Origin of the sequence: Luteibacter yeojuensis, from assembly GCF_000964085.1 — a bacterium.
In the GTDB taxonomy this organism is placed as follows: domain Bacteria; phylum Pseudomonadota; class Gammaproteobacteria; order Xanthomonadales; family Rhodanobacteraceae; genus Luteibacter; species Luteibacter yeojuensis_A.
Map to the genome: position 1 here is coordinate 57672 of NZ_JZRB01000014.1, position 53889 is coordinate 111560.

Consider the following 53889-nt stretch of genomic DNA (forward strand, 5'->3'; position numbering starts at 1 on the left):
GCGCTGTCGCGGCACAGCGCACGGCACGATCCCGCGGCGAACCGGATGTGCACGCACCGTGGATTCCTGGGGTGGACGAGGCGAAGGCCATGGGTATCACCGATGCCAGTTTGCTGAACGCCATTGACTACTACGCAACGCCTCGAGGCGGGCATGCCCACCGAACCAACCTGCGGCTCATGGTCAGCGATGCGTTACTGCTTGGGTTTGATGCCTTCCATCTCGTGGGCGAACTCCTTGTACAGCCGCTTCAGGTCATCGTCGGCGGCAAGCTTGGCACCACATTCTCGCACGAGGCGGGGAAGGCCTTGTGGGAACGCGCAAGGAATCGCCGGGACTTCGTGGTCATCGAAGGCGCCGACCATTACGACCTCTACGACCGCCAGCCTTATGTTGACCAGGCCATGGCAAGCCTCGCCGCGTTGTATGACGATGTTCTTTCGTCGCGCCGCGGTGAGGCTCATGGATAGCGAGGAGCCAGTTCCTTCTGACGAAGCCAGCTACGAAGAGCCCGGACAAGGTCGACCTTGCACTCCACCGGCAGCCAGTGCGCGCCGGTCAGATCGGTCACGGTCAAGTCGTCGCACGCCTCACGCATGGGATCACCCAGGCGGTTGCCGTTGATGCTGTTCATCGGATCGTAAACCCCATTCACGAACAGCACCGGCAACGTTAGCCGCCCGTGGTCCACGGCACGCTCGGCGTACGCGGTATTCGCATCGTCGTTGACGTACCACGCGCATGGCGCGCGGAATCCTCGCGCTTCGAACGACTGCACCAGCACGTTGAAGTCATCCGCGGGCCACAGCGATGGGTCCGGTGCCGTGGGCGGTGCCTGGTGCGCATCGCCGAAGCGCCCGCCCTTGCGGGTGACACTCGCATTCGCGGCCGGCTCGGTCATGATGGCCGGGTTCGCGCGTCGGTAGATCGAGGCAAGCGATGAAGCCGTGTCGGCGTCCAGGTCCGCCACCGCCGAAGCGAAGTGCGTGTTGTAGTAACGGAAGTAGTCCCACTGCCCGTCGGGATACTGGTCCACCGGATAGATGGCCCGGTCCACCAGGGGCACAAGCGTGCGAAGCGTGTTTCCCAACGGAAAATACGGCACGGAAACGAACACGACGCCACGGCAGCGGCGCGGTTCATGCGATACCAGGGAGCCGACCACCACGCTGCCCCAGTCGTGGCCCACCCATACGGCGGGCGTGCCGCCAAGGTGGTCGTGCAACTCAACCATGTCGGCCACGATCTGTTCCTGGGTGTAGGCGTCGACGGCCCCAGGTGCGGACGAGCCGCCGTAACCGCGCATGTCCGGCGCGACGCACCGCCACCCATCGGCGGCGAAGGCCTCGAGCTGCGCCCGCCAGATGAGTCCAAGCTCCGGCCAGCCATGCAGGAAGACCATCAGGGGCCCGTCCACGGGCCCAAGTTCCAGGTAGTGCGTCGTGTGGCGACGCGTGCTGTGCGTGAGCGAGGCAGGTGCAGTCATGCGCCTATCATGGTGCAGCTGGGTGTGATCAGCGAGCGAACAGCAGCTCGCACGCCCGGGGCTTGCGCAGCAGCAGGCCCGCCCACGTCACCAAGCCCACGTAGACACCGAACAGCGTGTGCGTGAACCACGGGTTGCCCACGCGCAGGTTCACCGCGATGGCGCCGCCGAGGAAAGCCGACAGGGCGATGGCGCCGATCACCGAGGTCCTTGGCAGCAGGTAAAGGGCAAGGCAGGCCAGTTGCAGCACACCGAGGCCGCGGGCAAGCGCCGGGGTGGCCGTGAAGCCCAGCCCCTGCAGGGTGGTGATGACGGGCTCGATCGGCGGAAGCTTGATGGCGCCGTCCATCAGCCAGAACAGCACGGCCAGGGCGGTGAGGATACGGCCGGTCCAAAGGCGGGCGGGCGAGGGCATGGGTGTTCTCCGGTGGGGTGTCTGTCCCTACGTCGAACGACGGAACCCCGGATCGACAATGCCGCCCTCCCTTGCAAGAGGCGGGCGATTCTCCCACTTCCGGCAAGAGTCATTCCCCCGTTCCCCCGTTTATCCGCAAGGATGCCACCGCCAGAATAGGCACCAGAGAACCTTTCTGGAGCCATATCGTGACCTCATCCACCGCCCCGGCCACGCGGAGCGCCACGCTCCCGCTGATCGCCCTGGCCATCGGCGCCTTCGGCATTGGCACCACCGAATTCGCGCCGATGGGCATGCTGCCCACCATCGCCGAAGGCATCGGCGTCTCGATCCCGACGGCCGGCCTGCTCGTGTCCGCCTACGCGGGCGGCGTGCTCGTGGGGGCGCCGATCATGACCCTGTTGCTGGCACGCTGGCCGCGGCGCAAGGCCCTGATGGTGCTGATGAGCCTCTTCGTCATCGGCAACGTGCTCTCGGCGCTGGCGCCGAACTACGTGAGCCTGGTGGCGGCGCGCCTCGTCACCAGCCTCAACCACGGTGCGTTCTTCGGCCTGGGTTCGCTCATGGCGGCGAGCCTGGTGCCGCGCGAGAAGCAGGCCAGTGCCATGGCCACGATGTTCATGGGCCTGACACTGGCGAATGTCGGCGGCGTGCCGGCCGCCACGTGGCTGGGCCAGGCCATCGGCTGGCGTGAGTCGTTCGGCGTCATCTCGCTGCTTGGCGTGCTGGCGATCGCAGCCATCGCGTGGGCGTTGCCGCGCGGCGCGGCAGGTGATGCGCCCGACATCAAGGCCGAGCTGCGCGTGCTGGCCAGCGCACCGGTGCTTACCGGTATCGCCGCCACCGTGCTCGGTGCGGGCGCCATGTTCGTGCTGTACACGTACATCACCCCGTTCCTTGGCGCGATCACCCATGCGGGCCCGGGCTTCGTCACCCTCAGCCTCGTGCTGGTCGGCATCGGGTTCACCATCGGCAATGCGCTCGGCGGCAAGCTCGCGGACCGTTCCGTGGTCGGTGCCCTCGTCACGCTGCTGCTCGTCCTCGCGCTGACCATGCTTGCCATGCCGTGGCTTGCCACGACCGCGGTGGGCGCGGCGATCGGCCTTACGGTGTGGGGCGCGGCGTCGTTCGCCATCGTGCCGCCAATGCAGATGCAGGTGATGCGCGCCGCGGCAGGTGCACCCGGCCTGGCCTCGTCGGTCAACGTCGGCGCGTTCAACCTGGGCAACGCGCTGGGCGCCGCGCTGGGTGGTGCGGTGCTGGGCACGGGCATGGGCTATGCGAGCCTGCCGGTGGCTGGCGCCATCCTCGCGGGGCTTTCGCTGGCGGTGGTCCTCGGCCGCACCGTGGTGGTTCGCAACCGGCCGGCTGTCGCGGCGGAATGCGTCTAGCCCGCTAGCAGCGTTACGGCACGTCTATACTCCCGGGACCGCCGCCCCCCACGCGGCTGCCCGGGAGTCTCCATGTCGAAGGTGCGCATCGCAGGGTTCAACGTCTCGATGGACGGCTACGCCGCCGGCCCGAACCAGAGCCTCGACAACCCGCTGGGCGAGAACGGCCCGAGCATCTTCCAGTGGTTTTTCCCCACGCGCATGTTCCACGAGATGGTCGGCAAGGAGGGCGGCGAGACAGGGCCCGACAACGACTTCGCGTACCGCGCGATGGATGGCTTCGGCGCCTTTATCCTCGGCCGCAACATGTTCGGTCCCATCCGCGGCGAGTGGCCCGACGATGCATGGAAGGGCTGGTGGGGCGATAACCCGCCATACCACGCGCCCACGTTCGTCCTGACGCACCACCCGCGCGAATCCATAGAGATGGAAGGCGGCACGGTGTTCCATTTCGTCACGGGCGGCATCGAGGAAGCGCTGCAGCGTGCCCGCCAGGCGGCCGGCGGCAAGGACATCAAGATCGGTGGCGGCGTCGCCACGGCACGCCAATACATCGAGGCCGGCCACGTCGATGAAATGCACCTGGCCATCGCACCCGTCGTCATGGGGCAGGGCGAGCCGCTATTCGCTGGTCTCGACCTGCGTGCCATGGGTTACAAGACCATCGAGCACGTGCCGACGGCACGTGCCACGCACGTGGTGCTGGCGCGCGGGTAACTCGTCAGCTGTCTGCCCGCGGCCTGCCTGGCCGCGAGCAAACGCTGCATCTGGTGCGGACCGTTACGCCTTCGCGGCGAGCAACGTATCCAGCTGCGCGAACTGCTCGGGCAGGCCTTCCGCCGAGCCGGCAATCGCATCTTCGAGTGCTGCCTCGTTGGGGTAGAGCTCGTGCAGCGTGAGGAAGGTCTTCCCATCGCGCTCTTCGAACGTCACCGTTGTGACTGCCCCATCGGGGCTCTCTTCGTTCGTCCAGACCAGGCGCTTGTTCGGCGTCACTTCCTGATAGGTACCGAAGAAGGCCATCGGCTCGCCCGATGCCGGGTGCTTGAACACCAGGCGGTACGTACCGCCCGTGCGGATATCCATGTCACACGACAGCAGCGTGAGGCCAGCGGATGCCGGCACCCACCAGCTCTTGAACAGATCGGGCGTGCTCCACGCTTCGAAGACGAGGTGCACGGGGGCATTGAAGGTACGCCTTACGATCAGCTCGCGGTCGGACATGCGTTCCACGACGGTGGAAAGGCGCGTTGCGGCGCTATCTGCGTTTTCTGTGGCCATCTGTCTTCTCCTGGGTTTTCAGCTTCTCGACGATCTTGTCCAGCGCGTCGAAGCGTGCGCTCCACAGCTGGCGGTGTGATTCGATCCACGCGGCTTCTTCTTCCAGCCGGCGTGGGCCCAGCTTGCAGGTACGCACGCGCCCCACCTTCTCGGTGACCACGAGCCCGGCCTGCTCAAGCACGCTGACGTGCTTTTTCATGCCCGTGAGGGTCATCTGGAACCGCTCGGCGAGGTCGCTGATGGAAGCCTGCGAACCACCAAGCTGCTCCAGCACGCCCCGCCGGGTGACATCGGAGAGTGCCGCGAACGTGAGATCGAGGCGGTCTTGATACTGAACCATGTGGTTCACTGTATGGCCGCGCCGCGGGATTTGCAAGTGGCTTCGTGGCACAGGCACGTGTAGGGTTCGCCAAGGTATCCCAGGGAGCTTCCCGTGTCGGCACGAAAGCGCGTCCTCGCCTTGATGTTGCTCGCATGCGTCGCACCGGCCATCGCTGCCGACCAACGGCCTCCCGTCGACAAGGTGGCGGAGGCCAGGCGCATCGGGGCGTACTACCAGCACCGATACGGCTTCAACGGCGAGATCGTCCTGGCCCATGGCGACGCGATCCTCAGCGACGAGACCTACGGCCTGGCGCACATAGAGCTACCCGTGGCGCTGACGCCCGGCATGCGCTTCGCCATCGGCTCTTTCACGAAGCAGTTCACTGCTGCCGCGATACTTTGGCTGCAGGACCACGGCAAGCTCCGTGTGACCGACCGGATCGCCGGGTTCCTTCCCAAGCCGTTGCCCGCCACCTGGGCCAACATCACCATCGAGCAGCTCCTCGTGCACTCGTCGGGCATTCCGGATGACGTCCTCATGGACGACTACCCACAGTTCCGCATCGATCCGCACTCGCCGGAAGAACTCATCCGCGCCGTGCAGGACAAGCCGTTGAAGTTCGCGCCTGGCAGCCGGTACGACTACACCAACATCGAGTACGTCATCCTGGGCGCCATCGTGGAAAAGGCGGGTGGTGAATCCTGGGCCGAATTCATCAAAGGCCATTTCCTCAATCCCCTCCACCTGCAGGACACGGGCATCGGTGGAACGCCACAGGTCATCGAGCGGCATGTATCGGGGTACGTGACCTCGCATGGCGCCTTGACGAAGGCTGTCACCGCAGACCCTTCCGTCCTTGGCGCTGCCGGCAGCATGTATTCCACGGGCGCCGACCTCGCCCGGTGGGTCGCCGCGCTGCAAGGTGGCAAGGTGCTGCATGCGGCCACCCTGAAAGCCATGGATACGCCGCGGATCGAAACGGCCGGCTACGGTGCCTTCATCGAGACGCTCAGTGGCGCACCTGTCATCGGCCACGGCGGTGACCTGCCCGGGTTCCATACACAGGTCTATTTCTTTCCAGGCAGCGGCGACACGGTGGTCGTGCTCAGCAACATCTCGCGTTCCCGGCCGCTGGAATCGCCAGGCACGTACGGTGTGACCAACGAGCTGCTCGAACTGGAGGCCGACCCGAACGGCATCCGCCCGTCGACGGGGCGAGTGGCATCCGTCGAGCGGGCGTCACTCGACGCCCTGGGTGGAACCTATGCCATGGAGGGGTCGAGCACGTCGCTAGGCATCACCACCGACGGGGATGGCCTTGTGCTGGCAACGCCTGGGCAGCCGCCGGTTCACCTGAAGCCTGAGACGAAGGACAAGTTCTATGCGGCGGAGCAAAACATGGAGGTGGAGTTCGGCGAGGGCACGATGACCCTCTACAACTACACCTACGAGCAGCGGACCGTTTGGGCGCGGTCAAAAGCGGCGCCTGGACCTTAACCTCCACGCCCCACCGTTCGCCGGTCCAGCCACAGGCCGACGAGGAGCGACAGTGGTGCCAGTACCACCATGAAAGCCACCGACAACTGGTGCGACGTATCGCCGTAGCCAGCAAGGCCGCCGAGGCAGAAGAAGCCGAAGACGGTGATGGCCGTCAGCAGCAGCATCGCGTATCGACGTGCAACGTGGGTTGGGAAAAGCCACGCCAGTGTCGCGGGCTGGAACCGTGCGTAGAACCAAAGCAAGGCAACGAGGTAGGGAACACCGACGAACAGGAGGACCTGGCCGGGTGCCCAGCCGAAGCCGGCTTCGACGGTGTGCATGTCGGCATGCATCGCGAACACGCGAAGCGGAACGTACGACACCAGGTTACCGACACACAACGCGACGAGCCAGTAAGCGAAACAGCCAAGCACGACTGACTTGCGCTGGCGCGCGATGGCGAACAACGCCAGGCCGACGAAAAGGCTGGCACCAAGATTGCCTAAAGCCGACCCCGCGAGCGCGATGATGCCCGCGTGGGTGGCATGGCCGCTCGCGAACATGGGACGGTAATCCACGTTCTCGTCGATGTCCTGGTGCAGCACCACGTTTATCGGCGTGGGCGAACCCCAGTCGAGGTCGAACGGGTCCATCTTCCAGCCGAGGAAGTGCGCCGTGAACGTGTGGGCAAACTCGTGGCTGAAAAACGCCACGGAGTGGGCAAGCAGCCAGAGTGCAACGGTGGCGGCCAGGAACGTCGTCCAGTGTCGGCGCATGGGGTGTCCGTCGAGTAAGCGGCCTGGATAAGGTTTCGGTCCTGACGCTAGCTGATCGCCACGATTTCGTCGACAAACGCACGCAACCGAGGCAGGTGTCTCAAGTCGCGGTGGTAGCCCATCCACACGTCGCGCGTGGGCGGTGGGCCGCCAAGATCGATGCGTTCGATACCCGGGGTCGCATCACCCAGCGGGCAAGGCAGCACCGCGATACCCAGGCCCAGGGCACACGCACGGGCCTGGGCTTCGCGGCTGTTGCTGCGGAACGCGATGCGCGCGTCGGGAAGGCGTTCGCGTAGCCATGCCACGTCGGGCATGCCGCCAAACGCGGTGTCCATCGTCACCACGCTGTCGAGCGCATCACTGCCATCGGCGCGGTACGCGGCATACGGCATTTGCAGCAGCCTGCGTTGTGCGATGTCGGGTTCGTCGAAGGGCGCGATGCGAAACACGAGGTCGGCGTCGCGCCGCGCGAGGCTCAGCAACCGCGCATCGGTGATGAGCTCGACGACCACGCCCGGGTGCTTCACGCCGAGCGAAGCAATGGCGCGCGTGAGCACGTAGGTGCCGAACCAGTCCGACGACGACACGCGAAGCACGCCTTCCAGCGTTCCGCCCTGCCCACTCGCCGCACGCGCGATACCCAGGGCCTCGGCCTCCATGCGTTCGGCATGGGCCAGCACGGCCGCCCCTTCGTTGGTCAGCACGAAGCCTTCGCTGGTGCGCTGGAATAGCGTGAGGCCAAGCGTTTGCTCGAGCACGCGGATGCGTCGGCCCATGGTCGGCTGGGTCTGGCCAAGCTCACGCGCGGCGGCACCGAGCGTGCCCCCACGGGCCACGGCGAGGAAGATCCTGAGGTCGCTCCATTCCATCGCCGTATCATGCATTTATGCATGGTCGGCGTGCAATTACGGGCGTTCCCATGCGTCTGGGCATGGCCTAACGTAGCGTCATCAGCGACGCCGTCGCCCCGGAGAACCCCGATGAACGCCAACGCCACCATGTCCGCCCTGCGCCTCGATGCCGCTGGCAAGCCCCTTGTCCTCAGCACCGTCGAGCGTCCGGTCGCAGGCCCGGGCGAAGTGCTCGTCCGCATCACCGCGGCCGGCCTCAACCCCCTGGATGGGAAGATCCGCGCGGGCCAGGGCGGCCACGCCCGCCACCCCGCGCCGGCCATCCTGGGCATCGACATGGCGGGCACGGTCGAGGTGGTGGGCGCCGGTGTCGAGGGCTTCCAGGCCGGCGACGCGGTGTATGGCATGACCGGCGGCGTCGGCGGCGTACAAGGTTCGCTGGCGCAGTACGCCGCCGTCGATGCCCGCCTGCTCGCCCACGCACCGGCGACCTTGCCGCCTATCGAAGCGGCGGCGCTCCCGCTCGCCTTCATCACCGCGTGGGAAGGGCTAGTGGACCGCGCCAACGTGCGCGAGGGCCAGTCGGTGCTGGTCATCGCCGGCGCCGGTGGCGTCGGCAGCATGGCGGTGCAGCTCGCGGTCGGCCGTGGCGCCCACGTGTACGCCACGGGCAGCCGCGTGCAGCGGGCGATCATCGAAGGCCTGAGGGCGACGTGGATCGACCGCGATGCGCCGATCAGCGAGGTCGTCGACGCACACACCGCGGGCGAAGGTTTCGACATCGTGTACGACACCCTTGGCGGCGCCACGCTCGATGCCAGCTTCGTCGCGGCGCGCCGTTACGGCGGCCACGTGGTGAGCAGCCTCGGCTGGGGCACGCACGCGCTCGCGCCTTTGTCATTCCGCGCGGCGACGTATTCGGGCGTCTTCACGCTCATGCCCCTGCTCACCGGCAAGGGCCGCGAGCACCACGGCGCCATCATGGCGGAGGCGACAAAGCTGGTGGATGCCGGCAAGCTGCGCCCAGTGATGTCGTCGCAGCGCTTCACGCTGGCCGAAGGCAATGCCGCGCTCGACCTTGTCGAGGGTGGCAAGGCGGGGGGCAAGGTCGTGGTGTTGGTCGATTAACTATCAGGCCTAGGTTCCGGCAAGCGCCATGCGGCGTACGCCGCATGGATCGCACGTACCGACGCAAGCCGCACCTTTGGCATCGGTAGCTGCTCGAACATGGCGGCGTAGCGCCGACGATTCGCCGGGGTTGCGAAGACGACATGCCGAAGCATTGCCCAGTGGACTCGCTCCCGCGCTCCGTCCAGGCCGCCGACGCGGCGGTGGCCGAACCACGTGCGCCACAGGTAACGGCGAAGGCTTGTAAGCGTCGATACGTCGAGCAAGACCACGCCCGTGGCGCGCGCTAAACGCTGTGGCATGCACGACGAGTAGTTCCCATCGATCACCCAGCGGTCGCCGTCGATCGCCGCATCATGGAGCGCGTGGAATTCATCGCGCGGGCGTGGCCGCCACGCCGTATGCGGCAGGTGGTGCAGCTGGTCGAGGTGGACCACGTCCAGGTCGAGCGCCCGGCCCATCGCATCCGCCAGAGTGGACTTACCGCTGTTCGACGGCCCGAGGACGCAGATACGCGGGCCAAGATCGGCGAGGGAGGGCGTGTAGGTCATGGCCGGGATGGCACCAAAGGGTGCCACCGAGGATAGACCACGCCCCTCACCACTGCCGCCGTTGGCGTGGTCGGGAACCCGATCAGCGGTAAGCCACCGCCACGTCGATGAGCCAGATGACGCCGAAGCGGTCTTCGAGCTTGCCGTACAGCGGTGACCACGGAGACGGGCCCATGGGCTCGCGCACGGTGCCACCTTCGCCAAGCGCGTTCCACAAGGTCCGCGCCTCGTCCTCGCTATCGCAGCGGAGCGAGATGAAAAAAGCGTTCTCACCGGGGTTCCACGGCAGGTCGGCCTGCACGTCGTAGGCCATGACGTGGAAGCCGGCGTCGGTGGCCACCTGGCCCCAGATGACGTGCGACGGGTCGGCCGCCAGCCCGGGCTGGCCGGCGTCGCCGTAGCTCACCAGCGTCAGCTGGCCAGCTAGCGCCTGCCGGTAGAAATGGAGCGCGTCGCGGGCCTGGCCGCGGAAATTGAGGTGCGTGACGGTGCGAACGGACATGGGCGGTGGCTCCTGGGTGGGTGTGAGCGCTTAAGATAGGCACCCCTCCTGCCAGTTCCTGTCAATTGAATGTCGCGCTCCAATCGCCTCTTCCGGCTGCTGCACCTGCTCCGCTCGATGCCGCCGCCGGTGACGGCGCAGCAACTGGCGTCATCAGCGGAGGTATCGCTGCGTTCCGTGTACCGCGACATCGAAGTGCTGCGTGCTGGCGGCGCCGAGATCGATTCGGAACGCGGCTACGGCTACACGCTCATCAACGACGGCATCCTGCGGCCGCAGGGCTTCACGCGGTTGGAGATCGAGGCGATCACTCTGGGCATGGCCGAGGTGCGCCACATGGGTGACCCTGCCCTCGCGGACGCCGCCGGCGCGGTGCTCGCGAAGGTTGCGGCGACGCTACCGTCGAAGACGCAGGAACACCTGGTGCACGCCATCTCACACGTGCGGCGCATGACGCCGCGCTACGCGCCGCTTGAACACGTGGAGACGCTCCGCGAAGCCTGCTGGGAGGAACGCGCGCTCGTCATCGCCTACACCGATCGAAACGGTGAAGCGACGGAGCGCACGATCTGGCCGCTGGCCGTCGTCTACCTGGAAAACATGCTCATGTTGCTGGCGCGCTGCTGCCTGCGCGATGGCTTCCGCATGTTCCGGCTGGAGCGCATCCAGCGCGTGGAGCCAACAACGACGACTTTCCGGCCGAAGCGGGCCAGCTTGTTGCGCAAGTATCTCCGCGAACTGAGTGAACGGCGCTAGGTGCCTGCACGCACGCGCGCCCTGTCCATCGCAGGCGGCAAGCCGAAGAGCCGCCGGTATTCCCGCGTGAACTGCTGCACGCTTTCGTAGCCTACGGCGAACGCGGCGCTGCTTGCCGACGCGCCCTCGGCCGTCATCAGCCGCTTCGCCTCGATGAGCCTGAGTTGCTTCTGGAACTGCAGCGGCGAGAGCGACGTCGTCTTCCGGAAGTGCTCGTGGAACGACGATGGGCTCATGCCGGCCACGGCGGCGAGCCGTTCCACCGGTAATGGCTCCGCATACGCGGTGCGCAGCACGGCCACCGCACGCGCGATGCGTTGCGCGTGGCTGTCGGGCCAGCCGAGCTGGCGGATGGCATCGCCGTGCGTGCCCGCTAGCAGCCAGTAGTGCAGTTCGCGGACGAACTGCGCGCGCAGCACTGGCAGTGCGCCCGGACGATCAAGCAGCCGCATGAGCCGTAACGCCGCGTCGGCGACTTCACCGTCGGTCGGCTCCACGCGCACGGGTGAACGTGCGGGCACGGCCTCGGCCTGCATTTCTACGAGCAGCTCGGCCACCAGCGGCAGTTCGAGATCCATCACCAGCGAGTAATACGGCGCCTCCGGGCTGGCGTCGGTGATCTGGCTGACGGTGGGCACGTCGGCTGTGATCAACAGCGAATCACCCGCGGTGAAATCGAACGTGTGGGTGCCTTGCGTCACGCGCTTGCTGCCCTGGAGCACCAGGCAGGCGAGGGGGCGCGAGATGGCGTAATCGAGGCCGCTCGGCGCATCGCAGCGGATGACGGTCAGCCCCGGCACGGGGGTAGCCACCGAACCGCCGGCGCCCACGGCGGCATCGGCATACCGGCGGGCGGTCTGGAGTAATGGGTCAGCCGGGCGTGGATTCATGACCCCCGCATCATAGCCCCACCAAGGCACCAGAGAGACCACCTCGGAGGATCGGGCAAAGCCCGACGACATCCAGGCAAAGGCTCCCAAGCGTCCCCCGCGCACACTGGCGCCATCACCCACCACCCCCGAGAACCCCATGACCACCATCTCCCTCATCACCGGTGCCAGCCGCGGCCTCGGCCGCAACACTGCCCTGCACGTCGCCCGTAACGGCGGCGATGTGGTCATCACCTACCAGCAGCGCGCCGCCGAGGCCGCGGCGCTCGTCGCCGAGGTCGAGGCGCTTGGCCGCAAGGCCGTCGCCCTGCAACTCGATGTCGGCAAGGCCGAGGGTTTCGCCGACTTCACCACGCGTTTCTGCGCCGCCTTGCGCAGCACTTGGGGCCGCGAGACGTTCGACCACCTCGTGAACAACGCCGGCCACGGTGACTTCGCGCCAATTAGCGAAACCACCGAGGCGCAGTTCAATCGCCTCGTGGACGTGCACTTCAAGGGCGTGTTCTTCCTCACGCAAGCGCTGCTTCCGTTGCTGGTCGACGGTGGCCGCATCGTGAACCTGTCCACGGGCCTCACGCGCGTCGCCGCACCGGGTTGGTCGGCGTACGCCGCGGTGAAGGGTGCCGTCGAAGTGCTCACGGTGTACATGGCGAAGGAGCTGGGCAGCCGCGGCATCGCCGTGAACACGGTGGCGCCCGGTGCCATCGAAACCGATTTCTTCGGTGGCGCCGTGCGCGATACGCCCGAATACAACGACTTTTTCGCGGGCATCACGGCACTGGGCCGTGTTGGCGTGGCCGATGACATCGGCCCGATGGTCGCCAGCCTTCTCTCGCCCGCGAACCGCTGGGTCAATGCCCAGCGGATCGAAGTGTCGGGCGGGCAGGGCATCTGACCTAGCCGTCGCTATCAGCCGAGTACGCCACCGCCTTCTGCGTCGTGAGGTCGTCCAGCCGCGCGAGCAGGGCGCGGTGGATGTTCTCGTAGGCCGTGCTGCCCAGCGCAAGCCGTCGCCGCGGTTCGCGCTGGTCGGCGGCCTGGATCATCGCGTCGACCGTGCGCCCCGCGTCGCCCTTGATGGCGAACGCGCCGCTGGCGATGCCACGGCGCACATCGCCGGCGGGTGTGGCGTCATACACCGGCATTTCAGGCGCGCGGTCGAGGCCGCTGCCAAACTCCGTCGCCGTCGGGCCTGGCTCGGCGATGAGCACATCGATGCCGAACGGTGCCACCTCCTGCGCTACCGCTTCGAGGAAGCCTTCGATACCCCATTTGCTTGCGTGGTAAAGGCTGAAGTTCGGGTAGGCCACCTGGCCGCCTTCGGACGACAGCTGCACGATGCGGCCGCCGCCCTGCGCACGCAGGTGCGGCAGCACGGCGCGCACCAGTTGGATGGAGGCGGTGAGGTTGGTCGCGAGCTGGCGGTCGATCTGCTCGTCGGAGACCTCCTCGGCGGCGCCAAAGAGTCCGTATCCCGCGTTGCTCACCACCACATCGATGCGGCCGAAGGCAGCAAAGGCCGCGTCGACTTCGCGGCGCAGCGCCGCCGTGTCGGTAAGGTCGAAGCGCACGATGCGCAGGCGGTCGGCCGCCTCGGCGGCGAGCGGTTCCAGGCGTTCGCCACGGCGGCCACAGGCAACCACCCGGTCGCCGCGGGCAAGCAGCTTGCGGGTCATGTCGAGGCCCAGGCCCGACGAGGCGCCGGTAATCAGCCAGGTCTTCATAAGGAGTTCTCCGGAAGGGTGTTTCTCCAAGATAGGCGCTGGGTACTGGGCTGATAAGATGCACCAATATGCATGGCCTCGTGGGGAATTTTCACCAATGGCGGATATCACCCTGGCGGACCTCAAGGCGTTCATCCAGGTCGCGCGGCATCGCGGCTTCCAGCGTGCCGCTGATGCGTCGGGCGTCTCGCGCTCGTCGCTGAGCCATGCGGTGAAGGGTCTCGAGGATCGCCTTGGTGTAAGGCTGCTGCACCGGACCACGCGCAGCGTCGCGGTTACCGAGGCCGGCGAAAAGCTGCTCCAGCGCGCCGCGCCCTTGCTGCAGGACCTGGACGAAGCGCTCGATGACCTCAGCCACGGCGAAGGGGAGATCGTCGGCACCCTGCGCATCAACGCGAACAAGGGCGGCGCGCGCTGGCTGCTCGACCACGCCATTCCCCTCTTCCTGCAACGCCACCCCCGCGTCGAGCTCGACCTGGTCAGCGAAGGGCGCTTCGTCGACATCGTGGCCGAGGGCTTCGACGCCGGCGTGCGGCTGGACGAAGCCGTGCCCGGTGACATGGTGGCGGTACGCTTCGGTGGCCCGGTGCGTTTCATCGCGGTGGCATCGCCTGGCTATGTCCAACGCGCCGGCATGCCGCGCAAGCCGCGGGACCTGCTTCACCACCAGTGCATCCGCCAGCGCCTGCCGAGCGGCAAGCGCTACCGCTGGGAATTCGGCAAGGGCAAGCAAGAGGTGCAGGTCGACGTGCCGGGCGCGCTCAGCCTCGACGACAACGACCTGATGGTGGCGGCGGCCATCGCGGGCATGGGCGTGGCCTTTGTGCCGGAACCGTTTGCGCGGGATGCGCTCGCGGATGGCAGGCTGGTCGTGCTGTTGGGCGAGTGGTCACCCGAGACACCCGCGCTTTGCCTCTACTATGCGAGCTACCGGCAGGTGCCGGCACCGCTGCGCGCGTTCATCGATGTCGTGCGTGAGGTCGATGTCGTGGACTAGCGCTCGTCGGTGCGCGCCGTTCCATCGACGAGGGTCGTGGTGCGCCCACCGATCCACAGCCCAGCGCCTTCGCGACGAACGTGGATATGGCCGTCCCGGCCGAGCTTGCAACCCTGGTGGAACACGTAGGCATCGGGGGCCAGGCCATCGCGTGCGAGCCACGCCGCCACGCCTGCCGCAAGGCTGCCGGTCACGGGGTCTTCCTGCAAGCCGTCGCCGGCGATGAAAGCGCGCAGTTCGAAGGCATCACCATCGGCCGCGAAGACACCGACGGGGACGTCGCCAAGGGCCGGGAAATCAGGCGCCAGGGCGAGCACCGCCGCGCGGCTCGACAGGCGCAGCGCAAGCCAGCCGGCGCCGTTGTCCACCCATTGCGCATCGAGCAGGTCGCCGGCCGCCACGCCGAGCGCGCCACGCACGGCCTCGACTCGGGCAGCATCGGCCGGCCCCGAGCGCTGCAACGGGGGCGCCGCGAACGCCAGCATGCTGCCATCGCGGCGGAGGCGAACCAGCCCCACGCCGCACTCCTGGATGATCTCGCCGCCCTTCGGCACGCCGCCGGCCTCGAGCCACGCATGGCAGGTGCCCAGCGTGGGGTGCCCGGCGAAGGGCAGCTCGTACAGGGTGGTGAAGATGCGTACGCGGTAATCCGCGCGCGGATCGGATGGCGGGAGCACGAACGTGGTTTCGCTAAGGTTCGTCCAGCGGGCCATGGCGGCGAGTTGCTCATCCGCCATGCCTTCCGCATCGAGCACCACCGCCACGGGGTTGCCCATGAACGGTGGCCCCCCGAATACGTCAACCTGCTTGAACCGCCGGTGTGCCATCGCGCTTAGTGGATATCGAGCGGCGCGAAGCTTTTCACCAGGTCGTCCAGCGCTTTGACTTGCGCGAGGAACGGCTCGAGCGCATGCAGTGGCAGGGCGCTGGGGCCATCGCAGCGGGCGTGGTCCGGGTCGGCGTGGGCTTCGAGGAACAGGCCCGCGAGGCCGACGGCCATGCCCGCACGCGCAAGCTCCACCACCTGGCGGCGACGGCCACCGCTGGCTTCGCTGCCGGCGTCGCGGCGCTGAAGGCTGTGCGTGACATCGAAGATGGCCGGGTAGCCACCGGTGGATTCGATCATCTCGCGGAAGCCCAGCATGTCGACGACGAGGTTGTCGTAGCCGAACTGCGTGCCGCGCTCGCAGAGGATGATGCGCTTGTTGCCCGCCTCCTCGATCTTGTTGGTGACGTGCTTCATCTGCGTGGGGCTCATGAACTGCGGCTTCTTGATGTTCACCGCGCGGCCCGTCTTCGCGATGGCTTCGACGAGATCGGTCTGGCGCGCGAGGAACGCCGGCACCTGCAGCACGTCGACCACCTCGGCCACCACGGCCGCCTGTGCCACTTCGTGCACGTCGGTGATGAGCGGGATGCCGAACTCGGCCTTCACCCGCTCGAAGATGCGCATGCCTTCCTGCAGGCCCACGCCACGGTACGAATGCAGCGATGAGCGGTTCGCCTTGTCGAAGCTGGCCTTGAACACATAGGGAATACCCAGCTTGCGCGTGGCTTCCACGTACTTTCCTGCGGCATGCAGGGTCGAATCGAGGTCTTCCAGCACGTTGAGGCCGCCAAACAGCACGAACGGCAAGCGGTTACCGACATCGACGCCGGGTGCGATGGAAACGTTCATCTCGACTCCAGGGGGCAGGGGCAGGCGCCCATGATAGCGCCCCACACGTTCCTGCGGCCCATCGTGGTGCAACGTCGTGACGCGCTGGGAACATCTTTCCCACGCCAATTTGAACCACTAAGCGAAGACGGCAGCGTGCACCTTTCGCGCGCATTTGCCCGCCTAGTATCGGGCCCCTCGCAACACGCTCCTTTTCGACGCGCCACCCCCTCCCCCTTAAGTGAGGCGCAACCATGAAAGAGGACGACTCGTCACGGCCCCGCCGCGACTTCCTCCGCCAGAGCCTGGCGGCCGTTGGCGGTATTGGCCTGGCAAGCACGACCGGCCTGACGGGACTCGCCGCGTTGTTCAGCGAGCCAGCAGGGGCAGCCGCCGCCCCACTGCCAAGCGATGTGATCGTCCGCGCAAGGCGCGAACTCATCATGTTCCATGGGCAATCCAACGCCGTGGGCACGGGGGGCAGGCCAGCGCTCACCCTGCAGGAGATCTATGCGAACGTCACCTTCAACGGCGGCGTTCGGCCGGGTACCGACCCGGCGGCGATGGCGTCGTTCGCGCCCCTCGTCGAATACGACGGTGGCCATGGCACGGGCGGCGAGGTAGGTACCAACGCCTGCGCCGATGGCCTCGTGGAATACACGGCGGCACTCACGGGCGTTCCCTTCCTCGCGCAATACAGCCGTTACAGCGCCTTCACCGGTGCCGAGGGCGGTCGCCCCATTGGCTACTTCTCCAGCGCCCTCGCGGCCAACAACCTCAGCGGCTACCAAGGGTGGAAGGACAACCAGATTCGCCTGCAGTACATGGTGGCCCTGATGCGCGCGGAGGCGGCGACCAGCGGTGGCAACATCGGCTGGCTCGCCACGACGTGGCAGCAGGGCGAGGCGGATTCGACGGGGCTCAGCGAAACCCGCAAAACCTACGCCTCGAAGCTCAAGGCGCTGGAGGCCGCGCACTGGACAAAGCTGTGCCAGGTGATGCTCCCCGAGCAGGCATGGCGGCCGTTGTGGCTCGTCGGCCAGGTGTGCAGCCACAACAGCTACGGCGCCACCAGCATGGCCTTCTGCAACCCGTTCATCGCGCTGGCGCAGCGCGATGCCTGCCTCGCCAGCACCTACATGCGCATGGCGAACCCGCAATACATGTTCGATTACTTCGACGAATCGGCGCAGAAGCAGCCTATGCTGCACCTCACCAACGAGAGCCACCGCTGGCAGGGCCGCTACTTCGCCCGCGCCATCTTCCAGCTCATCCAGGACCGCCAGGCGGGCCTGCCCATGCGTAACCCCGCGCTCGACATGGTGTCGGCCACCATCACGAGCCCACGCACCATCAACGTCGTCTTCAACGTGCCCGCCGGCATCCTGGTGCTCGATGGCAGCTGGGTGGCGTTCACCCGTAACTACGGGCTCGATATCCGCGACGTGAACAATGCCATCGTCCCGGCCAGCGCCACGGACAACAATCTTATCGCCGGGGTGATGGTCATCGCCGCCAATACGCTGCAGATCGTGCTGAAGGCGGATCTGCCGGCGACGGCCGCCAAGCTGTCGCTGGGCTGGGGCGATCCGGCCGAGCCTGCCGGCAAGGCGGGGCGCCTGGCTGGCCCGCGCAGCAATATCCGCGACACCGCGGGCGACATCGACCTTTACGTCGCCAGCGACCACAGCCTGCGGCCGATGCACAACTATGCGTTGGTAGGGGATGTCGCGTTGACCCGGGGAGTTGTTTAGCCGCAAAGGCGCCCATAAGTGCTCATGGTTGTCCCTTATCCATGAGCCCCTGGGAGCGTCATCGCAATGAATGAGTCAAAGAAGGTTGCACTTGTAACGGGTGCCACGCGCGGCATCGGCTTCGAAACCGTCCGCCAGCTCGCCGAGCAGGGTATCCATACCCTGCTCGCCGGCCGCGATGCCGGCCGTGCGAAAGACGCCGCGAAGAAGCTGGCCGACGCCGGCCTGCCGGTGGAGGCCATCGTCCTCGACGTCACCGACAGCGCCTCGATCGAGGCCGCGGTGAAGACGGTGAAAGACGCCTACGGCAAGCTCGATATCCTCGTGAACAACGCCGGCATCCTGGTCGACGCCCTCGACAAGGCGCCGTCGCAGCAGTCGCTGCAGGTGTGGCGCGAGACTTTCGACACCAACCTGTTCGCGGTGGTCGAGGTAACGAACGCCTTCCTGCCGCTGGTGAAGGCCGCGCCTGCGGGCCGCATCGTCAACGTCTCGAGCCAGCTGGGCTCGATCGCCATGCACCTGGACCCGTCGTCGCCCATCTACGGCTTCAAGATCCCGGCGTACAACGTGTCGAAGACCGCGATCAACGCGTGGACCATCCACCTCGCGTACGAGCTGCGCGATACGCCGATCAAGGTCAATGCCATCCACCCGGGCTACGTGCAGACCGACATGAATGGCGGCCACGGCGAGATCGACGTGCCGACGGGCGCGAAGTCGAGCGTGCAGATGGCCACGCTGGACGCAAACGGCCCCAGCGGCACGTTCAGCTACCTCGGCAAGACCCTGCCCTGGTAAGCCGCTAGCCCAGCGGCGGCGTCGGCTCTTCGGGGCTGGCGCCCCGCTCCAGGTACGTCGACAGCGCGATGTAGCTGCGCGTGCCCTTGAACCCCTCCATGGCGTGGATGCGCTCGAGGAGGCTCTCCAGGCCACGCGTATCGGCCGTGCGTACCTTCAGCAGCATGGCGCTCTCGCCGGTCACGGTGTGGATTTCCTCCACCTCGGGGAACGCCTGCAGCGCGAGCAGCTGCCGCGTCACCGCCCAGCTCGTCGTATCCACGTGCACGAAGGCCAGCAGCGGCCGCCCCACCTTCGGGCCATCCAGCACGGCCACGGTGCCTTTGATGACACCGTCGCGGCGCAGCCGCTTCACCCGCTCGTGCAAGGCGGGGGCGGAGAGGTGCAGCCGTTCTGCCAGGGCGGCGTAGCTCAGGGTCGCGTCCCCGGCCAGGGCGCCTAATAATTTTCGGTCGATCGGGTCCAGCCGGGCCCCTTCAGTGCCTTTCGCCGAAACCATCTTCGTTTTTTCGCCCATGGGGCCGCGCCCGCCTTCTGCTGAATACCGTTCGGAGTTTTACTGGGCCAGCCTAATACACTTCCACGAAGAGCCCCATGACCCCGTTCGATACCCGCGTCGCCCTGTTGATCCGCGACGACCTGATGGTGTGGCAGAAGCTCAACGTGGCCGCCTTCCTCGCCACGGGCATCGCGGGCGCCGCGCCCGAGGCGATGGGCGCCGAGCCCTACCGCGATGCCGCCGGCCGCGAACATGCGCGCCTGCTCGCACAGCCGATGCTTATTTTCGCCGCCGATACCGCGCAGCTCGCACACGCGTGGCGCGTCGCGCTGGAGCGCGACTTGACCCGCGCCGTGTATGTGGAAGCGATGTTCGCCTCCACGCACGACGAGGCCAACCGCGAGGTGTTCCTCGCCGAAGACCCCGAGGCCCCCCACTTCGTCGGCCTCGCGTTGCGTGGGCCGCGCAAGGGCATCGAGAAGGCTACGAAGGGCCTGCGCCTTCATCCATGAGGCTGGCCACCCATTCGATGAACACGCGCAGCTTCGCGCTCACGTGGCGGTTGGGCGGGTAGGCCACCGACATCGGCATGGTCTCGAAGCGCCAGTCGTCGAACAGCGGCACCAGCTCACTACGCGCGACGTGCGCTTTCGCCATGTATGCGGGGAGCCACGCCACGCCCAGGCCGGCGAGGATGGCGGCCTGGAAGGCGTTGCCGTCGTCGAACGTGAAGGCGTGGTGGCCCTGCCATTCGAGCCGCTCGTCGCCACGGTGCATGACGTAAGGGTAGGTCTTGCGCGTGCGTGCCCACAGGAAGCCGACCACGTCGTGGTCGCCACTCTCGAGCTCGCGCGGGTCCAGCGGCTTGCCGCGTCGCGCGATGTACGACGGGGCGGCGAAGGCGCCGAGCGTGAGGTCGCCGATGCGTCGCGCGATGAGCGACTGGTCGAGGATGCTGCCACCGCGCACCACGCAGTCGACGTTCTCGCCGATGATGTCCACCATGCGGTCGCTCACGCCGAAGTCGATCTGGATATCGGGGTAGCGGGCATGGAACTCGGGTAGCGCGGGTACCACTACCAGCCGCGCGAACGGCGCGGGCAGGTCAACGCGCAGCCGGCCACGGGGCAGCGTGCTGGCGTCGGAGAGGCTGGTTTCCGCATCGTCCAGTTCCGCCAGCAGGCGCACGGCGCGCTCGTAATAGGCGGCGCCATCCGCGGTGACATTCACCTTGCGCGTCGTGCGGTTCAGCAGCTTCACCCGCAGGCGCGCCTCGAGCTGCTGCACCAGCTGGGTCACCGTGGTCTTGCTCATGCGCAGGGTGTCGGCGGCGCGGGTGAAGCTGCGCGTCTCCACCACGCGGACAAAGGCCTGCATCGCGTCGAACCGGTCCATGCGCCACCCCCCATTGTTTGGCTTCTCCAAACAGTGATGGGTGGAACTGGCCGTTTATCAAGGCCCCGCGGGTGCCTAGATTGGAGGAAACCCCACTGGAGAACCCCCATGGCCAAGCGCGACGTTGTCTTTCCCCCGGGCCGCCACGCCCTGTATGAAAACCACCGCTATTCCCCCGCCGTGAAGTCCGATGGCTTCCTGTTCGTCTCCGGCCAGGTCGGCGCCCGCCTGGATGGCTCGCCCGAACCCGACCTGGATGCCCAGGTCCGCCTCGCCTTCCAGAACCTCAATGCCGTGCTCGGCGCGGCGGGCTGCACGTTCGACGACGTGGTCGACGTCATCGTCTTCATCGTCGACCCCGAGACGCACTTCGAGCGGATGTGGTCGATCGCCTCCGAGTACTGGGCGGCGCGCCGTACCCCACCGCCACTGCCATCGGCGTCACGTGGCTCGCGGGCTTCCAGTTCGAGATCAAGGTGGTGGCGAAGGTGCCGGGCTGAGAAGGCTCAGGGCGGGTCGTCGCGCCGCGTGTCGCTACCGATACGCGGCGCCGGCGGCTGCCCAGGCGGTGCCTTCGGCTGCTTCGGCTCGCCCATCATCGCGGAGACGAACTTGTAGCCGATGAACAGCGCGATGACGATGACGACGACGTCGGTGAGGTTCATGCGAGGGCGCCTTCGATCTGCAGGGAATACGCCTGGAGCTGCGCGTGGCGCTCGCTTTCCAGGTCCTCGAGTTCCATCTGTAGCTTCACCCGTGCCTGGATGGCGCGGGCGAGGCGTTCGCGTTCCGGTGCATCGAGCAGCGCGTGGGCCACGGCGACGAGCTCGAAGCGATCGCCCGCGCGCACGCCCTGCTTGCGGATGATGTCGAGCGCATACGGCGCGCACAGCAACGCATCGGAGGTGATGCCCGCGGCTTCCTTCCTGCTGAGCCCGGCCGCGCGGCGTACCCGCCATACGCGCAGCACCGCGGAGAGGATGGCCAGGTAGAGCGCCGCCATCCATGCGAGGATCACCGGGATGGGGCTGAACACGACGGCCGGCATCGCGGCGAACAGGCAGGCGACGAGCAGCACCGGCCAGGCGCATGCCGCCACCGCCGCTCGCCATGCACGCAGACCGTGCAGCGGCCGTGCCGCCCCCGGTGCTTTCTGCGAACTCCAGCGCAGGCGCAGCAGCGCCCGCGTGGGGGCCAGCATTGGCGGCAGGAACACATGCCGCCCGCCCAGCTGGAACTCGGAGCCGACCGAGAAAGCCCAGCGCCCGTCGCGGCCTTCGTGGAATACCACCTCGTTGTGATAGAGCAGCTGCACGGCGTCGTAGACATACATCGCCACGACGCCGGCCAGCAGCCACCACGCATGCGGGAACATCGGCGCGATCAGGCCTTGCTACGCGTGAACAGGCGCTTGAAGAACGTGCCGATGGCGGCGAAACCGACCAGCACGAGCTTCCAGCCCGCGGCCAGCGCGCTGAGGATCACGGTGAAGAAGCCCTTTTTCGCGGCCACGGCGGCGGCGCCACCGACGATCAGCGCACCGAGGCCGTATTCGGCCACGCGATCGCCCGAGCGGAAATCGCTGTACGACTGGCCCGGGTTGAACGCGAAGCCGCCCACGGCGCTCTTGAACTCGCCGATGGCGGTATCGATCTTGGTGGGGCTGGCGACGACGATGGCGCTCATCACGCCGCTGCGGCCCAGCAGGCGCGCGTTGTAGTTGATCGACTCGTGGTGGGTCTGGTCGTTGCGGATGATGAACGACCAGGTGAGCGACTTGAACGTGGTGTCGTACACGGGCTTGGTCTTCCAGCCCTCGACGCTGATCGTGTCCCAGTTGTTCTTGCGGCGTTCGGCATTGCTGGCCTGCGTGCCTTCCGACACCGACTTCAGCAGGTCGTCGGCGTCGAGCTTGTCGTCGTCCTTCACGTAGCCCACGTCGTCGTAGCTGAAGAAGGCGGCCCAGTCGAGGCTTTCCGGCGCGAGCGTGTAGCTGTCCGCCTCGTTGGGCGGGTTGTGCATGATGACGTCGAGGCGGCGCGTGCCGTCGGGGCCGAGGAAGGCGTAGCCGGCCGGCACGTCGAGCGAGGCGTGCGAACCCACCTGCACCTTGGTGGGGCCAACCTGCCAGGGCAGGTCCTTGACGCCTTCGGCATGGGCGGCGAACGCGAGGAGCGAGAGCGCGAGGAGGGCCGCGAGGCGGCGGGCGAGCTTGGGCATGGCGTGTTCTTCCTGAGCGTGCGCGGTGACGCGCGAATACGGCTCGCCGGTGGGCGAACCCCTTGTCCGTACTGGGTGCCGCAAGTCCCCTGACGCGGCAGCTAAAATTCTGAACGGGCGGTGGGGGCCCGTCAAGAATGAGTATCAGCCGTCGAGCAGCCCGGCGGCCACCGCCTCGGCCACGTCTTCCGGTGTATCGAGGTCGCGGCCCAGCGCATCGCGGCGGACAGCCGCCGGGTGGCTGCCCGTCCACAGGCGGCGGAAGCCTGTATCGCCCTGTAGCGTCGCGGCCATGGCCATCGTGGCCGGGCGGACCAGCGCCGGCGGGCCAAGCGCATCGCCATAGGCGCTTACCACGTCGCAGCTGCCGTCGTAGGCGACGAAGAGCTTCTCGAGGTGCTCCTGCGTCAGGCAGGGCTGGTCGACGATGGTGACCAGCACGGGGTAGGGCCGGCCGGCGAGCGCCGCCGCCGCGCGGCGAAGCGACGAGCCCAGGCCCTCCTCCCACGTGGGGTTGAACACGATGGTGGAACCGGTGACCAGCGGGGCCAGCGTTTCGGCCCCGGCGCCCAGCACCACCAGCAGGCGGGTGGGGCACGTGGCCCTGGCCATGCGCACGGTGCGCTGCAGGAGGGTTTCCCCGGCGATGGTCAGCAACTGCTTGGGTCGGCCGAGCCTGGCGCTGCCGCCCGCGGCCAGCACCACCGCGTCATGTTCCCCTCGTGCCCGCATGGTGGCCCCGGTTACGCATCAAAACTGGCCGGAAAGTTACCATGCGGCAAACGTGCCGCCCAACCCGCACGGCGATTCGAAAGAAGTTTCGCCGCCAGGCGCGGCCCCGCCATAACGCGACGCAGCCTTCACATCGACCGATGATCATCGGCTAGCCTGTCGCGAACGACGGAAGCCGGACATGCCTGTAAGCGAGGTTGAGCGCCTCGAGCGCCTGCACAACCTGGCCGTGCTGGATTCAGACGCCGAGGATTTCTTCGACGTCCTCGTCAAGGCCGCCGCCGAAGTCGCCGGCATGCCGATTTCGCTCATCAGCCTCATCGACCGCGACCGGCAGTGGTTCAAAGCCAACACCGGCTTGCCCGGCGTGACGGAAACACCGCGCGAGTACGCGTTCTGCGACCACGTCGTGCGCTCCGGCATCATGCTCGAAGTGGAAGACGCCACGCGCGACCCACGCTTCGCCGATAACCCGCTCGTTACCAATGCGCCGAACATTCGCGCTTATACCGGCGTGCCGTTGACCCTCGCCGACGGCACGCACCTCGGTTCCCTCTGCGTCATCGATCGCCAGCCCCGCATCCTGCGCCCCGACCAGCTGCGCGCGTTGCACCACCTTGCCGCCGCGGCATCGATGGCGCTGGAGCAGCGCGCCGACCTGATCCGCCAGCGCGAAGTCGCGCTGGCCGAGACGCGCCGCGCGCGCCGGCTCGAGCGCGAGCTGGACGAGAAGCAGCAGTTCCTGCAGCGCACGGGTCGCGTCGCCGGCGTGGGCGGCTGGGAATTCGATCTCAAGACCGGGGCGCTGCAGTGGTCGGAACAAACCTGCCGCATCCACGACATGCCCGTGGGCTCCCAGCCTTCGCTGGAGCAAGCGCTGGCGTTCTATCTCCCGGAAACGCAGGCCGAACTCGCCGACGCCATGGAGCGCGCGCGGAACCACGATATCCCATGGGACCTGACGGTGCCGATGATCACCGCGACCGGGCGCCACATCTGGATGCGCGCCGTGGGCGCCGTCGAGCGCGAAGACGGCGTGCCCGTGCGGCTGGCTGGTGCCGTGCAGGACGTGACCGAACGCAAGACGGCGCTGCTTTCCTTGGAGTTGAGCGAACGCCGGTACCGCAAGCTGTTCCAGTATTCGCTCGGCCTCATCTGCACGCACGACCTGGACGGCGAAGTGCTCTCGGTGAACCCCGCCGCCGCCGCGTCGCTCGGCTATGAAATCGGCGAGATGGTGGGCCAGAACCTGAAACACTTCATGCAGCCCACGCGGCATGTCGCGATGGACAGCTACCTGCAGCGCATCAAGGCGGAACTGAGCGGCATGGGCATCCTCGAGCTCGTGGCGAAGGATGGCTCGCTGCGCTACTGGCGCTACCAGAACATCCTGGACGAAGAGGGTGGCGAGCCGTACATCCTTGGCCACGCGCAGGACGTGACCGAACAGCGCCGTTACGAACACACGCTCATCGAGTGGTCCACGCGCGATCCGCTCACGCATGCGATGAACCGACGATACCTGTCTCGGCTTGAGCAACGCTCGGTCGAAAACGGCCCGTGGGCGTGCATCGTCGCCGACCTCGACCACTTCAAGGCGATCAACGACACGCAAGGCCATGCGAAAGGTGACGAGGTGCTCGTCGCCGTGGCCCAGCAGCTGCGCGACTGCGCCGGCGCGGAGGATGTCGTGGTCCGCATGGGCGGTGACGAATTCCTCGTGGTGATCGACCGCGCCACCTCGCTTGACGACGTGCTGGAATGCCTGGGCGATGCCTTGGAAACCAGCGAGTGGTCGCTGAGCCTGGGCTCGGCCGTGTGGCTGCCAGGCGATACGGTCGACCAGGTGATCGCGCGGGCGGATGACCAGCTCTATGAGCATCGCGCCGTGGCGCGGCATGCGGTTCGCTGACAACGACACGCTATCTACGATTTATCGAGCATCCCTCGCGTACGACGCAGCGGTCATATCACCGGGAAACCCCGGGTAAACGCATGCGCGCTTCTACACGGCTGGCAGCCATGGTCTGATCTGCGCTCTCCCTTTTTGAGGAAAGTGTTTGCGCTACATCTTTGCTGATGAGGCTGGATGCATGGAGTTCGCAAGGAAGCCGCACGTATCGCGCTACTTTGTTATCTGCACCGTGCACACAGACGATTGCTCGCTGGGCGCAGCTATCCTTGAGCTGAGAAGGAAGCTCGCATGGCAGGGAATGAACCTGCACGCGGAACAGTTCCACGCAACGAAAGATCCTGAGGCTGTTCGCAATGCGGTCTACGAGTTACTCGGCGCAAGCCGGTTTCGCGTCGACGCAACGCTCCTCGAAAAGTCCAAGGTCTTTCCTGGCACGCGCCAGGATAGGTTTTCGTTCTACAAGCACGCTTGGTACGTGCATTTCAGGCACTGTGGACCGAAAATTTCGAGCCCAGGGGACGAACTACTCATACAGGCTGCATCGATTGGCACCCACCGGGAGCGTGCCGTGTTTCGATCGGCGATCAACGATGTGGCGCAGCAGGTGCTGGAAGGCGTGACATGGCGCAGCACGTTCTGGTCGGCCAGCAGCGATCCGCGCCTGCAGGTTGCTGACTACTGCGCGTGGGCTATCCAGCGGGCGTTTGAGCGAGGCGACGACCGAAGGTTCAATCAGATCGCGGGAAATATCGCGACGTGCCACGACCTTTACGCGTCGAGCGACGAGCACTTCTATTAAAAAAAATGGCCAACCCTGAAACTTCGTCTATCCGAAGAAGCGCCCAGGGGCTCTTATCGACGAGTTCGGGTTGGCCGATCGGCTTTAACTATACGGCGGGACACGGGGTGTCGCAACCATTTTCTGCACGTGTTACGTCGCGTAAGTGCATGAGAAATATATCAAGTTTCTTACAATAGGTCGGCGCGAAGGTCGCGCACACCCTTGCCAAGCCGCTGCCTTAGCAAGGTACGCAAGGTGGCGCCATCTTCGTAGCCCACTTCCGCGGCGATCGCTTCCACATCCATGCCGCTGCCGTGCAGCAGCGACTGCGCGCGTTCGACGCGAAGATCCTGGAAGTACGCAAGCGGTGATTTGCCGAGCACCGCCTGGCAACGCCGCTGCAGTGATCGCGGGCTTGTCGCCAGCGCACCCGCCGCGTCGTTGAGCGAGAAGCCTTGCTTCAGGCGGTCGCGTGCCCAGCGTTCGAAGCGCTGGATGAGGGGATCCGCCTGCGCGAGATGGTTGGGGATGATGTACGGCGCCTGCGAGCGGCGGATGTCGGCGAGGAGATAACGGGAGACCATGTGGGCGAGCTCGGGGCTGGCCTTGCGGATGAGCCACAACGCGAGGTCGAGATGGCCCATCGCCGCGCCGGCGGTGACACCCACCTCGGTGGGCACGAGCATGCGCGTTTCGTCGAGCCTCACTTGCGGGTAACGCTGGCGGAACAGCGGTGCAAGCCACCACGTCGTGGTGGCGTCCTGCCCGTCGAGCAAGCCGGCTTCGGCCAGGATGAACGTGCCGATGCACGACGCGGCGATTTTCACGCCGTCGTTCTTCCAGGCGAGCAGTTGCTTCGTCGCCTGGCGCACGTCCGGCCGCATCAACGCGGGCACCAGCACCTCCGGCGAACCGGCGCCCAACGCGGGCACCACCACCCAGTCCGGTTTCAACGCGGGCGTGACCGGTTTCACCGGGATGATGAAGCCCTGGCCGGTGACTACCTTCTTCTTCACCCCGACGACGGTGATGTCGAACCGGGGCGCGCTGCCTTCCTGGGCCGACGCGAACTTGTTGGCGAGCGCCAGGGCATCGAGTAGGCAGGTAAAGCCTGTATCGAACAGGCCGTCGAGCGCGAACAAGGCGATATGCATGGCGTGAATGACTGCAAAGGTGTCGTTTACGACGATACCCGCAACCGGCCGCCGCGCCTAGAGTGATTCCTGTCCACCACCCCAACGAGGAACCACCATGAAAGTCTTTGCCATCGCATCCGCCCCGGCGCCCCTCACCCCTGAGCAGCTGGGTCCCCACATGCCGTCGGAAGTGCATTCGACGCTGAAGCTCTACCTCGACGGCAAGGTCGAGCAGTTCTGGTTCCGTGACAAGGCGGGCCCGATCTTCCTGATGGATGTGGCGTCGGTCGACGTGGCACGGGCGACGCTCGATGCGCTACCGCTCGTCGCCGCAGGCCTGATGACGTACGAACTCCTGCCCGTGATGCCGCTGATGCCGCTCGGCCGCCTGCTTCCTGCCGCATGAGCAGGCCGGGGTCGTCGCCTGTTCAGTGAGATAACCGGCGGGCAACCGGCCGCTGAATGCGCGGCCGTGTTTCATGGCGTTTCACAAGAAAAAGCGGCTCGGCGTTCAGCCTCGCAAGCCCACGCTGGTTCCCAGGGTGCGACATGCACGCCTGGAGGAAACGCCATGAAACGCCTTCTGCTTGTGCTTACCGTGCTGGTCACCGCGTCGTCGCTCAGCGGTTGCATCATCGACGACCGCCGCCCCAGCCGCGGCTACTACCACGACTACCACGGCGACCGTTGCGACAGCCGCTGGCATGACTGCCGCGATGGCTGGCGTCGCTAAGGCGTCTTCGCTCAGCGCGTGAGCGCCTGTAGTACTTCGGTGCCTGCCCGGATGCCGGTCTCCAATGCGCCGTGCGCGGTGGAAAACGCATCCGGGTGGGTCGCTTCACCCGCGAAGAAAAGCCTTTCGCGGAACGGCGTGGCTAGTTGCTGGCGCTGGTGTGCCTGGGTGGGGAGGGCATGGCTGTACGACCCGCGCACGTAGGTCGAGCCGCTCCAGCCAGACGATGCAAGGGGCCGGAGGTGGCTCGCGGCATCACGGCCGAGCAAGCCCCGCAGCAATGACGACAAATGGTCGAATGTCGCCGCCGGCCCTTCGGCGGTCACGCGGTGCGCGCTGCGGCTGCCGAGGAAGGTCTCGACCAGGGGCTGTTCCAGAGGGCGGAAATAGAACACCGGGCTATCCGGGTCGTGCGGGTTCGCGACCAGCACTTCTTCCGTCGGCAGGTCCACGGTGCCGTCGATGCTGAAGAACACTTTCTCGTCACAGCCCAGCGGCAGGCATGCCGCGGCGTGGCGCCAGTCATCGAGGGCATCTGGCAGCCGCATGACGTTGCTCGCCAGCACGTTCGTGGAGACGGTGACGACGGCAGCGCGGCAACGGATACCACCCGTGGGGGTGCGCAACGTGACGCCTTCACCCTCCGCGTCGATCGCCTCCACGGGCGTGGAGAAACGGCAGCCGGTGTCCAGCGGAAGATGCGATGCGATCAAGGTGCCGTAGCCGCGTGGCAGCCGCCAGTTCTGCTCCGTCGCCGCGCGCTCGTAGGCGTTGTAGTCGGCGGCGGAGATGCGGTCCAGCGCCGCGCCGCTGATGAAGCCGCTCATCGCCTGCAGGTAGCCATTCCAGCGGTTCGACGGGTCAAGCGCGTCGGAGGCGCGATCGGATGCAGGCGGCGTATCCATCAGCCGCGCGTGCCATGCGTCGAACGCGGCATGCGCTTCGTCCTGCTCCGCCTTCGTGAAGTGCGGATGCGGCTGGTGCTGGTTCCATGCGGCGGCGCGGCGGTCGATCTCCCAACCGGCGTCTTCCGCGAGCTGCCGCCACGCGTTGTGCCCGGCCGAATGCAGCCAGCCGCAGCCCATGTCGAGCGCGAGGCCCTCGAGGTCGAGGGTCCAGCCGCGGCCACCAAGGCGTTGCGACGCCTCCACCAGCCACACCGACAGGCCTTGCCCTGATAGCCGCCGCGCGGCGCCGATGCCGGCGGCACCGCCGCCGATGATCGCCACGTCCACGTCGAACGTCTTGCCGTGTGCCATGCGCAGGCCTTGGGAAGGGTCTCGTATCCCGTGATGATACGGGCTCAGCCCAGGTAGCGCTTCACCAGTTGCAACACGTGGTCGGCCTCGCTTTCACGCACTGCCTCGTCTTTTTCCGCCACCACGTGCTGGCGCAGGTGGTCGCCCAGCAGCTCCACCATCAGGCCTTGCGAAGCGCCCCGGATGGCCGCCGCCTGGGTGAGGACATCGAGGCAATCGGCATCGCCTTCCAGGGCGCGCTCCAGCGCGTCCAGCTGCCCTTTCAGGCGGCGGACACGGCTGGTGACGCGGGACTTGTTCTGGTTCACATGGGACATGGCGTATACCCCCTAGGGGTATATGGATTACGATGTGACCACGTTAGCCCAACGAGCCTTCCCATGTCCATTGAACAGGCCGCCCCTGCCTTCGTGCATAGCCACGCCTTCAACGAAGGCAACCCACTGGCCGAGCGCAACACCCGCCGTGCCGTGGTCCTCACCGCCGCCATGATGGTCGTGGAGATCGCCGGTGGCTGGTATTACAACTCCATGGCCTTGCTGGCCGATGGCTGGCACATGAGTTCCCACGCGCTGGCGCTGGGGCTCTCCGCCTTCGCGTATGCCTGCGCGCGCCGCTTCGCGCACGATGGCCGCTTCGCGTTCGGCACGTGGAAGATCGAGGTGCTGGGCGGATACTCCTCGGCCATCCTGCTGCTGGGCGTGGCCGCATTGATGGCGTTCCAGTCCTTCGAGCGCCTGCTCAACCCCTTGCCCATCCATTACGAGCAGGCCATCGCCATCGCCGTGGTCGGCCTGCTGGTGAACCTCGCCTGCGCCTGGCTGCTGCGCGACAACCACGAGCACCACCACCATGGGCATGGCCACGGGCACCAACACGGCCACGACCACCACCACCACCATCACGACCTGAACCTGCGCTCGGCTTACATGCACGTCATCGCCGACGCCGCCACGTCGGTGCTTGCCATCGTCGCGCTCATCGCCGGCATGGCCTGGGGCGTCCGCTGGCTCGACCCCGTGATGGGCCTGGCTGGCGCCGTGTTGGTGACGGTGTGGGCGTGGGGCTTGCTGCGCGACACCGGCCGTGTGCTGCTCGATGCCGAGATGGATGCGCCGGTGGTGGCGGAGATCCGCGAGGTCATCGACGAGGACAGCCATGATGCCGTCATCACAGACCTTCACGTGTGGCGGGTGGGCAAGGGCAAGTACGCAGTGGTGCTGAGCCTGGTCACCGGGGCACCGGTCGACGCCGGGTATTATCGCAAGGCGCTTTCCATCCACGACGAGCTGGCGCACATCACCGTGGAAGTGAACCGAGCTGCTTGATGCATGGATGCTGACAGCGTCCTGTCAGCAGCCCACGGTACGGCGAAGCCGCAGCGGTATCGCCCCTGTAAAATGGCGCGATGACACCGCCCGGCCAACGCGCCTTTATCCTCACCCGCCAGTGGCGCGATACGCGCGAGGGCGTGGCGCTCGACCTGTGGCTGGCCACGGAGGCAGGCCCGCGTAGCGTCGTCATCACCGGGCAGCAGGCCGTTGCGTTCGTGCGCGAGTCGCAGGCGGCCGATGTCGAAGCCGTCATTCGCCACGATGCCGCGTTTGAACTCAAGCCGCTGCCGCTGAAGACACTTGGCCAGGAGCCGGTGCTAGGCCTGTACGGCCAGGGCTACCGCGCCATGCTGCGGCTGGACAAGCGCCTTGCCGAGCGTGGCATCCACCTGCATGAGGCGGATATCCGCCCCACCGATCGCTTCCTGATGGAGCGCTTCATCACCGCCTCGGTAACGGTGGAGGCGACCGATGGCGACGGCCATGCCGTGCTGGTGAACCCGCGGCTGAAGGCCACGGACCCGTACCGCCCCGCGCTGCGCGTCGTTTCGCTGGATATCGAAACCAGCGCGATGGGCGAACTGTATTCGGTGGCGCTGGAGGGCTGCGGGCAGCGCCAGGTCTACATGCTGGGCGTACCGCCCGAAGGCGCGCCGCCCGACATGGATTTCGCGCTTACGTACTGCGCCGACCGCCCGGCGATGATCCTGGCACTCAACGCATGGTTCCGCGAACACGACCCCGACGCGATCATCGGCTGGAACCTCGTGCAGTTCGACCTGCGCCTGCTGCAGGCCTGCGCCGACCAGCACGGCCTGGTGCTGTCGATCGGGCGCGGTGGCAAGCCCATTGACTGGCGCGCGCACGGACGTCGCGACGGCTACCTGTTCGCATCGATCCCGGGCCGGCTGGCCATCGACGGCATCGAGGCACTGCGTTCGGCCATGTGGTCGTTCCCGTCGTTCGCGCTGGAAAGCGTGGCGCAGGCGCTGCTGGGCGAAGGCAAGGATGTCGACGACCCCTACCACCGCATGGACGAGATCGAGCGCCGCTTCCGTGAGGACAAGCCCGCGCTGGCGCGCTACAACCTCGTCGACTGCGAGCTGGTCACGCGTATCTTCGCCAAGGCCAACCTGCTCGACTTCGTGCTCGAGCGCGCCAACGCCACGGGTCTGCCGGCCGACCAGTCGGGCGGTTCCATTGCCGCCTTCAGCCACCATTACCTGCCGCGCATGCATCGTGAGGGTTATGTGGCGCCGAACATCGGCGGCAGCCATGGCGAGTCGTACCCCGGCGGCTTCGTCATGGAATCAAGGCCCGGCATCTATGACTCGGTGCTGGTGCTCGACTACAAAAGCCTTTACCCGTCCATCATCCGCACCTTCCTCGTCGACCCGATCGGGCTGGTCGAGGGCACCATGGAGAAGGACGCGGCCAACACCGTGCCCGGCCCCAATGGCACGCGGTTCTCGCGCACGAGACATTGCCTGCCCGGCATCATCACGCACCTCTGGCAGCGCCGTGACCAGGCCAAGCGCGATGGCAACCAGGCGCTGTCGCAGGCATTCAAGCTGCTGATGAATGCGTTCGTCGGCGTGCTGGGTGCGTCGGGTGGCCGCTTCTTCGACCCGCGCCTGGCATCGGCCGTGACGTTGCGCGGCCACGAGATGATGCGGCAGACGCGCAAGCTCGTCGAAGCCGAAGGCTATGAAGCCATCTACGGCGATACCGACTCCATCTTCATCTGGCTCGGCCGCGCGCATGACGAAGCCGAGGCACTCGTGGTGGGCGAGCGCCTTGTGGCGCTCATCAACGGCTACTGGAAGGAGTCGCTCGCGAGCGAACTCGGCATACCCAGTTTCCTCGAGATCGAGTTCGATACGCACTACAAGCGCTTCTTCATGCCCACCATCCGCGGCAGCGAAATGGGCAGCAAGAAGCGCTACGCGGGGCTCGTGGAAGAAGATGGCAAGGAAGAACTGGTGTTCCGCGGCCTGGAGACGGTGCGTAGCGACTGGACGCCCCTGGCGCAGAAATTCCAGCGCGAGCTGTTCGGCCGCGTCTTCCGCCGCGAGCCCTACGCCGAGTTCGTGAAAGCGTATGTGCGCCAGTTGCAGGCGGGCGAGCTCGACGATCTGCTGGTGTACCGCAAGCGCCTGCGCGGCAAGCTTGATTCGTACGACCGCACCACGCCGCCGCAGGTGCGTGCCGCGCGCCTCGCCGACGACTACAACGCGAAGCAGGGCCGCCCGCTGCAGTACCAGAACGGTGGCTGGATCAGCTACGTCATGACGCTCAACGGCCCCGAGCCCATCGAGGCACGCATGGCCGGCATCGACCACGACCACTACCTCACCAACCAGCTGGAACCGATCGCCGATGCCATCCTCGCCCCGCAGGGCGATAGCCTGGCGGCGCTGTTGAACCAGCAGGCGGAGCTGTTCTAGGCGCGCGCGGTGCGGCGCACCGCTTGCGGTGGGATCCCGTAGCCGCGCAGGAACACCTCGCGCAGGTGGCGGCGATCGCGAAAACCCGTCTCGCGTGCCACCACCTCGAGCGAATGCCTGCTCTGCTCGATCATCGTGCGCGCCGCCTCGAGGCGCAGCTTCTCCACGGCGCGCGCGGGTGATTCGCCGGTTTCCGCCGTGAAAACGCGGCTGAACTGGCGTGGGCTGAGGTGGGCCACGGCAGCGAGTTCATCGACGCCCAGCGCCTGGGAGAGGTTGCGCCGCGCGTAGTCGAGCGTGTCCTGGATGCGATCGGAGCGTGGCGCGAGCATCAGCATCTCGGAATGCTGCGTCTGCCCGCCGGAGCGGCGGTGCGGCATGACCAGGCGATGGGCGAGCGCGCGCGTGATGTCGCTGCCGAGGTCTTTTTCCACAAGGCCCAGCGCCAGGTCCAGGCCCGCGGTCATGCCGGCGGAGGTCCACATGGGGCCATCGGTGACGAAGATGCGGTCGGGCTCGATCAGCACGCCCGGAAAGCGTTCGCGCATGGCGTCGGCGTAGATCCAGTGGGTGGTGGCGCGGCGGCCATCGAGCAGCCCGGCCTCGGCGAGCATGAAGCCACCCGTGCACAGGCCGGCGATGCGGCGGGCGCGTTGCGCGCGGCCGGCGAGGAAGTCGAGCACGGCGGGGTCCGCCGGCGTGGTGGTCGGGTCGTAGAGGCCGGGGATCATCCAGGTATCCGCCGGCGTGCGGGCCGTGAGTGCCTCGGTGGCCACGGCCGTGCCGATGGACGAGCGCACCGGCCCACCGCCTGGCGCGTAGACCTGCACGCGGTAATACTCGCTACCCACCAGCTGGTTGGCGAACTCGAAGACGGCCTGGGTGCCCAGGGCCATCATCTGGAAGCTATCGGAAAGCACATAGCCGACGCGGTGCATGGGCGGCCTCCGGCCGATGTCCGAAAACATGACTATATACGTCATTTGCGCCACGGTCGACCGGGCCCAGACTCTACCCACAAGCAACACCCACCACCCACCACCCGGGAGTAACCCCATGTCCGCTTCCCTCGGTACCGCCCTCGTCACCGGCGCCTCCTCCGGCATTGGCGCCGTCTACGCCGAACGCCTCGCCGCCCGCGGCTACGACCTGATCCTCGTTGCGCGCAACCGCGACCGACTCAACGCGCTGGCCACCCGCATCAGCAACGCCACCGGCCGCGCGGTCGAGGTGCTGCCCGCCGACCTCGCCAACGCCAGCGACCTTGCCCGCGTCGAGGCCAAGCTGCGCGAGGACGCCAGCATCACCCTGCTGGTGAACAACGCCGGCGTCGGCACGAATACGCCGCTGCTGCAGAGCGATGTGGCAGCGATGGGCAAGATGATCGACCTCAACGTCACGGCGCCCACGCGCCTCGCCTATGCGGCCGTCCCCGGCTTCGTGGCGCGTGGCAAGGGCGGCGTCATCAACATCGCCTCGATCGTGGCCATCGCGCCCGAGCTGCTCAATGGCGTGTACGGTGGCAGCAAGGCCTACGTCGTCGCGTTCTCGCAGTCGCTGAAGCACGAGCTGGCCGGTACCGGCGTGCAGGTGCAGGCGGTGCTGCCGGGCGCCACGGCCACCGAGTTCTGGGAGGCCGGCGGCATCGACATCGCCAACCTGCCCGAAGCCATCATCATGTCGGCGGAAGACCTGGTCGATGCCGCGCTGGTGGGCTACGACCGCGGCGAGCTCATCACCATCCCGCCGCTGCAGGACGAAGCCGACTGGAACGCCTACGAGGCGGCCCGCCAGGCCATGGCACCGCGGCTTTCACACAAGCGCCCGGCGGAACGCTACCTCGCGGCCGCGTGAGGCCGTAACCTTCCGGCATGCCCCGTACACCACCCAGGCCGCACGGCCACGGTTACACCGCCGACGAGATCCGCGCCCTGCGCGCGGATCTTTGTCGTGCCGACCCCGCGCTTGTCGTCGCCGACGCGCTGGTGCCCGCCTTCGCCTGGCGTTCGCGGCCGGCCACATACGCGGGCCTGCTGAAGCTCGTCGCCGAACAACAGGTCTCGGTCGCCTCGGCGGCCGCGATCTGGAAACGCATCGAGGAAGGCCTCGGCACGGTGACGCCCGCGAAGGTCGTGGCCGCCGGCACGGAGCACATGCGCACGCTCGGCTTGTCGAAACCGAAGGCCCGTTACGCCGTGGAGATCGCGCAGGCAGCGATCGACGGGCGCGTCGACTTCAAGGCGCTGGCGACACTCGACGACGATGAAGCCGTGGCCTCGCTGACCTCGCTCATCGGCATCGGCCGCTGGACGGCGGAAGCCTTCCTCATCGGCGCCTACGGCCGTACCGACTTCTTCCCCGCGGCGGATATCGCGCTGCAGGAAGCCGTGCGGCTCATCGACGGCGGCGAGCGGCGCCCCACGGAAAAAGAGCTGTACGTGCGCGCGGAACGCTGGAAGCCCTTCCGCGCCCTCGCCGCGCACCTCCTGTGGGCGTTCTACACCGCGGTGAAAACTGGCGCCGTGGCGTTCACCCCGCCGCCCGTGCATAGCGCGCCGGCGGCTGGCCGACGTGCCGCGCGAAAGCCACGCTGAAGGCGCTGGCCGAACCGTAACCCACCTGTTCCGCGACGCTGGCGACGCCGGCGTTCGCGCGCTTCAGCAGCTGGCGCGCGAGGGCCATGCGCCATGTCAGCAGGTATTCCATCGGCGCGACACCCACCACGCGGCTGAAGCGTTCGAAGAACGCGGAGCGTGACAGCGCGGCTTCCTTCGCCATGCGCGCGATGGTCCAGGGTTCGGCGGGCTTTTCGTGGATGCGGCGCAGGGAGCTGGCCAGGCGCGCATCGGCCAGCCCGCGTACGAGGCCGACCGGTGCTTCGGTACCTGCCGAACGCAACGCATCGATGAAGAGCACTTCGAGCAGGCGCTCCAGTACCACGTCGCGGGCAGGGCGTTCGCTGCGCGATTCCTCGCCCACCATGCCGACCAGTGCCGCCAGGCGCGGTTCGCCGCGTACGTGCAACACATCGGGCAACAGGGAAACCAGCAGCGCGGCATCGGGCGACGCGAAGGTGCAGTGCCCGATCAGGGCACGGTAATCGACTGGGTCTTCGGGTGGCCCGATGCGCGCACGGCCATCGACGACGGTGACCGCCGTCTCGGCGTTGTCGTCGGGCGGGTCGATGCTGGTGAAGTGGATATCGAAGGCGGCGGGTACCAGAACAAAGTCGCCGGCCTCCACGACCAGCGCTTCGCTCCCGGGCACGGCCAGGCGCGTTGTGCCTTCCAGCACCGCGCAATAGAACGGCTCGCCGGTCGCGGGGCGATCGACCCGCCACCGGCCGGAAGCCGCCACCACCTTTGAAAAACGCATGACGGGCTGGAGCAGGGTGACGACTTCGGCAAACGGATCGGTCATGGCCGGACGCTCGCTAACAAAACTAGGACGGTTGATTATAGTCCGTCCGGCGGCGCAACCCTATCTTGTGGATGTCCCCACCCCACTAGGAGTCGCCATGAAAACCGTCCTCATCACGGGCAGCTCGTCGGGCTTTGGCCTCGTCACCGCCCAGTACTTCCTCGCCAAGGGCTGGCGGGTCATCGCCACGATGCGCACGCCCAAGGCTGACCTGTTTGAAGCCTCGGCAAACCTGAAGGTGGTCGCGCTGGACGTCACCGACCCGGCCAGCATCCGCCAGGCGCTGGCGGAAGCCGGCCCCATCGACGTGCTCGTGAACAATGCCGGCATCGGCATGTTCAACGCGCTGGAGGGCACGCCCATGGACGTGGCGCGCGATGTGTTCGAGACCAATACGCTCGGCACCATCGCCATGACCCAGGCCGTGCTGCCGCAGTTCCGCGAGCGCAACGCGGGCACCATCGTCAATGTCACCTCCACGGTGACGCTGAAGGCGTTGCCGCTGTTGTCTGTCTACACGGCCAGCAAGGCGGCTGTGAACGCGTTCACCGAATCGCTGGCCATCGAGCTGGCGCCGCTCGGCATTCGCGCGCGGCTGGTGTTGCCGGGCCGTGCGCCCACCACGCGCTTCGGTGAAAACGCCCGCGCCCGCATCGGCGACTTCCCGCCGGCGTACGCGGATTTCGCCGCGCGGGCGATGGAAGGGCTGCGCGATACGTCGACGCCCACCACCGAATCCAGCGCGGTGGCTGAAGCCGTGTGGCGGGCGGCGACGGACCCGGCATGCCCCATGCGCATCCCCGCGGGCGCGGATGCGGAGCTTTGGTTCAACGCCTGAGCGTTACTTGCCGAACACCTCGCGGATGCGCTGCGCGATGTGCCTGCCATGCGACTCGAGGGCGAAGTGGCCCGTATCGAGCATCTCCACGATGGCATCCGGGTTGTCGCGGCGGTACGCCGCGGCGCCCGGCGGGATGAAGAACGGATCGTTCTTGCCCCAGATCACCAGCGTTGGCACCTTGCGCTCGCGGAACACGCGGTGGAACTCCGGGTACTTCGCTAGGTTGGTGCGGTAATCCAGCGTGAGGTCGAGCTGGATATCGAGGTTGCCCGGGCGCTGCATCAGCAGGTGGTCCAGATGCCACATCATCGGGTCGAGCAGGGTGGGGTCCGTCACGCCGTGGGTGTACTGCCACTTGATGCCGTCGTACGAAAGCACGGCGCGCACCGCGTCGCGGTTGGCCGGCGAGGGGTCGTTCCAGAACACCCGGATCGGGTCCCACGCATCGCCCAGGCCTTCCTCGTAGGCATTGCCGTTCTGGCTGATGAGGCCCACCACGCGCTCCGGCTTGGCCAGCATGAGGCGGAAGCCAGAGGGAGCGCCGTAGTCGAAGACGTACATGATGTATTGCTGGAGGTTCACCGCATCGACGAACGCTTCGAGGGTCTTGCCCAGGCTGTCGAAGGTGTACTCGTAGGCGCGCGCCTCCGGCACTTCGGTGAAACCGAAGCCGGGCAGGTCGGGGGCCACGATGTGGAACTGGTCCTTCAGCTCGGCGAACAGCTCGCGGTACTGCAGGGAGCTGGTCGGGAAGCCGTGGAGCAGCAGCAGGGTGGGGTGCGCGGGGTTGCCCGCCTCGCGGTAGAACACGCGGATGCCGTCGGCGTCGACGTAGCGGTGGCGGACGGGGAAATCGGTGGGCTGGCTCATGGTGGGCTCCGGTGGGATGTAACCTGAATAAATGAGTTATCAGGGTTACGTAAAGGCTAAGCACTGACCATGTAACTTGTCAATAGACATTTTAGCGGTTACTATTTACCCATGAACCCCGTCACGTCCCTCGAGTCGCCCCCGATCATTGCCGACCAGCCCGCGCTGGACTTGGTCAATACCGTCGTGCTGGAAAACGGCGACCTCGTGGACCACCTCGGTTCGGATGCCGCCACGGCGGCCTGGCTATCGCGCATGACGGGCGGGCCCGTGGAAGCTTCGGCCGGCCTGGCGGCCAGGGCCGTGGAGCTTCGCGAAGTGGTGCGCCAGGCGGTCCTGGCCCGCAAGCGCGGCCACGCCGTGGATATCGCCCACCTCAATGGCCTTACCCGCCAGATGAGCAGCCACATGGCGCTGGTGCCGTCAGCGGACGGCGTGCGTATCGAAAAGCGCTACGAAGGGGACGCCTCCTGGCGCGCCCTGGCGCCCCTGGGCGAGGCCGCCCTCACGCTGCTGGCCGAAGGCGATTTCAACCTCGTGCGCCAGTGCGAGCACGCCGATTGCGTGCTGTGGTTCTACGACCGCACCAAATCCCACCGCCGGCGCTGGTGCAGCATGGCCATGTGCGGCAACCGCCACAAAGTAAGCAAGTTCCGCGAACGCCAAAAGTAAATGTAGGAGCCCACCCCGTGGGCGATGCTCTGCTGTAGGAGCGCGCTTGCGCGCGATAGCCCCGCCAGCGATACGATGCTCCAACATCGCCGCCAGGCCCGCCCCCATGCCCCGCCGCCTACCACTCTCACCCCTCTCCGAAGGCAGCAGCCGCATGGTCTGCTCCATCTCGGCCGGCATGGTCGGCGTGTGCCTGACCGTCATCGGCCTCATCCGCGTCTCCATCACCATGAACAAGACGCAGACGATCGCGGACGACGTACTCGCCTTCGACGCGATCCTGTTCCTTACCGCGACGCTATGTGCCTATTTCACCCAGCGCGGCGGCAACGACGTGCGCATGCATCGGCTTGAGCGCACGGCGGATGCGTTCTTCCTCGTGGCGATGGTGACGCTCGTGGTGGTGTGTTTTCTCGTGACTTACATGACGCTTTGAGCAAACAGCATCGCCCACAGAGTGGGCTCCTACCCAGTAGGAGCCCACTCTGTGGGCGATGCCCTTGATTTACAGATCAAACTGCGCCGATACCATCACGGTGCGCGGCACGCCCTGCGTCAGGTAGCCACCCGTGGCCGATGCCCAGTAACCCTTGTTCATCAGGTTCTGCACGCTGACGTTGAAGGTGACCGGCTTGCCTTCGAGCTTCGGCGTGATGCGCGCGCCGATGTCGTAGGTGGTCCATGCCGGCACGCGCAGCGTGTTGCCGGCATCGAGGTACTGCTTGCCGGTGTGCACGGCGCGGGCGCTGAGCGTGAGGTCCGGCGTGTTCGGGATCGTCCATTCCACGCCGGCGTTGGCCTGGAAGCGCGCCACGCCGATGGCGTCATTGCCGTCGTTGAGCCCGCCCTGCGTCTTCACCAGTTCCGGCTTGATGTAGTTCGCGCCGCCGAGGATGCGGAAGCCGTCGATCGGCTGGCCGTAGAAGCTCCACTCAATACCGCGGTTGCGCTGCTCACCATCGACCACGTAGGTGTTGGTGGCATCGACGTATGCGCTGGGCTGCTTGATCTGGTAAAGGCCGAGGCTGCTGCCCACGTTGCCGGCATCCCACTTCACGCCCACTTCGTTCTGCTTGGCCTTGTACGGCGCGAACACCTGGCCCGCGTTCGTCACCGGCTTGCCGTTGAAGTTCACCGGCGCTTCGCCGCCCTGGGTGAGGGCTTCGATGTGGTTGGCATACACCGCCCACTGGTCGCTGATGCGGAAGTTGGCGCCGACGACCGGGCTGTTGGTGTACTTCTGGTACTCGCTGTTCTTCGAGCCCGGCACGCCATCGACGGCGTAGGCATAGCTGGCGACCAGCAGCTTCTGGCGGCGCACGCCCAGCGTGACGAGCAGGCGCTCGTCGAGGAAGCCCAGCGTGTCGCTGAGCGCGAGGCTGCGCAGCTGCGTACGGCCGGTGATGCCCGGCGAGCTGATCGGGCCCACGTTGTAGATGTAATCCGGCAGCGCGACGTAGGTGGGGCTGTAGATGTTGGTGTTGATCGATGCGGAGCCAGCGTACGCCGCCTTCTTGTTCGTCGTCAGCGCCGAGAAGCCCAGCGTGACGCGGTGCGTGATGTCGCCCGTGTTGAAGTGCGCGTTGAAGCCGGCCTCGCCGGTACCGGTGTTGGCGATGTACGGCACGGTGAACCGGCCTTCGGTGGCATCGCCGTTGACGCTGGTGAGCGTCGGGCTCACGTAGTCGCCGAACTCATTGCCGTGGTGCGCACCGGCGGCGACGTAACCCGTCAGCCAGTCGGCGAAATCGTATTCCGCGCGAATCACGCCGAAGGTGTCTTCAAGCGACGAACCCGACCACGGCTGCGAGTAGTTGGTGCGGGCCGAGGGCACGCGCGGCACGTCGGTGGCGCTGCCGATGAATACGACGGCACGGCCGCCGGTGATGTCCTGCTTCTGGTAGCCGACGTCGGTGGTGACGCGCAAGCGCTCGCCCTGGTAGTCGAAGGCCACCGAGGCCGCGGTGACGCGGCGCTTCTCGCCGTCGACGGCGGTGCCGCCCTCGCGGTGCACGGCGTTCACGCGCAGGCCGAACTCCTTGTTCGCGCCCCAGCGGCGGCCGACATCGACGGTTTCGCCGATCTGGCTGCTGCTACCGTAATCCAGGCCCACGCGGGTGATCGGCTCGGCCTCGGCGCGCTTCGGCGCGATGTTGATGCCACCGCCGATGCCGCTGCCGCTGACGCTCATGCCGTTGAGGAACGCGTTGGCACCCTTGAACACTTCGACGCGGCTGATGAGTTCCGGCGCGAGCAGCTGGCGCGGCAGCAGGCCGTACAGGCCGTCGAAGCCGATGTCGTCGCTGGCCAGCTGGAAGCCGCGGATGACGAACACCTGCGAGTAGTTGCCGTAGCCGAAGCCGTAGCGCACGGCGGCGTCGTTCTGCACCACGTCGCCGAGCGAGCGCGCCTGCTGCGTACGGATCAGCGTATCGGTGTAGCTGGTGAGGGCGAACGGGACGTTCATCGCATCCTGGTTGCCCAGCACGCCGAAGCGGCCACCGCGGGCCACCTGGCCACCGGCGTACGCGGCCGTGGGGGCGGCCATGTTCGCGCTGACCTGCACGCCCGAGAGCGTGGTGGCGTTTTCCTGGGCCTTCTTCTGGGCATCGTCCAGGTCGGCGTCCGCGGCATGCGCGGAGGCGCCGATGAGCAGTGCGCCTGCGAGGGCGAGGCGGACCGACGAGGCTAGGCGGCGACGGGAAAGGGGCGAGGCGAACATGACGGATCCTGTGGGCGATCGAGGCCCAGTAATGCGAATGGAAATGAGAATAGGTCTCAAGTATGCCGCATTACCAGGCTGTTGCAAAGCAACACGCTGCCGCAGGTAGCTGTCCCAAACCCTCGCCCCGCAAGGGTTTGCCGCCCTCAGCTGATCCCGTTGCGCACCTGGAACGTGCCGTCGGCGTCGTACCGGTGCTTCGCCGCCCTGAGCCGGGGCACGTTCGTCCCCCAATAGGCCCGCTCGTAGTCCTTCTGGAAGTAATCGCTTTCAGAGAAGTAGGCGCCCGCCCCGGGGCTGGCCTGCATGACCCGGTCGTACGCCTTATGCACCCGCGCCACGTTGCGCTGGGCCTTGGCCTCGTCGACCCGTGCGCCCGGCAGGCCCTCGAATACCGGTGCGCCACCGTTGGCGATGATCACGAGCGCGAAGGCGTCGAGCACCTCGGGGTTCATGGCGGTGTCGCGAGCCGCCGCCAGCGTCCCGGTGCTGGCACCGAACAGCCCCTTGTTGAAGTGGAACGCCACGTCCATCGACATCGCGCCCTCCACGACGGCCGCGGCTAGCGCGTCGAGGTTCTCCTCCTTCATCAGCTTCGACGGCATCCAGGCCGAGGTGTAGGCGTGGATGTACCAGCCCACCTGCTCCAAGTCGCCCTTCCACACCATGTGGTACCCGGGTGCGCCCGGCCGGGTATCGCGCGTGGCGAAATCCACGCCCGCCTTGGTGAAGAAATCGATGTCCCAGAACTGGCGCGCGGGCAGGGCGACGACATCGATGGGCTTCAGCCACGTGTACTCCGGCCGCGCCGATACCCAGTCGATGAAGGGCTGCCAGGCCTCGGTGGCCTGGTACTTGTTCAGGCCCTGGAACACCATCGAGATGCGCATGTGGCGGGCGTCGTCGAACACCATTTGCTCGCCCCAGTGCGGGTTGCACAGGTGGTCGCGGAAGTGGCGGATGGCCTGGGCGGCCAAGGCCTTGAACGAGGCGTCGCTGTCGGCCGCGATACCACCGAACACGCCACCGAATTGCTCGGGCAGCTCGTGGGTGCGGAAGGTGAGGCGCGTGACGACGCCGAAGCTGCCGCCACCGCCACCCTTGAGGGCCCAGAACAGCTCGGGGTCCTGGAAGGCGTTCACCACGCGGATCTTTCCGTCGGCGGTGACGACTTCCGCCTCGAGCATGTTGGCGGCGCCCGTGCCGAAGGCCTTGGAGAAGCTGCCGAAGCCGCCGCCGCCCGCGAAGCCGGCACAGCCGACGGTGGTGCAACCGCCACCCTGGACGTAGCGGCCACCCACCGTCGTGACGGCGTGGTAAGCGTCGATCCACATGGCCCCCGCGCCCACGTGCACGGCATGGACGCCGGCCGTCCCCGGCGTGGCGCCCCGTGGCACGAAGGCATCGACCATCTCCACCGTGTTCATGCGGCGGGTCCACACCAGCAGGGAGTCCGGTGCGTTCGACGCACCGAGGTAGCTGTGCGCGCCGCCGCGGATAGCCAGCCGCACGCGGTGCTTGCGGGCCCAGGCCACCGCGGTGGCGATGTCCTGGGCGCTCTCGGCCGCGAGGACGCGCACGCTGGGCGTCGAGGCCCAGCCCTTGTACCAGCCGCTGGTCTGGGTGAGCGCGGGCTGGTCGCCGACGTAGAAGGGGTTGCCGATCTGGGCCAGCGCTTCGTCGCGGGTCGCGGGGTCGAGCAACGGATTCTTCGGGATCGACAGGCGGCCACCCACCTGGCGGTTCAGCGCATCCCAGTCGGCATCGGTGGGCCAGCCGGCCGTGCCGGGTTTGAGCCAGCGGCCACCGCCGGTGACGAAGGCATCCACCTTGGCCGCGAGCGGCAGCAGGGGCAGGGCGAGGGCGGCTTTGAGCAGGGTGCGGCGGTCCATGGCGTTCTCCTTGGGATGGGCCGATCGTGCGCCCTGCCGGCCGCCCCTGTCGTGCGCGCGGGGAGGAACGCGGCCATCCCGGGGACGAACCGCGGGGCCGTGGGGACGAGCGGATCACATATCGGAGGCGCATCATGGGCGTCTTCCCCCTTCCCCGAGGGCACCACCGATGGCTTCCTGGCACGACCGCCGCCTGCTCGACCTGTTCCGTATCGATACCCCCTTGCTGCTTGCGCCGATGGCGGGCTCGGGCGGCTCCGCCCTCGCCATCGCGGTGGCGAAAGCGGGTGGCCTCGGTGCCATCCCCTGCGCATCGATCAGCGTGGAGAAGGCGACCGAGGAGGTGGCGACCTTCCGCGGCGCCGTGGCCGCGCCGTTGAACCTGAACTTCTTCGCCCACGCGCCCAAGGCAGCCACTGACTCCGAGAACACCCGCTGGCTCGAACGGCTGGCGCCGTACTTCAAGGAATTCGGGGTGGATACCGCCAGCCTGGGTGCCGCCGGCGGCCGCGCGCCCTTTGACGACGCCATGTGCCGCATGGTCGAGCGCCTGAAGCCCGAGGTGGTCAGCTTCCACTTCGGCCTGCCGGCGAAGGAGCTGCTGGCGCGCGTCCATGCCACGGGTGCCCGGGTCATCGCCTCGGCCACGACGGTGGCGGAAGGGCACTGGCTGGCCGAACACGGCGCCGACGCTGTCATCGCGCAGGGCAACGAGGCGGGTGGCCACCGCGGCAATTTCCTCACCGACGACATGGCGAGCCAGCCGGGCCTCTTCGCCCTGCTGCCGCAGATGACCGATGCCCTGGCCGTGCCGGTAATCGCCGCCGGCGCCATCGCCGATGGGCGCGGCATGGCCGCCGCACTCACCCTCGGCGCCGCGGCGGTGCAGGTGGGCACGGCGTTCCTGCGTTCCGACGAGTCGGTGAGCGCGGCCGTGCACAAGGCGGCCCTGGCGACGGCCCGCGACGACAACACGGCCGTGACCAACGTGCTCACCGGCCGCCCGGCGCGCGGCATCATCAACCGCGTGATGCGCGAAGTGGGCCCGCTTTCGCCCGATGCGCCGCCGTTCCCGCTGGCCGGTGGGCCGCTCGCGCCGCTGCGCGCGGCGACGGAGAAGCTTGGCCATGGCGACTTCCAGCCGTTGTGGAGCGGCCAGGCCGGCGCGCTGGCACGGGAAGGCAGGGCCGAGGCGATCGCCCGGGCCATCGCGGACCAGGCTGCCGCGCTGCTGCCAGCCCGGGGAGCCGTGGCATGACACGCCTTGCCCTGCTCCTCGCCCTCGCCAGTGCGCCGATGCTGGCGCACGCATCGGTCGACATGGCGTACGGCCCCGCCGCGCGGCAAGCGCTAACGGTGTACGCGCCCCCGAACGCCCACGACGCGCCCATCATCGTCATGGTGCACGGCGGCGCGTGGATGGTCGGCGACAAGGGCAATGCGGGCGTGGTGGAACCGAAGGCCAGCCACTGGGCCGCCTCGGGCGCCATCTTTGTCTCGGTGAACTACCGCATGGTGCCCGAGGCCGGCCCGATGGCGCAGGCCGCCGATGTCGCGGCCGCGCTGGCCTACGTGCAGAAGCATGCACGCGAATGGCACGGCGACCCGTCGCGGATCGTGCTGATGGGCCATTCCGCGGGCGCGCACCTGGTGTCGTTGCTGGCGGTGGCGCCCGATATCACGCGCGCCGCGGGCGTCACGCCGTGGCTGGCCACCGTCTCGCTCGATAGCGGCGCCGTCGACCTGCCCGCGATCATGAAAGCCCCGCACCCGCGCTTCTACGACCGGGTGTTCGGCAGCGACCCGGCAGGGTGGACACAAGCCTCGCCCCTCGACCGTCTTGCGGCGGCGCCGGCCACGCCGATGCTGATGGTGTGCTCGAGCCTGCGCGCCAATTCCTGCCCCGCGAACGAGCGCTTCGTCGCCAGGGCGAAGCAGCTGGGCGGCAAGGCCGCGCTGGTTTCCATGCCGCTGACCCACATGGACATCAACCGCACGCTGGGCGCGGATAACGACTACACGAAGCAAGTGGACGCGTGGCTGAAGCAGAACGCCCACATTTGAAACGTCGTTGTAGGAGCCAGCTTGCTGGCGATGGCTCTTGTTACGAGCCCCCATCGCGCGCGAGCGCGCTCCCACAGGGTGGGCGCAACGGGGTTCGCTAGGGCTTTTGGCCGTGCTGCAGCAGGTATAGCTTCACGTATTTGCGGCGCACGTACTCCACGCGCAGCAGGGCGTACACGATGCCGCGCCAGCCGTCGAGGAAACCGGCGCGCAGCACGTAGCCGCGGAAGAAGCGCCACATGGGGCTGATGATGATCTGCGCGAGCGTGGCGCGCTTGCCCTTCGCGAATTCTTCCACCGCCATCATGTGCGCGTAGCGCTCCTGCTTGCCCATGAGTTCGGCCAGCGAGCGGTACGGGAAATGATCGAGGTGGCCGGCAAGCATCTTAACCTCACCATCGACGCTGACCGATTCGTGGATTTCGCGCGGCCCGCGCCAGCCGCCCCGGCGGCGGTCGAAGAGGCGCAGCACCTTGTCGGCGCCCGCGTTGCCATGGCGCATGAAGCGGCCGAAGAAATCGTTGCGGCGGTAGAAGCGGTAACCGGCCGCGCCGGTGAAGCCACCATCGCAGGCTTGCTCGATGGCGGCACGGAGTTCATCGCCCACGCGCTCGTCGGCATCGAGGCACAGCACCCAGTCGTTCTTCGCCTGCGCCACGGCGAAGGCCTTCTGGCTGCGGTAGCCCTCGAACCGGTGCTCGATGACCCGTGCCCCCATCTCGCGCGCGATAGCCTGGGTTTCATCGCGGGAGCCGCCATCGACCACCACCAGGTCGTCGCAGAAGCTGGCGGATGCCAGGCAATCCCGGATGCGGTCGGCCTCGTCCTGGGTGATCACGCAGAGGGAAATGGGCCGCTGGGTCATGGAAAACAGGGGAATGAAGGGGGCTGACGGTCCATAATGCCACGTTGCCCCCCATCGAGGTCTGCCCGTGGCCGCGTGCCTGATGTTCGCCACCGAGGAATATGCGTTGCCCATCCTGCGTCCGCTCGCGGCGGCCGCGAGGGCGCGTGGGCAGCAGGTGGGCTGGATCGTGCCGGGTGCCGTCGCCGCGCAGCTGGCGCCCGATGAGCAACGCATCACGAGCCTCAAGGCCGCGAAGGCGATGGCGCCCGAAGCCGTCTATTGCGCCGCCAACTGGGTGTCGCCGCGCCTGCCCGGGGTGAAGGTGCAGGTGTTCCACGGCTTCAATGCCGAGAAGCGCGACCCGGGCCGTGGGCACTTCGCCATCCGTGGCTTCTTCGACCTTTATGTAACGCAGGGGCCGGCCACCACGGAGCCCTTCGAGGCACTGGCGAAGCAGCACCGCTACTTCGCCGTCCGCGAAACCGGCTGGCCGAAGCTCGACCCACTTTTCGTGCAGCCCGCGCCGCCGCGCGATGCCATGCTTCCCGCGCCCGATGGCCGCCCGGTGGTGATGTACGCCTCCACCTTCAGCCACCGCCTGAGCGCGGCACCGGCCATGGTCGAGCCGCTGCGCCGGCTTATCGCGCGCGGCGACCGCCAGTGGCTGCTGACGCTGCACCCCAAATGCGACGAGGCGCTGTTCGCGGCCTACCGGGGGCTGGAAGCGGAGAACGCGCGCTTCTTCACCTCCGACAAGCTCATCGAACTTGAACGTGCCGCCGACGTGCTGGTGTGTGATACCTCGTCAGTGATCCACGAGTTCGCGGTGATGGACAAACCCGTCGTCACCATCGCCAACCGCGTGCCGCACCCCTTCATGATCGACGTGCCATCGCCTGATGATGTCGACGCCGCGATCGACCGTGCGCTCTCGCACCCGCCCGAACTCATGGCCGCCATCCGGGCGCATGCCGACCGCATCCATCCGTCGCACGATGGCCACGCCAGCGAACGCGTGCTCGATGCCGTCGCGGCGTACCGCCGCGGCGACTTCGGCACGCTCGCCCGCAAGCCGTTCAACTTCGTCCGCCGCTACAAGGCCATGCGCGACCTGCCGGCCCTGTTGCCGGACGGCGCCTGAGGCCTCCAGGAGCCCGCCATGCCGACCGCCACCGCCCAACACACCGGCAAAGGCTTCGCCGCCGAGCGCATGCTGCACGCCCGCGAACGATCGTGGGTGGCCTTGCGTGACATCGCATCGCGCATCGTCCCCGGCATGGCCGAGCCCGAGGCCATCGCCCTGGCGGGCGAGCGCCTCGCCGCCGCGGGCATGCAGCGCATCTGGCACCCCAGCATCATCCGCTTCGGTGCCAACACGCTGAAGACATTCCGGCAGAAGTCCGCGCCGGATACCGTGCTGGCGGCGAACGACATCTTCTTCGTCGACCTGGGCCCCGTGTTCGACGGCCACGAGGGCGACGTGGGCGATACGTTCGTGGTCGGCGACGACGCCACCATGCACGCCTGCGCTGAGGCCTCGCGCGAGCTGTTCCGTCGCGGTGCCGCGCGCTGGCACGAGGGCGTCACCGGCGTGGCGCTGTACGACTACGTATCGGCCGAAGCCGAGGCGCTGGGCTGGCGCCTCAACCATGCGACGAAAGGCCACCGCGTGGGCGACTACCCGCATGCCGTGCACAAGGCGGGCAACCTCGGTGACTTCGATGCGGCCCCGGTGCCGGGGCTGTGGATACTCGAAATCCAGATCGCACACCCGACGCTGCCGATCGGCGCGTTCTACGAAGACCTGTTGATGGCGTGACTCGCGCGGCCATTCGTGCGTCAATCCCTGTTCGCCATGCACAGGGAATGACACCGGATGGTCCGTTGCACTTGGTGCGCCACGCTCGCGGCCTGCCTGCTCATCGCCGCCTGCTCGCAGCCCGCCCCGCCGTCGCAAGCGCCCCAGGCCGCTGCGGCGCCTGGTTTGTCGACCACCCCGGTTCCCGTCCATGCGTCGACGGTCGCGGGTGTTCCCGTGGAAGCCGTGCAGCGCTACGTGCTGGACGACACCGAGGTGCGCACCGTGCACGCGCGCAACCTCGGCCGCGATTACCAGGTGTTCGTGAGCCTGCCGCCTGATTACGCGGCACATCCCGATCGCACGTACCCGGTGATGTTCGTCACCGATGCGAACTACGCGTTCCCCCTGATCCGCAGCATCGCGCGCCGCCTTGGCGACCATGGCGATGGCACGGAGGATTTCATCCTGGTCGGGCTCTCGTACGCGGTGGGCGACACGCCCGTGTATAGCCGCCGCCGCGACTACACGCCGACGAACCATGGCCCCAGCGGCCTCACCTCGGACATGCCGGGGCGCCCCGTGCTGCACGGCGAGGCCGAGGGCTATCGCGCGTTCATCAAGGACGACGTGTTCCCGTTGATTGCCGCGAACTACCACGCGGATATGTCCCGCCGCATCTACGTGGGCCATTCGTACGGCGGGCTACTCGGCTACGAGATGTTGCTGCACGACCCGTCGATGTTCAGCCACTACATCCTGGGCAGCCCGTCGCTGCAGTTCGACCACGGCGTGGAGTTCGCGCGGATGCACGAGGCGCTGGCGGCGCGGAAGGACCTGCCGGCGAACGTGCTGGTGGTGCTGGGGGCGTTCGAAACACCCGGCAAGGACAAGGCCGACCGCCGCTACAACCGGGAAACGGACATGATCGGCGACAACCGTCGCTTCGTGGCCGAGCTACAGGCGAAGCATTACCCCGGCCTGCATGCCAGCGTCATCACGGTACCGGGCGAGGACCACCTCACCGTCTTCCCCGTGATCATCACGCGCGGCATCCAGTGGGCACTGCCTGGCAAGCGCCCCGCGTTCACCGCGACAGGCGGGTGACCGAGAAGGCGACGACAAGCGCGGCGAGCGTCAGCGCGCCCAGCCAGTAGACCGATCCCAGCGCGGCGCCTTCGCCAGCTATGGCCGCGGCCCACGAGGCGGTGAGCAGGGCCCACCCTGCGACCTTCAGGCCGCGGGTGGTGGCCGCGGGCAAGGCCTTGCCCAGCACATCGCGCTGGTGCCGCGACATGCCAAGGCAAAGCGCGGCGAAACCGGCGAGCGACGCAAGGATGCACAGAAGCATCATGCGATGGCCTCCTTCTTGCGGCGCACGCGCACGGCCTCCTTGCGGTTGTGCACTTTCCACGCGCCGTAGGCCAGCAGCGCCGCGAACGCGAACATCAGCAGGTCGAAGGAGGCGAATACCAGGTCGCCGTGCCACAGGCTCACGAACAGGCCGCGGTCGGTGGTCATCATGTCGACGATCGGCACCGCGAAGAAGCCCGCGGCGGCCACGGACAGGGTTTCCACCCATGCACGCTTCACCGGGCGGCGCAGGCACGCCACCAGTGCGACGGCGCCCCAGCCGATGAACAGGCTATGCGTTTCCCAGCCCGGCCGGTCAACCACGCCCGTGGGCAGGAGGCGGTTGGCAAGGAAGTAGCACGCCATGCCGAAGGGCAGCCCGGCGATGGTCGCGATGTTCAGGCGCTCGACCAGGCGGAAACCGAAGTAGGGCCGCGCGGGATCGGGTAGCGCCTGGCGGCGCTTCGAGGTCCACAACACCAGGCCCGTGGCGACCATGGCCGTGCCAGCAAGGCCGCAAAGGAAGTAAAACCAGCGCAACAGCAGCGGTGCGTAGCGGCCCGCGTGCAGGCCCACCATCACGCTTTCGGTCGCCCGCGCGGGGCCGCGTGCCGGTGGCCGGGCCTGCATCGCACCCGTGGCAGCATCGAAGGTGAGCGTCTCGCCGCGCGTATCCATGCCCTCGTCGGTGCCGCGTGTGATCTTCACCACGGCGTTCGCGTCGCCGGGCACGGGGATGAAGATGTTGCCCGGGTCGGCGCCATGCCACGCGGCGCGTGCCTGTTCGATCATCCCGCCGATGGGCGCGAGGGGCACGGCGTGGCCCGATCGCGCGGGTGTATCGGCCGTGCCAAATGCATCGGCGTAATACTGCGTGGGCTTCTCGTACGCCGCGGCGATGCCCCAGGGCATGTACATGGAGGCCAGCGTGACGAGGCCGGTGTAGGTGATCATCAAGTGGAACGGCAACGCGAGCACGGCGCTGAGGTTATGGCCATCGAGCCACGAGCGCTGGCCCTTGCCGAAGCGCAGGGTGAAGAAGTCCGCGAAGATCTTCTTGTGCGTGATGACGCCGCTGATGATCGCCACCAGCATGAACATGGCCGCGAGGCCCACGGCCCAGCGCGCCCACAGCACCGGCACGTAGTACAGGTCGAAGTGCATGCGGTAGAGGCGCCACCCGCCCAGCGTGTCGCGTGCCTCCACCTTGTGGCCCTCGCCATCGACGAGGAACTCGTGGTCGCGCCAGTTGGCGAAGGTCTCGCCTTTCTCCTTCCAGAAGGCCGTGGTGGCGACGGCGCGGTGGCCGGGCAGCTGGATCGTCCACTGCTCGGCGTTCGCGGCGTGCTTTTGCAGGTAGGCGATGGCGCCCTCCGCGCCGCGCGTGACATCGCGCAGCCCGTGTACCTCCGGCTGCATCCAGCGGGTGATCTCGTCCTGGAAGTACGACGCGGTGCCCGTGCAGAACACCAGGAACAGCAGCCAGCCGAGCAGCAGGCCCACCCACGTGTGCAGCCATGCCATGGACTGGCGCAGGCCGCCCTTCATGCCACGCCACCGTGCTTCGCCAGGTACAGCGCCAGGGCGAGCGGCACGCAGTAAGCGCTGGTCCAGAACGCCACGCGCCCCGCGCGGGCGGCGGCGAACGCGCAGATCGCCACGAGGGCGAACACGGCGAACGACGCGAGCATGCCTGTCATCACCGCTTCCACGCGGGGCATGGGCAGCCACCGGGCCAGCCCAGCCGCGTTGAGGGCGGCGGCCGCGTAGCCACCAACGGCGGCCACGAGGGTGCGCGCGGCCACGTCGAGGGCGGCGGCAAGGCGTGTCGGCGGCGCGCCGGTGGAGGCGGAACGGGGCATGCGGCTCTCTTGGGACGGGGCGGGGTGCTGGCTGGACGCGCGCGCGTTACCCGCTAATGCGATGCATTCGCAATATTGCACGAACGCGTCGGGTCGGCCATCATATTAATGAGATTCATTCGCAAATACGAGCCCGCGTCCCCGCCCCGGCGCCGTACCCGCAGGAAAACTCCATGATCCCCAAGAAGAAATTGCTACCGGCGCTGCTCGCGTGCGCGCTCCTCCCGCAGCTGGCGTTAGCCGGCGACGACACGGCCGGCGACGCCGACCAGCAGAAGCGCGACAAGGCCGTGCAGCTCGATGCGGTGTCGGTAAAGGGCACGTCGCTCGAATCGGGCTACGCCCGCACCGATGGCTCGGCGGCGACCAAGACCGACACGCCGCTTATCGAGACGCCGCAGGCCATTTCGGTCATCTCGAACACGCAGATGGCGGACCAGGGCGTGCTGACCGTGCAGGATGCGCTGCGCTACTCGGCGGGCGTCCGTGCCGATGCCTACGGCGTCGACAGCCGCGGTGACGATGCCTTCCTGCGTGGCACGTCGTTCGTGCAATACCTCGATGGCCTGCGCCAGAGCATGGGCTACGCGTACGCCCGCACCGAACCGTATTTCCTCGACCATCTCGAGGTCGTCCGCGGCCCCTCCTCCGTGCTCTACGGCCAGGGCACCACGGGTGGCCTTATCGCGCTGGCATCGAAACGCCCCCAGTTCGATGCCGCGCACGAGGTGCAGGTGCAGGTGGGCAACAACGCCCGCAAGCAGGTCGCGTTCGACTTCACGGGCCCGCTCGACCAGGCCGGCCATTGGGCGTACCGCCTCATCGGCGTCTACCGCGATGCCGATTCGCAGATCGACCACGTGCCCGACGACCGCAAGGCCATCGCCCCGTCCATCACGTGGGCGCCCGACGACGACACGCGCTGGACCCTGCTGGCGAACCTGCAGTTCGACAAGAACGGCACCTCGCTCAACTTCCTGCCGCACTCGGGTACCTTGCTGCCGAACCCGAACGGCCGCATCCCCACCAGCCGCTTCGTGAGCGAGCCGGGGTTCGACCGCTACGACACACAGCAGCGCTCGGTCAGCTCCTTCTTCGAGCACCGCTTCAACGATACGTGGAAGTTCGACGTGAACATGCGCTACTCGCATGACAACGTGGACTACCGCACGCTCTACCCCGACGTGTATTCCAACCCCGCGTACCCGTTCCTCGACGACACCGCCCGCACGGTGGCGCGCTACAGCTACATCTCGCAGGACCGGCACAAGCGCCTCGTCACCGATACGCATGCCGAAGCCGACTTCGACCTGGCGGGTATGCGTCACCGCGTGCTCATCGGCCTCGACATCGCGCGCTCGCGCACCGATAGCGCGCAGGGCAATGGCTACGACGACGTGCCCTTCGACCTGTACGCGCCGGTGTACGGCAACGGCTTCATCGCGCCCGATGTGTTCCCCATCGCCAGCAGCACCACGCGCCAGGTGGGCCTGTACGTGCAGGACCAGATCAACTGGGGCGAGCACCTGGTCGGCACCGTGGGCTTCCGCCACGACCGTGCCACGCTCACCACGGGCGACGACCGCTCGGTGGATAACGCCACCACGGCGCGCTATGGCCTGCTATACCGCTTCGATAGCGGCTTCTCGCCCTATGTGAGCTACACCGAGTCGTTCCAGCCCCTGGATAGCCTGGATTTCTACAACCGCCCCTACGAGCCGCTGCGCGGCAAGCAGTACGAGGCTGGCGTGAAGTACCAGCCGCTGGGTAGCGCCACGATGGTGACGGCCACTTACTACGACCTGCGCGAGGAAAACCGCCTCTCGCCCGACCCGGCCAACCCGCTGAACCAGATCCAGAAGGGCCGGGCGCGCACGCGCGGCGTGGAACTCGAAGGCTCAACGCGCCTGGGCAATCATGTCGACGTGATCAGCACGTACACGTGGACGAAGGCGCGCCCCGACGATGGCACCATCGTGGCCGGGCTGCCGAAGAACCAGGCCTCGGCGTGGGCCGTCTACCATGTCAACGACGCGGATAGCGATGGCCTCAGCATCGGTGCGGGCGTCCGCTACATCGGCGTGAACTACGACGAGACGGGCACGCTGCAGGTGCCGAAGAAGACGCTGTTCGACGCGATGGTGGGCTGGAACCAGGGGCCATGGCGCTTCGCGGTCAACATCGCGAACCTCACCGACCAGGCCTACGAGGCCAGCTGCCTCGCCCGCGGCGATTGCTTCGTCGGCCCCCGCCGCAGCATCGTGGGCAGCGCCACCTACCGGTTCTGACGGCCGTGCTTCCTACACGGTGGACATCCATCCATCCGATCG

Annotated in this window: 58 protein-coding genes and 1 pseudogene (1 of these 59 cut by a window edge); 29 read left to right on the plus strand and 30 right to left on the minus strand. The window is 67.3% G+C overall.

All coding sequences use genetic code 11. The annotated features are described in order from the left end of the window. Positions 1–470, plus strand: the final stretch of a protein-coding gene (locus VI08_RS06815; RefSeq protein ID WP_045828800.1) for an alpha/beta hydrolase. Its footprint begins 484 nt before the window's first position; only the last 470 of its 954 coding nucleotides appear in the window; its start codon lies off the left edge, out of view; it ends in the stop codon at positions 468–470. Here the strand turns inward: VI08_RS06815 and VI08_RS06820 are convergent. Both VI08_RS06820 and VI08_RS06825 read right to left on the minus strand, forming a co-directional pair. Next, a complete protein-coding gene (locus VI08_RS06820) occupies positions 461–1486 on the minus strand; it encodes an alpha/beta fold hydrolase (RefSeq protein WP_045828801.1) in 1026 nt (341 codons plus the stop codon). The two genes, VI08_RS06815 and VI08_RS06820, sit on opposite strands and share 10 nt — an antisense overlap. A gap of 28 nt (positions 1487–1514) precedes the next feature. Beyond that, positions 1515–1901 carry a DoxX family protein gene (locus VI08_RS06825; RefSeq protein ID WP_045828802.1) on the minus strand — a complete coding sequence of 129 codons (387 nt, stop codon included), beginning with the start codon at positions 1899–1901 and terminating at the stop codon, positions 1515–1517. A gap of 188 nt (positions 1902–2089) precedes the next feature. Here VI08_RS06825 and VI08_RS06830 point away from each other — a divergent pair, with 188 nt between their 5' ends. Both VI08_RS06830 and VI08_RS06835 read left to right on the plus strand, forming a co-directional pair. Continuing rightward, a complete protein-coding gene (locus VI08_RS06830) occupies positions 2090–3292 on the plus strand; it encodes an MFS transporter (RefSeq protein ID WP_045828803.1) in 1203 nt (400 codons plus the stop codon). A gap of 72 nt (positions 3293–3364) precedes the next feature. Then, positions 3365–4009 carry a dihydrofolate reductase family protein gene (locus VI08_RS06835; protein WP_045828804.1) on the plus strand — a complete coding sequence of 215 codons (645 nt, stop codon included), beginning with the start codon at positions 3365–3367 and terminating at the stop codon, positions 4007–4009. Positions 4010–4072: 63 nt separating this feature from the next. Here the strand turns inward: VI08_RS06835 and VI08_RS06840 are convergent, their stop codons facing one another. Both VI08_RS06840 and VI08_RS06845 read right to left on the minus strand, forming a co-directional pair. Then, complete coding sequence (locus VI08_RS06840) at positions 4073–4573, minus strand: SRPBCC family protein (protein ID WP_045828805.1); 501 nt, start codon at positions 4571–4573, stop codon at positions 4073–4075. Then, positions 4551–4913, minus strand: coding sequence for an ArsR/SmtB family transcription factor (locus VI08_RS06845; protein ID WP_045828952.1), 363 nt, complete (start codon positions 4911–4913; stop codon positions 4551–4553). The genes VI08_RS06840 and VI08_RS06845 overlap by 23 nt, the downstream gene beginning before the upstream one ends. 93 nt (positions 4914–5006) lie before the next feature. On the opposite strand from VI08_RS06845, the gene VI08_RS06850 reads away from it, so the two are divergent. Then, a complete protein-coding gene (locus VI08_RS06850; RefSeq protein ID WP_157006412.1) occupies positions 5007–6395 on the plus strand; it encodes a serine hydrolase domain-containing protein in 1389 nt (462 codons plus the stop codon). Here the strand turns inward: VI08_RS06850 and VI08_RS20780 are convergent. Both VI08_RS20780 and VI08_RS06860 read right to left on the minus strand, forming a co-directional pair. Then, a complete protein-coding gene (locus tag VI08_RS20780) occupies positions 6392–7153 on the minus strand; it encodes a hypothetical protein (protein ID WP_052697737.1) in 762 nt (253 codons plus the stop codon). The two genes, VI08_RS06850 and VI08_RS20780, sit on opposite strands and share 4 nt — an antisense overlap. A gap of 47 nt (positions 7154–7200) precedes the next feature. Then, the gene (locus tag VI08_RS06860; protein ID WP_232309486.1) at positions 7201–8040 is read right to left on the minus strand and encodes a LysR family transcriptional regulator; all 840 of its coding nucleotides are present in this window, start codon (positions 8038–8040) and stop codon (positions 7201–7203) included. Between the two features lie 96 nt (positions 8041–8136). Between VI08_RS06860 and VI08_RS06865 the strand changes: the two genes are divergently transcribed. Continuing rightward, a complete protein-coding gene (locus VI08_RS06865) occupies positions 8137–9135 on the plus strand; it encodes a zinc-dependent alcohol dehydrogenase family protein (protein ID WP_045828808.1) in 999 nt (332 codons plus the stop codon). Here VI08_RS06865 and VI08_RS22185 read toward each other — a convergent pair. Next, positions 9132–9686 carry an ATPase AAA gene (locus tag VI08_RS22185; protein WP_045828809.1) on the minus strand — a complete coding sequence of 185 codons (555 nt, stop codon included), beginning with the start codon at positions 9684–9686 and terminating at the stop codon, positions 9132–9134. The genes VI08_RS06865 and VI08_RS22185 overlap by 4 nt on opposite strands. Positions 9687–9768: 82 nt before the next feature. Continuing rightward, a complete protein-coding gene (locus VI08_RS06875) occupies positions 9769–10188 on the minus strand; it encodes a VOC family protein (RefSeq protein WP_045828810.1) in 420 nt (139 codons plus the stop codon). 69 nt (positions 10189–10257) lie between these two features. Here VI08_RS06875 and VI08_RS06880 point away from each other — a divergent pair, with 69 nt between their 5' ends. Next, positions 10258–10944 carry a helix-turn-helix transcriptional regulator gene (locus VI08_RS06880; protein WP_045828811.1) on the plus strand — a complete coding sequence of 229 codons (687 nt, stop codon included), beginning with the start codon at positions 10258–10260 and terminating at the stop codon, positions 10942–10944. Here the strand turns inward: VI08_RS06880 and VI08_RS06885 are convergent. Further along, positions 10941–11834 carry an AraC family transcriptional regulator gene (locus VI08_RS06885; RefSeq protein ID WP_045828812.1) on the minus strand — a complete coding sequence of 298 codons (894 nt, stop codon included), beginning with the start codon at positions 11832–11834 and terminating at the stop codon, positions 10941–10943. The two genes, VI08_RS06880 and VI08_RS06885, sit on opposite strands and share 4 nt — an antisense overlap. Before the next feature lie 139 nt (positions 11835–11973). Here VI08_RS06885 and VI08_RS06890 point away from each other — a divergent pair, with 139 nt between their 5' ends. Then, positions 11974–12729 carry an SDR family NAD(P)-dependent oxidoreductase gene (locus VI08_RS06890; protein WP_045828813.1) on the plus strand — a complete coding sequence of 252 codons (756 nt, stop codon included), beginning with the start codon at positions 11974–11976 and terminating at the stop codon, positions 12727–12729. Position 12730: 1 nt separating this feature from the next. Here VI08_RS06890 and VI08_RS06895 read toward each other — a convergent pair whose 3' ends face one another. Beyond that, on the minus strand, positions 12731–13558 hold the full coding sequence (locus VI08_RS06895) for an SDR family oxidoreductase (RefSeq protein WP_045828814.1): 828 nt from the start codon (positions 13556–13558) through the stop codon (positions 12731–12733). 97 nt (positions 13559–13655) lie between these two features. Here VI08_RS06895 and VI08_RS06900 point away from each other — a divergent pair, with 97 nt between their 5' ends. Beyond that, positions 13656–14555, plus strand: coding sequence for a LysR family transcriptional regulator (locus VI08_RS06900; RefSeq protein ID WP_045828815.1), 900 nt, complete (start codon positions 13656–13658; stop codon positions 14553–14555). Here VI08_RS06900 and VI08_RS06905 read toward each other — a convergent pair. After that, on the minus strand, positions 14552–15382 hold the full coding sequence (locus tag VI08_RS06905) for a PhzF family phenazine biosynthesis protein (RefSeq protein ID WP_045828816.1): 831 nt from the start codon (positions 15380–15382) through the stop codon (positions 14552–14554). The two genes, VI08_RS06900 and VI08_RS06905, sit on opposite strands and share 4 nt — an antisense overlap. 5 nt (positions 15383–15387) lie before the next feature. Continuing rightward, positions 15388–16233: a 3-deoxy-8-phosphooctulonate synthase gene (gene kdsA / locus VI08_RS06910; RefSeq protein ID WP_045828817.1), complete on the minus strand. Its 846-nt coding sequence runs from the start codon at positions 16231–16233 to the stop codon at positions 15388–15390. Between the two features lie 233 nt (positions 16234–16466). Here kdsA and VI08_RS06915 point away from each other — a divergent pair, with 233 nt between their 5' ends. Together VI08_RS06915 and VI08_RS06920 are read left to right on the plus strand one after the other, a co-directional pair. After that, positions 16467–17966, plus strand: a complete 1500-nt coding sequence (locus tag VI08_RS06915) for a hypothetical protein (protein ID WP_157006415.1) — start codon at positions 16467–16469, stop codon at positions 17964–17966. 66 nt (positions 17967–18032) lie between these two features. After that, positions 18033–18767: an SDR family oxidoreductase gene (locus VI08_RS06920; protein ID WP_045828819.1), complete on the plus strand. Its 735-nt coding sequence runs from the start codon at positions 18033–18035 to the stop codon at positions 18765–18767. 4 nt (positions 18768–18771) lie between these two features. Here VI08_RS06920 and VI08_RS06925 read toward each other — a convergent pair whose 3' ends face one another. Then, complete coding sequence (locus tag VI08_RS06925) at positions 18772–19284, minus strand: Lrp/AsnC family transcriptional regulator (RefSeq protein ID WP_045828820.1); 513 nt, start codon at positions 19282–19284, stop codon at positions 18772–18774. A gap of 77 nt (positions 19285–19361) precedes the next feature. On the opposite strand from VI08_RS06925, the gene VI08_RS06930 reads away from it, so the two are divergent. After that, complete coding sequence (locus VI08_RS06930) at positions 19362–19778, plus strand: DUF2000 family protein (protein WP_045828821.1); 417 nt, start codon at positions 19362–19364, stop codon at positions 19776–19778. On the opposite strand, the gene VI08_RS06935 is transcribed toward VI08_RS06930, so the two are convergent. Then, entirely contained in the window at positions 19750–20661 is a 912-nt protein-coding gene (locus VI08_RS06935; RefSeq protein WP_045828822.1) for a LysR family transcriptional regulator, read from the minus strand. The genes VI08_RS06930 and VI08_RS06935 overlap by 29 nt on opposite strands. A gap of 108 nt (positions 20662–20769) precedes the next feature. On the opposite strand from VI08_RS06935, the pseudogene VI08_RS06940 reads away from it, so the two are divergent. After that, positions 20770–21161: pseudogene (locus VI08_RS06940) on the plus strand (Rid family hydrolase). A 6-nt stretch (positions 21162–21167) separates the two neighbouring features. Here VI08_RS06940 and VI08_RS21670 read toward each other — a convergent pair. The 4 genes from VI08_RS21670 to VI08_RS06955 all read right to left on the minus strand — a co-directional run bounded on the left by VI08_RS21670 (position 21168) and on the right by VI08_RS06955 (position 23613). After that, positions 21168–21326 (minus strand): hypothetical protein, encoded by a 159-nt coding sequence (locus VI08_RS21670; protein WP_157006418.1) that lies wholly within the window; start codon positions 21324–21326, stop codon positions 21168–21170. Continuing rightward, positions 21323–22036: a hypothetical protein gene (locus VI08_RS06945; protein ID WP_045828823.1), complete on the minus strand. Its 714-nt coding sequence runs from the start codon at positions 22034–22036 to the stop codon at positions 21323–21325. The genes VI08_RS21670 and VI08_RS06945 overlap by 4 nt, the downstream gene beginning before the upstream one ends. A gap of 8 nt (positions 22037–22044) precedes the next feature. Beyond that, on the minus strand, positions 22045–22881 hold the full coding sequence (locus VI08_RS06950) for a DUF2167 domain-containing protein (RefSeq protein ID WP_045828824.1): 837 nt from the start codon (positions 22879–22881) through the stop codon (positions 22045–22047). 144 nt (positions 22882–23025) lie between these two features. Continuing rightward, positions 23026–23613 (minus strand): nucleotidyltransferase family protein, encoded by a 588-nt coding sequence (locus VI08_RS06955; protein WP_045828825.1) that lies wholly within the window; start codon positions 23611–23613, stop codon positions 23026–23028. Positions 23614–23794: 181 nt separating this feature from the next. Between VI08_RS06955 and VI08_RS06960 the strand changes: the two genes are divergently transcribed. Both VI08_RS06960 and VI08_RS06965 read left to right on the plus strand, forming a co-directional pair. After that, a complete protein-coding gene (locus VI08_RS06960) occupies positions 23795–25525 on the plus strand; it encodes a sensor domain-containing diguanylate cyclase (RefSeq protein ID WP_045828826.1) in 1731 nt (576 codons plus the stop codon). A gap of 148 nt (positions 25526–25673) precedes the next feature. Then, a complete protein-coding gene (locus tag VI08_RS06965; protein WP_157006421.1) occupies positions 25674–26327 on the plus strand; it encodes a DUF3800 domain-containing protein in 654 nt (217 codons plus the stop codon). Between the two features lie 170 nt (positions 26328–26497). Here VI08_RS06965 and VI08_RS06970 read toward each other — a convergent pair whose 3' ends face one another. After that, positions 26498–27463: a GlxA family transcriptional regulator gene (locus VI08_RS06970; RefSeq protein WP_045828828.1), complete on the minus strand. Its 966-nt coding sequence runs from the start codon at positions 27461–27463 to the stop codon at positions 26498–26500. 97 nt (positions 27464–27560) lie between these two features. Between VI08_RS06970 and VI08_RS06975 the strand changes: the two genes are divergently transcribed. Together VI08_RS06975 and VI08_RS21675 are read left to right on the plus strand one after the other, a co-directional pair. Then, complete coding sequence (locus VI08_RS06975) at positions 27561–27851, plus strand: hypothetical protein (RefSeq protein WP_045828829.1); 291 nt, start codon at positions 27561–27563, stop codon at positions 27849–27851. 165 nt (positions 27852–28016) lie between these two features. After that, on the plus strand, positions 28017–28178 hold the full coding sequence (locus VI08_RS21675; protein ID WP_157006424.1) for a hypothetical protein: 162 nt from the start codon (positions 28017–28019) through the stop codon (positions 28176–28178). Between the two features lie 11 nt (positions 28179–28189). Here the strand turns inward: VI08_RS21675 and VI08_RS06980 are convergent, their stop codons facing one another. Beyond that, positions 28190–29437, minus strand: coding sequence for a flavin monoamine oxidase family protein (locus VI08_RS06980; protein WP_045828830.1), 1248 nt, complete (start codon positions 29435–29437; stop codon positions 28190–28192). 44 nt (positions 29438–29481) lie between these two features. Next, the gene (locus VI08_RS06985; RefSeq protein WP_045828831.1) at positions 29482–29754 is read right to left on the minus strand and encodes a metal/formaldehyde-sensitive transcriptional repressor; all 273 of its coding nucleotides are present in this window, start codon (positions 29752–29754) and stop codon (positions 29482–29484) included. 63 nt (positions 29755–29817) lie between these two features. Here VI08_RS06985 and dmeF point away from each other — a divergent pair, with 63 nt between their 5' ends. Both dmeF and VI08_RS06995 read left to right on the plus strand, forming a co-directional pair. After that, entirely contained in the window at positions 29818–30765 is a 948-nt protein-coding gene (gene dmeF / locus VI08_RS06990) for a CDF family Co(II)/Ni(II) efflux transporter DmeF (protein ID WP_045828832.1), read from the plus strand. Positions 30766–30845: 80 nt separating this feature from the next. After that, positions 30846–33218: a DNA polymerase II gene (locus VI08_RS06995; RefSeq protein WP_045828833.1), complete on the plus strand. Its 2373-nt coding sequence runs from the start codon at positions 30846–30848 to the stop codon at positions 33216–33218. Here VI08_RS06995 and VI08_RS07000 read toward each other — a convergent pair. After that, on the minus strand, positions 33215–34156 hold the full coding sequence (locus VI08_RS07000) for a GlxA family transcriptional regulator (protein WP_045828834.1): 942 nt from the start codon (positions 34154–34156) through the stop codon (positions 33215–33217). The genes VI08_RS06995 and VI08_RS07000 overlap by 4 nt on opposite strands. A gap of 118 nt (positions 34157–34274) precedes the next feature. Here VI08_RS07000 and VI08_RS07005 point away from each other — a divergent pair, with 118 nt between their 5' ends. Continuing rightward, entirely contained in the window at positions 34275–35072 is a 798-nt protein-coding gene (locus VI08_RS07005) for an SDR family NAD(P)-dependent oxidoreductase (RefSeq protein ID WP_045828835.1), read from the plus strand. 17 nt (positions 35073–35089) lie between these two features. Beyond that, positions 35090–35812, plus strand: coding sequence for a DNA-3-methyladenine glycosylase family protein (locus VI08_RS07010; protein ID WP_084621343.1), 723 nt, complete (start codon positions 35090–35092; stop codon positions 35810–35812). Here the strand turns inward: VI08_RS07010 and VI08_RS07015 are convergent. Continuing rightward, positions 35748–36638, minus strand: coding sequence for an AraC family transcriptional regulator (locus VI08_RS07015; RefSeq protein WP_045828836.1), 891 nt, complete (start codon positions 36636–36638; stop codon positions 35748–35750). The two genes, VI08_RS07010 and VI08_RS07015, sit on opposite strands and share 65 nt — an antisense overlap. A 97-nt stretch (positions 36639–36735) precedes the next feature. Between VI08_RS07015 and VI08_RS07020 the strand changes: the two genes are divergently transcribed. Continuing rightward, positions 36736–37476: an SDR family oxidoreductase gene (locus VI08_RS07020; RefSeq protein WP_045828837.1), complete on the plus strand. Its 741-nt coding sequence runs from the start codon at positions 36736–36738 to the stop codon at positions 37474–37476. A 3-nt stretch (positions 37477–37479) separates the two neighbouring features. Here the strand turns inward: VI08_RS07020 and VI08_RS07025 are convergent, their stop codons facing one another. Further along, a complete protein-coding gene (locus VI08_RS07025) occupies positions 37480–38349 on the minus strand; it encodes an alpha/beta fold hydrolase (protein ID WP_045828838.1) in 870 nt (289 codons plus the stop codon). 111 nt (positions 38350–38460) lie between these two features. Between VI08_RS07025 and VI08_RS07030 the strand changes: the two genes are divergently transcribed. Together VI08_RS07030 and VI08_RS07035 are read left to right on the plus strand one after the other, a co-directional pair. Continuing rightward, on the plus strand, positions 38461–39021 hold the full coding sequence (locus tag VI08_RS07030; RefSeq protein ID WP_045828839.1) for a CGNR zinc finger domain-containing protein: 561 nt from the start codon (positions 38461–38463) through the stop codon (positions 39019–39021). A gap of 106 nt (positions 39022–39127) precedes the next feature. Beyond that, positions 39128–39457 carry a hypothetical protein gene (locus tag VI08_RS07035; protein ID WP_045828840.1) on the plus strand — a complete coding sequence of 110 codons (330 nt, stop codon included), beginning with the start codon at positions 39128–39130 and terminating at the stop codon, positions 39455–39457. A gap of 69 nt (positions 39458–39526) precedes the next feature. On the opposite strand, the gene VI08_RS07040 is transcribed toward VI08_RS07035, so the two are convergent. Both VI08_RS07040 and VI08_RS07045 read right to left on the minus strand, forming a co-directional pair. Continuing rightward, positions 39527–41743, minus strand: coding sequence for a TonB-dependent receptor (locus tag VI08_RS07040; RefSeq protein WP_052697739.1), 2217 nt, complete (start codon positions 41741–41743; stop codon positions 39527–39529). A 146-nt stretch (positions 41744–41889) separates the two neighbouring features. Beyond that, positions 41890–43635: an FAD-dependent oxidoreductase gene (locus VI08_RS07045; protein ID WP_045828841.1), complete on the minus strand. Its 1746-nt coding sequence runs from the start codon at positions 43633–43635 to the stop codon at positions 41890–41892. Positions 43636–43804: 169 nt separating this feature from the next. On the opposite strand from VI08_RS07045, the gene VI08_RS07050 reads away from it, so the two are divergent. Together VI08_RS07050 and VI08_RS07055 are read left to right on the plus strand one after the other, a co-directional pair. Further along, complete coding sequence (locus VI08_RS07050; RefSeq protein ID WP_045828842.1) at positions 43805–44893, plus strand: NAD(P)H-dependent flavin oxidoreductase; 1089 nt, start codon at positions 43805–43807, stop codon at positions 44891–44893. Next, positions 44890–45699, plus strand: a complete 810-nt coding sequence (locus tag VI08_RS07055) for an alpha/beta hydrolase (protein ID WP_045828843.1) — start codon at positions 44890–44892, stop codon at positions 45697–45699. The genes VI08_RS07050 and VI08_RS07055 overlap by 4 nt, the downstream gene beginning before the upstream one ends. Positions 45700–45796: 97 nt before the next feature. Here the strand turns inward: VI08_RS07055 and VI08_RS07060 are convergent, their stop codons facing one another. Beyond that, positions 45797–46564 carry a glycosyltransferase family 2 protein gene (locus VI08_RS07060; protein ID WP_045828844.1) on the minus strand — a complete coding sequence of 256 codons (768 nt, stop codon included), beginning with the start codon at positions 46562–46564 and terminating at the stop codon, positions 45797–45799. A 67-nt stretch (positions 46565–46631) separates the two neighbouring features. Here VI08_RS07060 and VI08_RS07065 point away from each other — a divergent pair, with 67 nt between their 5' ends. From VI08_RS07065 to VI08_RS07075, 3 genes are read left to right on the plus strand one after another with little or no spacing between them, the layout of a single operon-like run. Then, the gene (locus VI08_RS07065) at positions 46632–47687 is read left to right on the plus strand and encodes a CDP-glycerol glycerophosphotransferase family protein (protein ID WP_045828845.1); all 1056 of its coding nucleotides are present in this window, start codon (positions 46632–46634) and stop codon (positions 47685–47687) included. A gap of 18 nt (positions 47688–47705) precedes the next feature. Further along, entirely contained in the window at positions 47706–48365 is a 660-nt protein-coding gene (locus VI08_RS07070) for a M24 family metallopeptidase (protein WP_045828846.1), read from the plus strand. Positions 48366–48422: 57 nt separating this feature from the next. Further along, positions 48423–49451 (plus strand): alpha/beta hydrolase, encoded by a 1029-nt coding sequence (locus tag VI08_RS07075; protein ID WP_084621344.1) that lies wholly within the window; start codon positions 48423–48425, stop codon positions 49449–49451. Here VI08_RS07075 and VI08_RS07080 read toward each other — a convergent pair. The 3 genes from VI08_RS07080 to VI08_RS07090 are packed head-to-tail and all read right to left on the minus strand — an operon-like array spanning position 49432 to position 51559. Further along, complete coding sequence (locus tag VI08_RS07080) at positions 49432–49698, minus strand: DUF3325 domain-containing protein (protein WP_045828847.1); 267 nt, start codon at positions 49696–49698, stop codon at positions 49432–49434. The two genes, VI08_RS07075 and VI08_RS07080, sit on opposite strands and share 20 nt — an antisense overlap. After that, positions 49695–51245, minus strand: coding sequence for a PepSY-associated TM helix domain-containing protein (locus tag VI08_RS07085; RefSeq protein WP_045828848.1), 1551 nt, complete (start codon positions 51243–51245; stop codon positions 49695–49697). The genes VI08_RS07080 and VI08_RS07085 overlap by 4 nt, the downstream gene beginning before the upstream one ends. Beyond that, positions 51242–51559, minus strand: a complete 318-nt coding sequence (locus tag VI08_RS07090; RefSeq protein ID WP_045828849.1) for a hypothetical protein — start codon at positions 51557–51559, stop codon at positions 51242–51244. The genes VI08_RS07085 and VI08_RS07090 overlap by 4 nt, the downstream gene beginning before the upstream one ends. 173 nt (positions 51560–51732) lie before the next feature. Here VI08_RS07090 and VI08_RS07095 point away from each other — a divergent pair, with 173 nt between their 5' ends. Continuing rightward, positions 51733–53847 (plus strand): TonB-dependent siderophore receptor, encoded by a 2115-nt coding sequence (locus VI08_RS07095; RefSeq protein ID WP_045828850.1) that lies wholly within the window; start codon positions 51733–51735, stop codon positions 53845–53847. Positions 53848–53889: the final 42 nt, after the last annotated feature.

Bases quoted from the DNA above. Each gene is read 5' to 3' on its own strand.
- VI08_RS06955 (WP_045828825.1), bottom strand. From the start codon at position 23,613: ATGCGGGCACGAGGGGAACATGACGCGGTGGTGCTGGCCGCGGGCGGC.
- VI08_RS07005 (WP_045828835.1), top strand. From the start codon at position 34,275: ATGTCCGCTTCCCTCGGTACCGCCCTCGTCACCGGCGCCTCCTCCGGC.
- VI08_RS07055 (WP_045828843.1), top strand. From the start codon at position 44,890: ATGACACGCCTTGCCCTGCTCCTCGCCCTCGCCAGTGCGCCGATGCTG.
- VI08_RS07045 (WP_045828841.1), bottom strand. From the start codon at position 43,635: ATGGACCGCCGCACCCTGCTCAAAGCCGCCCTCGCCCTGCCCCTGCTG.
- VI08_RS07075 (WP_084621344.1), top strand. From the start codon at position 48,423: ATGGTCCGTTGCACTTGGTGCGCCACGCTCGCGGCCTGCCTGCTCATC.
- VI08_RS20780 (WP_052697737.1), bottom strand. From the start codon at position 7,153: ATGCGCCGACACTGGACGACGTTCCTGGCCGCCACCGTTGCACTCTGG.
- VI08_RS06895 (WP_045828814.1), bottom strand. From the start codon at position 13,558: ATGAAGACCTGGCTGATTACCGGCGCCTCGTCGGGCCTGGGCCTCGAC.
- VI08_RS06985 (WP_045828831.1), bottom strand. From the start codon at position 29,754: ATGTCCCATGTGAACCAGAACAAGTCCCGCGTCACCAGCCGTGTCCGC.
- VI08_RS06890 (WP_045828813.1), top strand. From the start codon at position 11,974: ATGACCACCATCTCCCTCATCACCGGTGCCAGCCGCGGCCTCGGCCGC.
- VI08_RS07095 (WP_045828850.1), top strand. From the start codon at position 51,733: ATGATCCCCAAGAAGAAATTGCTACCGGCGCTGCTCGCGTGCGCGCTC.
- VI08_RS07025 (WP_045828838.1), bottom strand. From the start codon at position 38,349: ATGAGCCAGCCCACCGATTTCCCCGTCCGCCACCGCTACGTCGACGCC.
- VI08_RS06980 (WP_045828830.1), bottom strand. From the start codon at position 29,437: ATGGCACACGGCAAGACGTTCGACGTGGACGTGGCGATCATCGGCGGC.
- VI08_RS06835 (WP_045828804.1), top strand. From the start codon at position 3,365: ATGTCGAAGGTGCGCATCGCAGGGTTCAACGTCTCGATGGACGGCTAC.
- dmeF (WP_045828832.1), top strand. From the start codon at position 29,818: ATGTCCATTGAACAGGCCGCCCCTGCCTTCGTGCATAGCCACGCCTTC.
- VI08_RS06885 (WP_045828812.1), bottom strand. From the start codon at position 11,834: ATGAATCCACGCCCGGCTGACCCATTACTCCAGACCGCCCGCCGGTAT.
- VI08_RS07070 (WP_045828846.1), top strand. From the start codon at position 47,706: ATGCCGACCGCCACCGCCCAACACACCGGCAAAGGCTTCGCCGCCGAG.
- VI08_RS06875 (WP_045828810.1), bottom strand. From the start codon at position 10,188: ATGTCCGTTCGCACCGTCACGCACCTCAATTTCCGCGGCCAGGCCCGC.
- VI08_RS06915 (WP_157006415.1), top strand. From the start codon at position 16,467: ATGAAAGAGGACGACTCGTCACGGCCCCGCCGCGACTTCCTCCGCCAG.
- VI08_RS06880 (WP_045828811.1), top strand. From the start codon at position 10,258: ATGTCGCGCTCCAATCGCCTCTTCCGGCTGCTGCACCTGCTCCGCTCG.
- VI08_RS06920 (WP_045828819.1), top strand. From the start codon at position 18,033: ATGAATGAGTCAAAGAAGGTTGCACTTGTAACGGGTGCCACGCGCGGC.
- VI08_RS07085 (WP_045828848.1), bottom strand. From the start codon at position 51,245: ATGAAGGGCGGCCTGCGCCAGTCCATGGCATGGCTGCACACGTGGGTG.
- VI08_RS07020 (WP_045828837.1), top strand. From the start codon at position 36,736: ATGAAAACCGTCCTCATCACGGGCAGCTCGTCGGGCTTTGGCCTCGTC.
- VI08_RS06820 (WP_045828801.1), bottom strand. From the start codon at position 1,486: ATGACTGCACCTGCCTCGCTCACGCACAGCACGCGTCGCCACACGACG.
- VI08_RS06960 (WP_045828826.1), top strand. From the start codon at position 23,795: ATGCCTGTAAGCGAGGTTGAGCGCCTCGAGCGCCTGCACAACCTGGCC.
- VI08_RS07015 (WP_045828836.1), bottom strand. From the start codon at position 36,638: ATGACCGATCCGTTTGCCGAAGTCGTCACCCTGCTCCAGCCCGTCATG.
- VI08_RS07080 (WP_045828847.1), bottom strand. From the start codon at position 49,698: ATGATGCTTCTGTGCATCCTTGCGTCGCTCGCCGGTTTCGCCGCGCTT.
- VI08_RS06840 (WP_045828805.1), bottom strand. From the start codon at position 4,573: ATGGCCACAGAAAACGCAGATAGCGCCGCAACGCGCCTTTCCACCGTC.
- VI08_RS21675 (WP_157006424.1), top strand. From the start codon at position 28,017: ATGAAACGCCTTCTGCTTGTGCTTACCGTGCTGGTCACCGCGTCGTCG.
- VI08_RS06860 (WP_232309486.1), bottom strand. From the start codon at position 8,040: ATGCATGATACGGCGATGGAATGGAGCGACCTCAGGATCTTCCTCGCC.
- VI08_RS07030 (WP_045828839.1), top strand. From the start codon at position 38,461: ATGAACCCCGTCACGTCCCTCGAGTCGCCCCCGATCATTGCCGACCAG.
- VI08_RS06825 (WP_045828802.1), bottom strand. From the start codon at position 1,901: ATGCCCTCGCCCGCCCGCCTTTGGACCGGCCGTATCCTCACCGCCCTG.
- VI08_RS06905 (WP_045828816.1), bottom strand. From the start codon at position 15,382: ATGGCACACCGGCGGTTCAAGCAGGTTGACGTATTCGGGGGGCCACCG.
- VI08_RS06900 (WP_045828815.1), top strand. From the start codon at position 13,656: ATGGCGGATATCACCCTGGCGGACCTCAAGGCGTTCATCCAGGTCGCG.
- VI08_RS21670 (WP_157006418.1), bottom strand. From the start codon at position 21,326: ATGAACCTCACCGACGTCGTCGTCATCGTCATCGCGCTGTTCATCGGC.
- VI08_RS07060 (WP_045828844.1), bottom strand. From the start codon at position 46,564: ATGACCCAGCGGCCCATTTCCCTCTGCGTGATCACCCAGGACGAGGCC.
- VI08_RS07090 (WP_045828849.1), bottom strand. From the start codon at position 51,559: ATGCCCCGTTCCGCCTCCACCGGCGCGCCGCCGACACGCCTTGCCGCC.
- VI08_RS06945 (WP_045828823.1), bottom strand. From the start codon at position 22,036: ATGTTCCCGCATGCGTGGTGGCTGCTGGCCGGCGTCGTGGCGATGTAT.
- VI08_RS07035 (WP_045828840.1), top strand. From the start codon at position 39,128: ATGCCCCGCCGCCTACCACTCTCACCCCTCTCCGAAGGCAGCAGCCGC.
- VI08_RS06865 (WP_045828808.1), top strand. From the start codon at position 8,137: ATGAACGCCAACGCCACCATGTCCGCCCTGCGCCTCGATGCCGCTGGC.
- VI08_RS06925 (WP_045828820.1), bottom strand. From the start codon at position 19,284: ATGGGCGAAAAAACGAAGATGGTTTCGGCGAAAGGCACTGAAGGGGCC.
- VI08_RS06935 (WP_045828822.1), bottom strand. From the start codon at position 20,661: ATGGACCGGTTCGACGCGATGCAGGCCTTTGTCCGCGTGGTGGAGACG.
- VI08_RS07050 (WP_045828842.1), top strand. From the start codon at position 43,805: ATGGCTTCCTGGCACGACCGCCGCCTGCTCGACCTGTTCCGTATCGAT.
- VI08_RS06995 (WP_045828833.1), top strand. From the start codon at position 30,846: ATGACACCGCCCGGCCAACGCGCCTTTATCCTCACCCGCCAGTGGCGC.
- VI08_RS22185 (WP_045828809.1), bottom strand. From the start codon at position 9,686: ATGACCTACACGCCCTCCCTCGCCGATCTTGGCCCGCGTATCTGCGTC.
- VI08_RS07000 (WP_045828834.1), bottom strand. From the start codon at position 34,156: ATGCACCGCGTCGGCTATGTGCTTTCCGATAGCTTCCAGATGATGGCC.
- VI08_RS07040 (WP_052697739.1), bottom strand. From the start codon at position 41,743: ATGTTCGCCTCGCCCCTTTCCCGTCGCCGCCTAGCCTCGTCGGTCCGC.
- VI08_RS06845 (WP_045828952.1), bottom strand. From the start codon at position 4,913: ATGGTTCAGTATCAAGACCGCCTCGATCTCACGTTCGCGGCACTCTCC.
- VI08_RS07010 (WP_084621343.1), top strand. From the start codon at position 35,090: ATGCCCCGTACACCACCCAGGCCGCACGGCCACGGTTACACCGCCGAC.
- VI08_RS06970 (WP_045828828.1), bottom strand. From the start codon at position 27,463: ATGCATATCGCCTTGTTCGCGCTCGACGGCCTGTTCGATACAGGCTTT.
- VI08_RS06950 (WP_045828824.1), bottom strand. From the start codon at position 22,881: ATGCCCAAGCTCGCCCGCCGCCTCGCGGCCCTCCTCGCGCTCTCGCTC.
- VI08_RS06975 (WP_045828829.1), top strand. From the start codon at position 27,561: ATGAAAGTCTTTGCCATCGCATCCGCCCCGGCGCCCCTCACCCCTGAG.
- kdsA (WP_045828817.1), bottom strand. From the start codon at position 16,233: ATGAACGTTTCCATCGCACCCGGCGTCGATGTCGGTAACCGCTTGCCG.
- VI08_RS06930 (WP_045828821.1), top strand. From the start codon at position 19,362: ATGACCCCGTTCGATACCCGCGTCGCCCTGTTGATCCGCGACGACCTG.